The organism is Bradyrhizobium sp. NBAIM14 (genome assembly GCF_020193895.1).
Classification (GTDB): domain Bacteria; phylum Pseudomonadota; class Alphaproteobacteria; order Rhizobiales; family Xanthobacteraceae; genus Bradyrhizobium; species Bradyrhizobium yuanmingense.
In genome coordinates, this window is the sequence record NZ_JADYVQ010000004.1 from 111,235 (window position 1) to 168,905 (window position 57,671).

Consider the following 57,671-nt stretch of genomic DNA (forward strand, 5'->3'; position numbering starts at 1 on the left):
ACCTGGCGGATGCGCGCGACGTCGCCGCGGAGCGTCGGCGGCAGGTTCGGATCGAGCTCGACCTTGACCGTGAGCCCCTTGCTCTTGGCGCTGGCGCGCACCACGGTCGCAACCGTCTCGACCAGCGCCTGCGGCGCGAAGTCGATCGCCTCGAACTGGAAGCGGCCTGCTTCCAGCTTGGAGAGATCGAGAATGTCGTTGAGGATGCGCTGGAGGTTGTCGCCGGACTCGCGGATCGTGGTGACGGCCTCGCGCTGCTCCGGATCGAGCCTGGTTTCGAGGAGCATGCTGGCAAGACCGAGCACGCCGTTCATGGGCGTGCGGATCTCGTGGCTCATCACCGCCAGGAAGTCTGACTTGGCGCGGCTTTCGGCCTCGGCCTTTTCCGCGCGCCAGCGCTCGGTGACGTCGCGCCCGAAGCCGCGATAGCCCAGGAAATGACCGTCACGATCATGGGCCGGCTTCGCCGTCAGCGACCACAGCCGGGCCTCGCCGCCGGCGACGACCTTGAGATTCATCTCGTGCAGCGGCTCGGCCTGCTCCATCAGGCCGACGATGTTGTAGGCCGCTGACTTGTCCTCGGGGCAGAGCATGTCGAGCACGTCGGCGAACTGCGCGCCTTTCAGCAGCGGAAGCGGCAGCTGCGCGACGTCCGCGAAGCGTTGCGGCACGTCGACGAGACGTCCCTCTGCATCGGTCTGCCAGAGCCAGTCGCTGGCGTTCTCCTGAAAATCCTTCAGCAGCAGCGAGATGATCTCGGTCTGGCGCTCGAGCTCGAGCTGGGCCTTGAGATTGCCGAGGAAGAGGTTGCCCTGGGAGACGATGTTACGCGCCATGAAAAATGCGAACAGCAGCAGGAACACGGCGGTCACCAGATATGGGCCGGTGCCGCACAGGAGGAGCGCGCCGGCGCAGGCGATCGTCATGGTCGCGAGATAGACGAGGCCCGCGCGCGGGAAGGTCGAGAGCGTGAAAGCGCCGCCGGACATCATGCCGACCATCAGGCAGGCCAGGAGCAATTGACTGGTCGGCTCGATGCGGCTGAACAGAGCGAGCGGCAGCGCGCCCCAGATCGCGGCGAGAAAAAACGCCTGCCGCAGCATCTGCCGCGCCGCGCGGGGCGAAGCCTCCTGCGGCGGGTTCTGATGCGACTTGTGCCACGCGCGCACCGCGAGCGAAGCGGTGGCGGCGAGCGTCAGGCCCCAGATGGCGAGGAAGTCGTTCCAGCCCCTGCCCCAGAACAGGATCAGCACGATGGCGACGTTCAACATCGTCACGGCCATCGTCACGGGGATCAGCTGGGTCACCGCGTCGATCTGCTTGGCGCGGATGCGGCGGATCTCGCGCTCGCTGAGATCGGCGGTCAGACCGTCCTCGATCTCGAAGCCGCCGAGCCAATACAGGAACGCGCCGATCAGGCCGTCACGCGGCTGAGTTCGATTCATCGCCTTGTCCGGCCATCCATCCGAGGAACCTCTTGACGATCAATGGCCTGCGGCCTGCTTAAGCCGGGTTAATTTTGTGGGAGATTTTGCGGCCGGCTTGACGGGTGCGTTTGCATTTTGTTCTAACCAAGACCCCCCCGCCCGGAGCCCTGCCAATGCCCATCAGAGTAGCCACCTGGAACGTGAACTCGGTCCGGCAGCGGATCGATCTGCTCCTGACCTGGCTGAAAGAGTGCCAGCCGGACATCGTCTGCCTGCAGGAGATCAAGTGCGTCGACGAGGCCTTTCCGCGGCTGGAGATCGAGGCACTCGGCTACAACGTGGTGACGCACGGGCAGAAGACGTTCAACGGCGTCGCCCTGCTGTCCAAGCTCAGGTTCGACGAGACCAAGTCGGGCCTTGCCGGCGACGACGAGGATAGCCATGCCCGCTTCCTCGAAGGCGTGGTCACGCTGAAGTCCGGCGTGCTGCGCATCGCCTGCCTCTATCTGCCCAATGGCAATCCGGTCGGGACCGATAAATATCCCTACAAGCTCAAATGGATGTCGCGGCTTCTTGATTATTCGAAGGAGCGACTGAAGGAGGAGGTCCCGCTGATCCTGGCCGGCGACTTCAACGTCATCCCGCATGCCCGCGACGTGCACAATCCGGCCGCCTGGACCGAGGACGCCTTGTTCAAGACCGAGACGCGCGAGAGCTTCCAGTCCCTGCTCGGCATCGGCCTCAGCGACGCCTTGCGCGCCGTCACCGACGAGGGCGGGCTCTACACGTTCTGGGACTACCAGGCCGGGGCCTGGCAGAAGAACCAGGGGCTGCGGATCGACCACCTGCTGCTGTCGCCGCAGGCCAGCGACAAGCTCGCCAATGTCGGCATCGACAGCTATGTGCGCGGCTGGGAAAAGCCGTCGGACCACGTGCCGGTGTGGGCGGATCTGGATCTCGAGGCGGCTTAAGGCCGCCTCAGCCGATCACTCCCGACGCCCCTGCACCCATTGCTCCAGCATTTGCAGGGCCATAGCGCGGTCGTCGTCGGAGGCCTTGGCGAAGGCGCGGTTGTAGCTTTCCTTGATCCAGACCTCGTCGGCACCGGCGCTGTCGCGCGCCAGCGTCAGCCACATCAGGCCGCGCGCGGCCTGCCGCGGCAGGCGGTCGCCGTTGAACAGCATCTGGCCGAGCAAGGCCTGGGCCTGGTGCTGGCCCTTCTGCGCGGCGAGGCCAAGCCAGCGCGCGCCATAGCGGTAGTCCTCGCGCGAGGCGTCCGGGGTCTTCAGGTACAGACGGGCGAGGTCGTACTGCGCGTCTGCATTGCCGAAATAGGATGCGGCATAGGAGAACATCTCGCGGGCGCGGTCCGGGTCGGCCTTGACCTTCGAATTCGGGATGCCGGCCAGATAGTAGCGGCCGAGGGCAACGAAGGCGTTGGCCACGATCTGCGCCTGCGGCGCCGACGGGCTGTCCTCGGCATGCGCGTTGGCGATCCGGCTGAAATATTCGAAGGCACGCAGATCGTCCTGGGCGACGCCGTCGCCGTTGGCGTACATGCGGCCGAGCTTCCACTGCGCGATGGGGTGGCCGCCCTCGGCGGCATATTGCAAGGCGCTGAGCGAGGTTTCCTGGGTTGCGACCTGCGGCGGAACCTTAGTGCGCACCGCACCCGCAGCGCCGGGCAAGGTCGTCACGACCGGGATGGTGGCGTCCTTCGGGTTGACCGGCGAACCGTCGAAGGCGAACGCCGGCACGGCCAGCGCAACCGCCCCCAACACAAACGCAACTGTGGCACGCCTAAATGTCCGCATAGCACTGTTTCTCGTGCGCGCCGCCCGGATGGGTCACTGCCCCCCCGACCGCCGGTCCAACTTGCTGAGCATATTTCCAGAGCGCACCCGACGTGTGGTTAGTCGCGCGGGCGCTCCATTTGGTTCTGCGCTGGGCGAGCTCGGCGTCGCTCAATTTTACGTTAAGGGTACCGGCCACCGCGTCGATCTCGATGACGTCGCCGTCCTCGAGCAGCCCGATCGGGCCGCCGACCGCCGCCTCCGGCCCGACATGGCCGATGCAGAAGCCGCGGGTGGCGCCGGAGAAGCGGCCGTCGGTGATGAGCGCGATCTTGCCGCCCATGCCCTGGCCGGTCAGCGCTGCCGTGGTCTGGAGCATTTCCCGCATGCCGGGACCGCCCTTCGGCCCCTCGTAGCGGATCACGATGACTTCGCCTTCGCGGTAGGTGCGGTTCTGGACCGCCTCGAACGCGTCCTCCTCACGGTCGAAGCACCTGGCCGGACCGGTAAACCTGAGGTTGGACATTCCCGCGACTTTCACGATCGCACCTTCTGGCGCCAAATTGCCCTTCAGGCCGACCACACCGCCTGTCACGGTGATGGGCTTGTCTGCCGGGTGCACCACGTCCTGGTGCGGATTCCATTTCACGCTCTTGAGGTTTTCGGCGATCGTGCGGCCTGTGACGGTAAGGCAATCACCGTGCAGGAAGCCGTTGTCGAACAGCGTCTTCATCAGAAGCGGTATGCCACCTACTTCAAACATGTCTTTGGCGACATAACGGCCACCCGGCTTCAAATCCGCGACATATGGTGTCTTTTTGAAGATTTCAGCGACGTCGAACAGGTCGAACTTGATGCCGACCTCGTGCGCGATCGCAGGCAGGTGCAGCGCAGCATTGGTCGAGCCGCCGGATGCAGCGACCACGGCGGCCGCATTCTCCAGCGCCTTGCGGGTGACGATGTCGCGCGGCCGGATGTTCTGGGCGATCAGGTCCATCACCTTCTCGCCCGCGGTCATGCAGAAGGCGTCACGGATCTCGTAGGGCGCCGGGGCACCGGCCGAGTACGGCAGCGCCAGCCCGATCGCCTCTGAGACGGTCGCCATGGTGTTGGCGGTGAACTGCGCGCCGCAGGCGCCGGCCGAGGGACAGGCGACGCGCTCGATCTCGTCGAGGTCCTCGTCCGACATGGCGCCGACCGAATGCTTGCCGACCGCCTCGAACATGTCCTGCACGGTGACCTGCTGCCCGCGGAAATTGCCGGGCAGGATCGAGCCGCCATAGATGAAGATCGAGGGCACGTTGAGGCGGACCATCGCCATCATCATGCCCGGCAGCGACTTGTCGCAGCCGGCGAGCCCGACGAGCGCGTCATAGGCATGGCCGCGCACGGTCAGCTCGACCGAATCGGCGATGCATTCGCGCGACGGCAGCGAGGAGCGCATGCCGTCATGGCCCATGGCGATGCCGTCGGTCACGGTGATGGTGCAGAATTCGCGCGGCGTGCCGCCGGCGGACGCGACGCCTTTCTTCACCGCCTGAGCCTGACGCATCAGCGCGATGTTGCAGGGAGCAGCTTCGTTCCAGCACGAGGCGACGCCGACGAAGGGCTGGTGGATCTGCTCGGTGGTCAGACCCATGGCGTAGAAATAGGACCGGTGCGGCGCGCGCGCAGGGCCTTCCGTCACGTGACGGCTCGGCAGCCTTTGCTTGTTGATCTTCGCGCCCATCGCAACCAGCTTCTCCGGCCAACCCTTTCAGACCCGAAAAATCAGAGCCAAGATTTGAATCGACCTTGGGATTTTCTCGTCGCCTTCGAAGACCGCCACTGCCCTTAAAACATTAGAGCGATTTTATTCATGTCCGGGTGTGGCCAAAAAGCGGCGGCGATGCGAACCGCCGGTGATAAGGGTTAAATCCGATGTGGGTGTTGCACAGACAGCACAATCGTTACCGGGAAGACACGGGTTTGCTTACGTGGATACCTCGCTAAAGTGACGATCGACAACCTGAGATCTTTCGGAAGGCACAGAACATCCACTCTGGACAACAGGCGGGCATTCCCGAAGTGAGTCGGCGGCAGCCCCACGCGAACCGATGCGCATCGCTCGTGTCCCGGACAAGTTGCAACGCGCGGGCGTTGCGGCGCGGAGTCGGCACGCCAGGCAACACGGCGATTGCGGATAGATGGGCGCCGGCTCGGCAGCGCACCGTTGAACCGGACGATGCTTCGCATCGCCGGGGGACGCTGCGCTGCGTCCAGGGCACGAGAGCGAAGAGTAGCGCTCGCTCTCTCCTCCTCGTCATTGCGAGGAGCCCTTGCGACGAAGCAATCCAGAATCCCGCCGCGGAAAGATTCTGGATTGCTTCCGCCTTCGCCAAAGGCTTCCGCGGACAAGTCGCTGCGCTCGCAATGACGGAGTGTGAGGCGACGCTGCGTTCTCCAAGTAACACTTGTCATTCCCCGCGAAGGCGGGGAATCCAGTACGCCGCGGCCTCTCGATTCAATCACTGGCGTCTCGGAGTACTGGATCGCCCGGTCAAGCCGGGCGATGACACCGAATGTGTGACGCAGACGTGCGTACTCGGCCTCGCGGCTGCTTCGCCCGAGCTTTGCTTCGTCTCGCTGCCCTCATAGCCAAGAGGGCGCAGGGAAGGCCGGGTGCCGGCTGGCACCCGCGGTCCGCTGCGCGAAAAGCACACGCAGGAAGAACCGCACAGCAGCATACAGGTGAAGCCCAACACACGGCCTTCCCTGCGCGATGGTCGGACGGCTTATGCCGCGCTCTCCCGGGAGCCGAGTTCCCTCTGGCCTCCCTCGCTCCCGCGAAAGTCGCCGGCACCGCGCCGGTTGACGTCAATGCCGCATTCGCCAGAGCTTGGCCGTAGCAACGACGGCCAGGACCACACGGTTTTGCCGTACGCGCGGTTCGTTGGCGCCGCAGGGTTCGACGGCGTTGTGCACGTTGCCATCGAAATGCCGGCGCGACGAACCTGACAGCGCCGCTCGTCCGTACGAAGCCTCGGGCTCACGGAGAGCAATCCGCCCTGCCCTCAGCTCTCGTACACGACGCTGCCGCGTCCACCGCAAGCCCGGCTCGCGACAATGACGACCTCATGATCGCCCCTCGAGATTGAGCCGGGATGGGCGACACATACGTCATTTCCGAATTTCGGTAAAGTGGAATATTTTAGAGCGGGCAGATTGACAGAGAAGCGAAACATCGACGAGACGGCGACGCCGAACATCAGGACCGCCCGCGCGAGCGTTGCGCCTGGGCCCAGGCGACAGCGACATCGCGTGGCGGGGCATCGACGCGCTTGATGGGGGTCAATTCGCCGGAGGCCGAGACGATCGCCGTTTCTTCGCGGCGGCAACGCGTGCAGACGAAGCGGACCTCGTGCGGCGACGCCGACCAGCTCGACCGTTTCACATTGGCCGCCATCGGCCAGGCATCGCAATGCGAGCACGACACCAGAAATCGACCGGGATCGAGCATACCCATTCCATTGGACTCCGCGTCCTGCCGCCTCCTTCAATGATTAATGCATGTGAATCGTTCCGGTGCTACAGCACCGCCGGCATTGGCTCGAGTGCCCTACCGGTTCCGCGCATCCGCAAAGTGCTCAGCGGGCGCCCTTGAGGGTGCAGGAGGTCGTGCAGGTGACCGTCGTGCCGCGGTCGCACGTTTTGCAGGCGCTGACGCACTGGTTCATGTCGCGTGGATTGTAGCTGTAGTTGCGCAACGGACAGGCCGGATTCGTCGAGCCGGTGATGTCCTGCTCCTGATCGCAGGCCGCCGTCATGAGCGCGAATATGATCACTGCAACGAGGCGCATGGGATTGCCCTGTCAGACATGGCAAATCACACTCACGAGGCGCGCTGCATTGCAGCGAACCCCGGCCTTCCCACCAACGAGTGTCGCCGACCGGCGATGCTCGCTTGCTCCAAGGATGCGCGCCAAACGTTAAGAACGGATTTCAGCCGGCTCAGGCCGCAGCCGTCGTCGCGATCGCCTGCCGGATATCGACGGCCAGCTGACGGTACTGTTCCCCGAGCTTCAAATAGAACTCGCGCTTGCTGCTGTCGGTGGCGAGCTTGGCGATCAGCTCGCATTCGGCGCTGAGCGTCTCGAACCGTTCCAGCCTGTCCTCGAGATGTGTCATCGGCGTGTCCCCATCAGACGCCTCATGGACACCCAACCTAAGCCCGGGAAATAGGTCACGGCGAACATCGTTATGGAGTAGCATCTTTTTTCCGGCGCGGCGTGCCGACCGCAAAGGCACGGCTATTTCTGCTCCAGCCGCCAGACGCCGTCCCAATCGGGATCCGGCGGATTGGCCACAAATTGAGCGATGCGGCCGAGCATCGTGCGCGAGGGGCCGTCGCCGGGGACCGCCTCGAGCGCCGCGTTGAAGGCGGCGCGGGCATCGTCGAAGCGCCGCGCACGATAGGCGGCGAGACCATCGGCATAATGCGTGCGCAAGCTCACTTGCGCATCGCTGAGCGCGCCCGGTCTCGCCATCAGCTCGAAGATCGCCTGCGGCGCGCTTTGGCCCGCGACCGCCAGACGATCGATCTCGCGCAATTCCAGGCGCGATCCGATCCCGTCCGCGGTCGCCTGCGAGATCAGGATGCGGGTGCCGTAGACCTTGTTGACGGCCTCCAGCCGCGAGGCGAGATTCACGGCATCGCCCATCACGGTGAAGCTCATCATCAGCTCGGAACCGATACTGCCGGTCAGGACCTCGCCCGTGGCGATGCCGATGCGAAGATCGCACGGCGCCGGCATGGCGCGGATGCCGAGCAGGTCCGGCAGCTGCTTCTGCAGCGCGGGCACCTGATCGGTCATCTCGACGGCGGCGAGCCCTGCGAGCAGACCCTGCTCCTCCTCCTCGATGAAGGGCGGCCCCCAATAGGACATGATGGCGTCGCCGATATATTTGTCGATGATCCCGCGATTGTTCCTGATGGGAGCAGACATCACGGTGAAGTAGTGGTTCATCACCTTGACGAGGCCGCGCGGCGTCATGCCCTCGCTCATCGAGGTGAAGCCGCTCATGTCGCAGAACAAGATGGTCATCACCCGGCGCTCACCGTCGATGGCGACCTCCGGCCGGTCGATCAGGCCCTGCACCACCTTCGGGTCGATGTAACGGCCGAAGGTCTCGCGAATGCGCTCGTTGTGCCTGAGCTGCTCGATCATGCGGTTGAAGGCGGCGGCGAGCTCGCCGATCTCGTCCTGTGTCGAGACGGTGATGGGCTTGTCGAACCGGCCCGCCTCGACCTCGCGGGCGCCGGCCAGCAGCAGGCGCACCGGTCGCGTAATGCCGCTACTCACCAGCAGCGCAAACACGAAGCCGACGATCGCCGCGAGCAGGGTTACGACCCCCGAGACGATGATGGTCTGGTGCTGGCGGCCGATCACCTGAGACGTCGAGAAATAGACCTGCGCCAGCATGTCGGCGCGGATCGCATCGACCTTCCGGTTGAACGCATCGCGCAGCGTGTCGAGGTGTTCCAGCGTGCCGCGGGCCGCGGCCATATCCTTGGCGTCGACCTGCTTGAGCAGTTTCGCATTGCCCTCGTCCAGATCGCGCCGCAGCTCGGTGACGGAGCTTTCGATCCGGACGTCGAGCCGTGCCAGCGCGGCGTTGTCGGAATACGTCCTGGGGTCGTCGATGATCGCGTTGATGAGCTTGCGAGCGGCCTCGGCCTCCCGCTCGAAATTGCGGTCCAAGGCCTCGAAGTCGCGAAGCCGCGCCGCGTAGGCCTCCTCGTCCGACGGCGCCTCCATCCTGGTCATCACCATCCGCCGCTGCGCCAGCGCCCGTTCCAGCGAGCGGATGTTCGCGCGCGCCAGATGGCTATAGGCCGGGATGTAGCGGTTGGTCAGCTCGTCGAGCAAAATGCCGACCTGGCTAGACATCACCATCGACAGGATCGAGGTGACCAGCATCAGGACGATCAATCCGAGCGCGATGCCGACGATCTTGCGCCGGATCGACTGGTTGAAAATCGGCATAGGTACAGGGCAAAGGTTGAAAGGATGAAGAGAAGGAACTCATACACCGGATTTCGCCGAGGGAACACGCGCAATCTGGCCGTTCCGGCGTCCTGTACCGTGCGCAATCGTCGCGCGAGTCCAGATCGTTAACAAAGGTTAAAGCCACTGCCTCTTCCGTCCTTTCGGAAGTTCCCCAGTTCCAATCCGTATTTTGCCGCATTGTTGCGACAGCCTGAGGATGCGACACGATGCCGACGCATCGTTCGGTACTTTGATTCGCAAGCCGCATGTCGCGGACCTTGGTTTGTAGTGGTTTTCGCAGGGGGGACCATCCAATGAACCAGTGCCTACGCTCGCTCGCGTGTGTCGTTGCCGTGGCCGCGATGGCCCTCCTTCCCACCGAGCTTGCGGCGAAGAGCAGTCAAAAATCATCCGCACCGAAGAAGACGCATGAGGCGAAAGCGGGCAAGCACCGCCACGCCTCCGCCGGCAAAGCGCGGCACGGCAAGCACGCCGAGGCCAAGCGCAAATCGAAGAAGGCGGTCGAGGAGCCCGCGGCCAAGCCGGCGCTGCCGCCGCTGACCGGCGATCTCGCCGCGCTGAAGGACGCCATCGACCTGACGCGCAAGGGCAAGACCGAAGACGCGAGCGCTGCGCGCGACCGCATCACGGACCCTGCCGGACAGAAGCTCGCCGACTGGTTCATGCTGCGCCATCCCGACAGTACCGCGAATTTCAAGCGCTACGCCGCCTTCCTCGCCGCCAATCCCGGTTGGCCGAGCAGCGCCCTGCTCCGCCGCCGTGCCGAGGCACGGCTGTGGCAGGAGAAGGCCGACGCGGCCATCGTGCACAAGTTCACGATGGATCGCCCGACCAGCGCCAAGGGCAAGTTCGCACTCGCGCGCGTCCTGCTCGCCGAAGGTGAGACCGACAGGGCTGCGCGGCTGGTCCGGGAAACCTGGCGCGCGGAGGAACTGTCCGAGCGGAGCGAAGAGGACTCCTATGCGGCGTTCGGCGACCTTCTGTCCGCCGACGATCACCGCGCGCGCATGGACAAGCGCCTCGGCGCCAAGGATTATGCAGGTGCGCGGCGCGCGGCGAAGCGGCTCGGCGAGGACGCGCTCGCGATCGTGAAGGCCTGCGCCGCCGTCACCGGCAAGGCGAGCAAGGCCAAGGATCTGCTCGAGGACGTCGCGGCCGAGGAGCGACGCGATCTCGGTTACGTGCTGTGCCGCGCGCAGTGGCATCTTCAGAACGACCGCATCGACGACGCGGCCGAGGTGATCCTCGCTGCCAAGCCCGACATGATGGCCGCGCAGGACACCGATGCCTGGTGGCGCGAGCGCCGCATGCTGGCGCGCAAGCTGCTCGATCAGGGCAAGGCCAGGATCGCCTATGACGTGGTGCATACGGCCGCGGTGCCGGAAAAGGAGGTCTACCGCGTCGACTATCACTTCATGTGCGGCTGGATCGCGCTACGCTATCTCGACGATCCCAAGACGGCGATGGTGCATTTCGCCTCGATCGACGCTGGCTCGTCCAATCCGATCGCGCTGTCGCGGGCGCATTACTGGCGCGGCCGCGCGGCCGAAGCCATGGGCGCGGCGGCCGACGCGCGCATGAGCTACCGGGCGGCGGCGCGCTATCACACCGCCTATTACGGCCAGCTCGCCCGCGCCAGGCTCGGCCTCGACGGCATCGAACTGCGTCCGCCCTCGCCGGTGCTGGCCTCGGCCGATGCGCAGCTTGCGGACGAGCGCGTGCGCGCCGCCGACATGCTCTACGGCATCGGCGAGCGCGACATGGTGTTCTATTACGCCGAGGATTTCGCCAAAGAGAGCACCGACGTCGCCGCGCTGGAAGCGCTCGGCGAGCTTGCGGGCCGGCGCAACGATGCGCGCGTGATGCTGGAGGTCGGCAAGACCGCGTTGGCGCGCGGGCTCGCGCTCGACCATTACGCCTTCCCGACCATCGGCATCCCCGAGCACAAGCAGGTCGCACCGGCGATCGAGACCAGCGTGATCTATTCGGTGGCACGCACCGAGAGCTCGTTCGAGCAGCGCGACAAGTCGCATGCCAACGCGGTCGGGCTGATGCAGGTGACGCCGGAAGCGGGACGCGACACCGCGAAGCGCTTCGGCCTGACTTACGACTGGGACAGGATGGTCTCCGACCCCGTCTACAACACGCAGATGGGCGCCGCCGAGCTCAGCGCGCTGTTCTCGGAATATCGCGGTAACCAGATCATGACCTTCGCCGGATACAATGCCGGCCGCGGCCGCGTGCGTGAATGGGTGCAGAAGCGCGGTGATCCCCGGGACCCCAACATCGATCCGGTCGACTGGGTCGAGCGCATCCCGCTGTCCGAGACGCGCAACTACGTCCAGCGCGTGATGGAGAACGTGCTGGTCTACCGGGCAAGGTTCGAGGGCAGCAGCATGATCGCCGGCAAGAGCGACCAGCGCGTGGTGACGCACGAGGCCAGCGCAACGGAGCCAGCGGCGGCCGCAGCACCCATTCCCTGATCAACGCCGCCGGGGCTGGACGCGGCGCCTGCAAGAATACGGTGCTGCGGCTTCTACGCGCGTGCAGCCGCGCAGCTAAAGCGCGATGCGATTAGGATGAATCGTCATCGCGCTTTACGTTATTGTTTGAGCATGATCGTTTCGGAAAACCGCTTCACACTTTTCCGGATCATGCTCTAGGTATCACCTCCTTCCATCGTGATCGGGTCGCGACTGTCCAAATAGGCGCCGGTCAAAGCTCTCGCGAAGGTCCAGGCAGTGATCGTGCAGCCCCAGCACCAGACGGCACTCATCACCGTCAACGTCTGGATCATGCTGCCAGCGGCGAGCTCGACCTTGCCGGCAATTGGTTCCGTCCGCCCAGGCACCGGCCAGTGCATGAACAGCGTGGAGAATTCGCCGCGCCGGTAACAATCGTCGTCACAGTAACGGCGCTGCGTCCGCGCATGGCGGACATAGCCGGAGCGGAGCGACCGCGAGCATGTGCTGCACGCGGCCGCGTGCAACGGCGGCTCGTGATTGACCACCACGAATTTCATGAAGCCGCTCTCACGCCATCTTTGGCGAGCGTCTCGCAGAACAGCGCGTAGCACTGATGATCGCAGTAAGGCAGACGGGTCGCGATCTCGCGCAAATAACTGCCGCTGATCGGCTCGCAGCACTGCATGCACGAGGTCTGCCGGAACGGGGTCCGGCCGTTGACCAGCACGAAAGCGAATCTCATGTGGCACCTCCCAAAGCGAAGCAGTAAACGCTGTCGAGCGGAGACAGTGCGGGCGGTGGAGCGCACAGATGATTCCGGCCGTCCGGATTATCCCTGTTTCGCTCCACCTTTTGCGGTGGGATCAGAATGTATCTCCCGTCCTCCCGGCGCCGCGCATAGATCTGGCCGTCGATGTACTTGATGTCGGTCGGATAACAGTCGGCGCTGTTGCAACAACTGAGGCTCGGGTTATCAGGCATGTGCCAGGTGGAATAGAACTTTTCGTGCAGCGCCTGGTCCCGGGGTGGGTGCTTGCGATGAACGGCACCGTGTCCCGTCTCCTGTGCCTGGCCGGCCGCGATGGGGGCGATGAGAACGATCCAGCAGAAGAGCTTGCATGAGCGGTTCAACGCACGGCCTCCCGGATCAACTCTCCAATCCAGCCTTATGCGACCTGGGCCCGAAACAACCACCGGCGGTCGCGTTCGCTTCGCGTGCGGAAACGATCAACGCACTTCTTGGAGCAGAGCGCCGTGCGCCAGGAATAGTAGCGGATCAGGCCAAACTTGCCGCCGCACACCGCACAGCCCTTGACTGAGGAGCAACTTTCGGACGCCGATGGGCGACGCTCAGGAAGTACCGACATATCGCACATTGCTGTCTCCCTCTGTTGCTTGCGCTTTTCTCGGCTGTTCGCTTCGACACTCCCGATGGTCGAGAGGCTAGTCCGCCGGGCACGAAACGCTCAATTGTACGGAGGTAAAATGGCCGACATGACTAGGCATGGAGGAGCTATACCTAAGTTTGTCCCGTATTCGCCCGGGCCCACGCGGCCCGAGTTCAACGAGACGGCGCACGACGCACCGGCTGCACGGTCACCGTGAACCTCGGCCGGCACGGTGTCCGTGAGGCGCCGCAATGGACCTGGCGGTGAGCGGACGGTCCAAAGGCGAACGTCATGACGGCCGACCCGACTTTGGCTGGAATTGCTCCTCTGGCCGCAACGTGCTCTACTCCTGTTCACGCAGAGAGTGCCGGGAGCGTCAGCGATGAAGCCTGGCCGGGCAGCGACGTTCGGAAAGTCAGCCGCGCAATTCCTCGTCGGCTGCTTGAGGCAAACTGTTCCCGCCAAGCAGCGCACCGATGCCAATGCCGCCGACTTGCTCGAGGCGGTCAAGCAATGGCAGCAGGTCTTCGAGCACACGCCGGTCATGTACTTCATGGTGGATCCGGCCGGTACCGTGATCAACGTGAACACATTCGGCGCCGAGCAGCTGGGCTACACGCCGGCGGAGTTGATCGGCCGATCCGTGCTGGATGTCTTCCTCGCGGAAGATCGCGCCACTGTCCGCGCCTGTGTCGCGTTGTGCCTCAAGACCCTTGATCAGTCACACACCTGGGAGATCCGGAAGGTTCGCAAGGACGGCTCGATGTTATGGGTGCGCGAGAACGCCAAGGCCATGCTGCGAGCCAATGGCGGGCCGATCGTGCTGGTCGCCTGCGAGAACATCACTGAGCGGAAGGAGGCCGAGAACGCGCTGCGACAGAGCGAGGCTTATCTCGCCCAGGCGCAGGAATTGAGCCACACTGGTAGTTTTGGCTGGAAGGCCGCAACCCGCGAGATCACCTGGTCCAAGGAGACCTATCGCATCTTCGAATGCGAGGAAGGGACGAAGCCCGCGATCCCCTTCATGCTCCAGCGGATCCATCCGGAGGACCGGCTCGCCGTGCAGCAGACGACGGGCCGGGCGGCGCGCGAGGGCAAGGACTATGATCACGAATACCGGCTGGTGATGCCCGACGGTTCCATCAAATACGTCCGAGCGGTGGCACGGGCAACGCGAGATGCGAGCGGTCGCGTTGAGTTCGTCGGATCGGTAACCGACATCACCGCTACCAAGGAGGCAGAACGCAGGCTTCGTGACAGCGAGCAGCGCTTTCGCGATTATGCCGAAACTGCGTCTGACTGGTTCTGGGAAACCGGGCCGGACCACCGGGTCACCCAGATATCCGAGCACTCCGATACCAACACCGCCCCCGCAGGCCTGATCGGGCTCGCGCGTTGGGACATTGCGCCCGACGCCGCTCTCGAGCCCGAAAAATGGCGACAACATCGAGCGGCGCTCGACTCCCACGTCCCGTTCCGCGACTTGGTGTACCGCAGCAAAGACCGTAGTGGGCAGCCGATCTACGTCCGGACCAGCGGCAAGCCCTTCTTCGACGCGGACGGCACTTTCCTGGGCTACCGTGGCGTTTGCACGGACGTAACCGCCGCCATCCGGGCCAACCAAGCCGAAGACGCGCTGCGCAAGGCCCAGGCCGAGCTCGCCCATGTGACACGTGTCACGACACTGGGTGAGCTGACCGCTTCGATTGCGCACGAAATCAATCAGCCGCTCGCTGCAGTGATCGCAAACGCCGACGCCTGCCTCGCCTGGCTGCAACGCAGTCCGCCGGATCTCAAAGCGGCCCGCCGCTCGGTCGAGTGGATCATCGAGGACGGCAGGCGTGCCGGCGACGTGATCCGTCACGTTCGGGCGCTCGCCAAGCGTTCTGACATCGAGATGGTTCCGCTCGACGCCAATGCGGTCGTGCGGGAGGCCGTCGCGCTGGTTCAACGCGAGATGGCCAGCCACGCCGTGTCCGTCCGCATGGAGCTGTCGTCGGCACTGCCGAGGATCTTTGGCGATCGCATCCAATTGCAGCAGGTCCTGATCAACCTGATCATGAACGGGATCGAGGCCATGGCAGACGTCCACGATCGCCCGCGCGAGCTGGCGATTCGCTCACAGGCGAGCGGCGATAGCGCGATGCAGGTGAGCGTTTCCGACTGCGGAACCGGCATCAGCGAACAGGCGATAGACCGCCTGTTCACGCCGTTCTTCACCACGAAGTCCTCCGGCATGGGCATGGGCCTGTCGATCTGTCGATCGATCATCGAGGCCCATGGCGGGCGACTTTCCGCCATATCAAACCAGGAGCGCGGCGCGACTTTTCAGATCACCTTGCCCCTCCACCGAGAGGAAGCATCGTGACCGAGCGCGCGGACTCTTCGCCGCCGCAGAAGGACGGCGATCAGCCCCTTGTCCTCATCGTCGACGACGACGCGTCCATGCGCCGTGCGCTCACCAATCTGTTCGAGTCGGTCGGTCTCAAGGTCGAAGCATTCGGCTCGGCGCCGCAGCTCCTGCAGGCCAAGCCGCCAGACGTCCCGAGCTGCCTGGTGCTCGACATCCGCCTGCCCGGAACGAGCGGCCTCGAGCTGCAGGCCGACCTTGCAAAGGCAAATATCCACACGCCTATCATCTTCATTACCGGTCATGGCGATATCCCCATGACGGTTCGGGCCATGAAGAGCGGGGCGATCGACTTCTTGACCAAGCCGGTCCGCGATCAGGACATTCTCGACGCAGTTCAGGCCGCGATCGAGCGAGACCGCAAGCGCCGCGACCTCAACAGGTTGGTCTCGACGGTCAGATCACGCTTCGAGTCACTGTCCTCGCGGGAGCGAGACGTATTGTCACTGGTGACGTCCGGCCTGATGAACAAGCAGGTCGCCGCCCAGCTCGGATTGGCCGAAATCACCGTCAAGATCTACCGCGGCCAGATCATGCGGAAGATGGGCGCGAAGTCGCTGGCCGATCTGGTGAGAATGAGCGAGGCGCTCGGGATCGGCCCGAACAAGCCCGATGCACAAACCTAAGTATGAGTTTCCAATCGTGACCGGCAGGTCCACCTTGCGCCTTTATGTTCTAGCCGTGGCGACGGCAAGCGTAATTCCCGGCGAGGAGCGGACGTCTTGTCAGTGGCTTCGGTCATCTCGGTGCTTGACGACGACCCCTACGTTCGGGCCGCGATCAACAATCTCCTGGAATCGCGCGGATACAACGTCCACACATTCGCCTCGGCGGAAGAGTTCCTGAGCTCGACCGATTCGAGCGACACCTCGTGCGTGATCGCCGACGTGCAGATGCCGCTGATGAGCGGAATCGATCTGTTGACGCAAATGCGGGCGCAGGGGTCGGCTACGCCGTTCATATTCATCACAGCTTTCCCGGATGAGGGCGTGCGTGTGCGGGCGCTCGATGCGGGCGCAATCTGTTTTCTCGGTAAGCCGTTCGCCGCCTCGGATCTGATGCAATGCCTGGACCGTGCGCTGGCACCAGGTCACCAAACCACGTCGTGAGCGCCCCGCCGCCAGCAAACGCGGCGGTGACGCCGCGAGGAGTGCGCCGCCCGGTTCAATCCACCTTGATGTTCGCCGCCTTGATGATCGGCCACCATTTGGCGATCTCGGCCCTTTGCCGCGTGCCGAGCGCTTCGGGCGTGAGCTGATCCTTGGGTGTCATCTCGAGACCCTGGCTTTCGAGCTGCTTGCGCACCGCAGGATCGTTCAGCGCCTCCACGGCCGCGGCGTTGAGCTTTGCAACGATCTCCTTCGGTGTGCCCTTCGGCACCCACATGCCCGACCACAGCGTCATGTTGAAGCCTTTCAGGCCCGCCTCCTCCGCGGTCGGGATCTCGGGTGCGGAGGCGAGGCGTTTGTCGTCGGTGACGGCATAGGCGCGGATGGTGCCGGCGCGGACCTGGCTGATGGAATTGGAGGTCTGGTCGACGATGATGTCGATCTGGCCGGCGATGAGATCGTTCAATGCCGGTGCAGTGCCGCGATACGGCACGAATTGCAGCTTGATGCCGGAGACGCTCTCGAAATAGACGCCGGCGATGTGGCTGCCGGAGCCCGCGCCGGCCGTGCCGGCGGTCGGCGGCGACGGCCGCGACTTCAGCCAGTCGATCAGCTCCTTCAGCGAGGTCGCCGGCACCGCATTCTTGCTGACCACGATCATCGGGTTGCTCGGCAGCAGCACCACCGGCTCGAGGTCGGCAACGAGGTCGAATTTGAGCTTGTAGACGGCGCCGTTGGCGACGTGGGTCCCGAGATGGCCGAACGAGATGGTGTAGCCGTCGGGCGGCGATTGCACGGCACGACCGACACCGATCGAGCCGCCTGCTCCGGTGACGTTCTCGACCACGACCGGCTGGCCCAGCGGCACCCGCATACGCTCGGCGAGCACCCGCGCCATTGCGTCCGAAGGGCCCCCGGCCGCGAACGGCACGACGATGGTAATGGGACGCGAGGGAAAATCGTCGGCGCGCGCGGCGCCTGCAACAGCGAGAACAGCAATCAGCGCAGCCCAGAAGGCCTTCTTCATTGTCTTCTCCCCAGTGATGTCTTTTTCTTCACCTCGCCCCGCTTGCGGGGAGAGGTCGAATTGCGAAGCAATTCGGGTGAGGGGGAGTCTCCGCGAACTCAACTGTCACTGTGTTTGCGGAAGCAGCCCCTCACCCCGACCCTCTCCCCGTAAGAACGGGGAGAGGGAGAAGCAAGTTAGAACTTCGAATAGTCAATCGGCTTGTGGCGATCGAGCGTGCGGGTGACCGGCGGCAGCGGATATTTCAGGCCGGTCGCGCAGTTGAACAGCATGACGCGATCGGTCTTGCTGACCCGGCCGTCGGCGAGACTTTCCTTGTAGGCGGCGTAGGTCGCGGCACCCTCGGGGCAGAGCAAGAGCCCCTCCTCGCGCGCGACCTCGTTCAGCGCCGCCGAGATCTTGTCGTCATCGACGGCAATGGCAAAACCTTTGCTCTCGCGCACGGCACGCAGGATGAGGAAATCGCCGATTGCCTGCGGCACGCGGATGCCCGAGGCGATGGTGTGTGCGTCCTCCCAGCGCGTCGCATGCTCGGTGCCGGCGTCATAGGCGCGTACCATCGGCGCGCAGCCGGAGGCCTGCACCGCGACCATGCGCGGGCGCTTTGAGCCGATGAAGCCGATCTTCTCCAGCTCGTCGAACGCCTTCCACATCCCGATCAGGCCGGTGCCGCCGCCGGTCGGATAGAAGATCACGTCGGGCACGTCCCAGCCGAGCTGCTCGGCGAGTTCGAGGCCCATCGTCTTCTTGCCCTCGATGCGGTACGGCTCCTTCAAGGTCGAGGTGTCGAACCAGCCGACCTTGGCCTTGCCCTCGCCGACGATCTTGCCGCAATCGTCGATATAGCCGTTGACGCGGTAGACGGTCGCGCCCTGCAGCTCGATCTCGCTGACGTTCACTTCGGGCGTGTCAGCCGGGCAGAAGATCGTGGTCTTGATGCCGCAGGACGTGGCGTAGGCCGCCAGCGCCGCGCCGGCATTGCCGTTGGTCGGCATCGCCATATGCTTGATGCCGAGCGCCTTGCCCATCGACACCGCCATGACGAGGCCGCGCGCCTTGAACGAGCCGGTCGGCAGCCGTCCCTCGTCCTTGACGATGATCTCGCCGCCGCCGAGTTTTGCGCCGAGCTTCGGCAGCCGGACCAGGGGCGTCGTGACTTCGCCGAGCGAGACAATGTCCTTGCATTTGCGCACGGGCAAGAGCTCGCGGTAGCGCCACATGTCGCCGGGGCGCTGGGCGAGCGCATCCTTGGTCAGCGCCTTCTTCACGCCCGCGAGGTCGTAGCGTACCAGAAGCGGCTTGCCGGCCTTGGAGAGGTTGTGAACCTCGTCGGCCGCGTAATGATCGCCCTCCATCGCGCATTCGAGATGGGTGACGAAGGTCGGACGTTCGATGGTGAGATTGTCGTTGTCGTGCATGGGATGATTTCCTTCTTGTTCTGCAAACAGCTCTCTCTGCTCGTCATTGCGAGCGAAGCGAAGCAATCCAGAATCTTTCCGCAGCAGCAGTCTGGATTGCTTCGCTTCGCTCGCAATGACGGCGGCGGGCGACGCGCTCGCCCCTCAAATGTTCAACACCCGTCCATACGCATCCAGCACGGCTTCCTTCATCATCTCCGACAGGGTCGGATGCGGGAAGACCGTGTGCATCAGCTCTTCTTCCGTCGTCTCCAGATTCATGGCGACGACGTAGCCCTGGATCAGCTCGGTGACCTCCGCGCCGACCATGTGGGCCCCGAGCAGTTGGCCGGTCTTCTTGTCGAAGATCACCTTGACCAGGCCCTGGTCCTCGCCGAGCGCGATCGCTTTGCCATTGCCGACGAAGGGGAAGCGGCCGACGCGGATTTCGCGGCCGCTCTCTTTCGCTTTGGCTTCAGTGAGGCCAACCGAGGCGACCTGAGGGTGGCAATAGGTGCAGCCCGGGATCATGTTCTTGTCGAGGGGATGCGGATTGAGGCCCTTGATCGCTTCGACGCAGATCACGCCCTCATGCTCGGCCTTGTGCGCCAGCATCGGGGGGCCGGCAACGTCGCCGATGGCGTAGATGCCGGGGACGTTGGTCTTGCCGTAGCCGTCGACCACGATGATGCCGCGGTCGGTCTTCACGCCGACTTTTTCCAGGCCGAGATTCTCGATGTTGCCGACGACGCCGACCGCCGAGATCACGCGCTCGAACTCTGATGTGACAGGCTTGCCCTTGCCGTCGTCGATGGTGGCGAGGACGCTGTCGGCCTTCTTCTCCAGCTTGGTGACCTTGGTCGAGGACATGATCTTGATGCCCTGCTTCTCCAGCCGCTTGCGGGCGAGGCCCGCGATCTCGGCGTCCTCGACGGGCAGAATCTGCGGCAGCACCTCGACCACGGTGACGTCGCTTCCCATGGTGTGGAAGAACGAGGCGAACTCGATGCCGATCGCGCCGGAGCCGACCACCAGCAGCGACTTCGGCATCCGCTCCGGCACCATCGCCTCGAAATAGGTCCAGACCAGCTTCTTGTCCGGCTCGAGGCCGGGCAGCACGCGCGGCCGCGCACCGGTGGCGACGATGATGTGCTTGGCCTGGTAGGTCCCCTCGCCTAGCGCGCCCTTCGGGCCCTCGACGTCGGACTTCTTCACCGTGACCTTGCCGGGCGCATCGATCGAGGCCGCGCCCCAGATCACGCTGACCTTGTTCTTCTTCATCAGGAAGCCGACGCCGTCATTGAGGCGCTTGGAGACGCCGCGCGAACGCTGCACCACCGCCTTCGGATCGAACGAGACCTTCTCGGCGGAGAGCCCGTAGTCCTTGGCGTGCTGCATGTAGTGGTAGATCTCGGCCGAACGCAGCAGCGCCTTGGTCGGAATGCAGCCCCAGTTGAGGCAGATGCCGCCGAGATAGGATTTTTCGACGATCGCGGTCTTGAAGCCGAGCTGCGCGGCGCGGATGGCGGTGACATAGCCGCCGGGGCCGGAGCCGATGATGATGACGTCGAAGGATGTGTCGGCCATAGCGGCTCCCGTTCAACTCAAGAAGCGCCGCGGGCGCGGCGCTTGACCAGAAAAGACCTCACCAGCCATTCGAGCAGCACCACCAGGACTATGATGGCAAGCGCAGTGAGCACGATCGGCTGGGCGATGTTCCGTGCCAGCTGCTCGCCGGCAAAGAACGCAGAGTGAAGAAAATCGAGCCCGACGGGGTTGAGCGCGACGATGACTCCGAGCAATAGCGATATCCATGGCCAGCGGGTCCGGACATGCAAGGTCGCCCCCTCTGCCGCCGCTTCAGACCATCATCATCACGGGGTTTTCGATCAGCTGCTTGAACGCGCCGATCAGCTCGGCGCCGAGCGCGCCGTCGATGGCGCGGTGATCGCAGGACAAGGTCACGCTCATCATGTGCGCGATCTCGATCTTGCCGCCGCGCACCACGGGACGCTCCTCGCTGGTGCCAACCGCAAGGATCGTGGCATGAGGCGGATTGATCACCGCAGTGAAGTGGCTGATGCCGTACATGCCGAGGTTGGAAACGGCCGTGGTGCCGCCCTGGTATTCCTCCGGCTTGAGCTTGCGCGAGCGGGCGCGCGCGGCAAAATCCTTCATCTCGTTGGAGATGGTCGAGAGCGTCTTGGTCTCCGCTTTCCGGATGATTGGCGTGATCAGGCCGCCGGGCATCGCGACGGCGACGCCGACGTCGGAATGGTGATGCTTGACCATGCCGCTTTCGGTCCAGCTGACGTTGCAGTTCGGGATCTTCTGCAGCGCGACCGCCATCGCCTTAATGACGAAATCGTTGACCGAGATCTTGTAGAGCGGCTTCTTCTCCTTGTCCTTCGGCGCGGCGGCGTTGATCTCCTCGCGGGCAGTGAGCAGCTTGCCGATGTCGCAGTCGATGGTGAGGTAGAAGTGCGGGACGTTCTGGATCGATGCGGTCAGGCGCTGGGCGATGGTGCGGCGCATGCCGTCATGCGGGACGATGTCGTAGGAGCCGGGCTCGAACAGCGACAGGATCTGCTTGTCCGACATGGTCGGCGCGATCGCAGGCGCGCCTGACGGTGCCGCGGCGGGCGCTTTCAGACCCTTGCCGGACTTGGCCTGCTCGACGTCGCGGGCGACCACGCGGCCGTGCGGACCGGTGCCGGCGACCATGGCGACATCGATGCCGGCCTCCTTGGCGAGACGGCGCGCCAGCGGCGACGAGAATACACGGCCGCCATGACCATTGGCTTGCGCTGCCGGAGCTGCAGCCTGCTGCGCGGGTGCCGCGGCGGGCGCAGCAGCTTTCGGTGCGGCAGGCGCAGGCGCGGGAGCCGGCGCAGCGGGAGCCTCAGCGGCCTTTGGCGGCGCGGCCGAGGCGCTGGGCTTGGCGCTACCCGCAGCCTTCACGTCCTCGCCCTCGCCGGCGAGCACGGCGATCACGTCGTTGACTGGGACATCCTGCGTACCCTCTGGCACCAGGATCTTGGCGATCGTGCCTTCGTCGATCGCCTCGACCTCCATGGTCGCCTTGTCGGTCTCGATCTCGGCGATGACGTCGCCGGACTTGACCTTGTCGCCCTCCTTCTTCAGCCACTTGGCGAGGTTGCCCTTCTCCATCGTCGGCGAGAGAGCGGGCATCAGGATGTTGATGGGCATGCTGACCTCAAGAAGAACTTCTCAAAAACGTCGTCCTCGATGTGAAGACGAACAGACCAGGTTTAGTTGCCGATGTCGCCCTGCCACAGGCGCTCATTGGTTGGGATGGAACGCCAATTCTTCATCATGGTGATGGAGCGGTCGTCGGCAAGGTCGATCCACGGAATCCCGAACTTGTCGAGAATGTCCTTGGAGCCTTCGAAGGTGACGGATTCCCCGATCACCACCAGCTTGACCTTGAACAGCGCGAGCGCGCCGGCGCACATCGAGCAAGGCGACAGCGTGGTGTACATGACGGTGTCGTGGAACGAGATCGCGCCGGCCTCGCGCAGGCAGCTCATCTCGCCATGCAGGATCGGATTGTTCTCCTGCACGCGGTTGTTGTGGCCGCGGGCGATGATCTTGTTGTCGCGCGTCAGCACCGCGCCGATCGGCAAGCCGCCCTGCGCGATCGAGGCTTCCGCCTCGCGGATCGCCTCCAGCATGAAATCGTAATGATGGGCTTCGATCGCCATGGTCAGTGCCCCTTGCCACGTGGCGTGGTGGTGCCCGTGTCGGTGGGACGCTCGATCTCGGCCTGGAACATGTCGAGGATCCGGTTCAGCGCGTCCTCCTCGGTATATTCGCTCTCGCGCGCATAGGCGCGCGCGGCATGACGGGCGAGATCGACGAGCAGGAGGCCCCACATGTCCGGCTCCTCGAAGGCGCGCTGGAACGCCATCGACAGCCCACCATCCAGGACGAACACGCGCAGGATCTCGACCGCGTCGTCGCGGGTCATGACGTCTGGCGGCAGTGGCTGCTCCTTGGGGCCTGCCATGATCTACCTGTAGCAGACGGCTTTGGCGGCTTCGACGACGTCCGCCGCCGAGGGCAGCGCGAGCTTCTCCAGGTTCGCGGCATAGGGCATCGGCACGTCCTTGCCAGACACGCGCGTCACCGGCGCATCAAGATAGTCGAAGGCGTTCTCCATGATGCGCGCGGCGATCTCGGCGCCGACGCCGCTCTGGGCCCACCCCTCTTCCACCGTAACCGCACGTCCCGTTTTCTTCACGGAGTTGATGATGGTCTCCGTGTCCATCGGGCGCAGCGTGCGCAGGTCGATCACCTCGGCCTCGATGCCGTCCTTGGCGAGCTCGTCCGCAGCCTTCAGCGCATAGGTCATGCCGTTCGACCAGGAGATGATCGTGACGTGACTGCCGGCGCGCACGATGCGCGCCTTGCCGATCGGAATGATGAAGTCGTCGAGCTTCGGGACTTCGCCAGTGTGGCCGTACAGCACCTCGTTCTCGAGAAAGATCACCGGGTTGGGATCGCGGATCGCAGCCTTGAGCAGGCCCTTGGCGTCCGCGGCGGAATACGGCGCGACCACCTTGAGGCCCGGGACGTGCGAATACCACGCCGAATAGTCCTGGCTGTGCTGGGCGGCAACGCGCGCGGCCGCACCGTTCGGACCGCGGAACACGATCGAGCAGCCCATCTGGCCGCCCGACATGTAGAGCGTCTTGGCCGCGGAGTTGATGATCTGGTCGATCGCCTGCATGGCGAAGTTAAAGGTCATGAACTCGACGATCGGCTTGAGACCGGTCATCGCGGCACCGACGCCGACGCCCGCGAAGCCGTGCTCGGTGATCGGCGTGTCGATCACGCGCTTGGCACCGAACTCCTGAAGCAGGCCCTGGGTCACCTTGTAGGCGCCCTGATATTCGGCAACTTCTTCGCCCATCACGAACACGTCCGCGTCGCGGCGCATCTCTTCGGCCATGGCATCGCGCAGCGCTTCGCGGATGGTCTGCGTCACCATTTCGGTGCCGGCGGGGACTTCCGGATCGGGCTCGGCGACGGCCTGGGGAGCAGGCGCGGCTTTCGGCGCGGGCGCCTCGGCCTTTGCTGCGGCCGGCGGCGCGGACTCCGCAGCCTTCGCCGCCGCTGCGGGTGCCTTGGCGAGATCAGCCGCGCTCTCGCCGTCGGCGAGAATGGTCGCGATCGGGGTGTTCACCGCGACGTCGGCGGTGCCCTCGGGGATCAGGATCTTGCCGAGCGTGCCCTCGTCGGTCGCCTCGACCTCCATGGTCGCTTTGTCGGTCTCGATCTCGGCGATGACGTCGCCGGACTTGATCGTCTCGCCCTCTTTCTTCAGCCATTTGGCGAGGTTGCCCTTCTCCATCGTGGGCGACAACGCGGGCATCAGCACTTGAATTGGCATATCTTCTCCAAAGAAAGCTTGCGCGCGTTCAGCGGTACACGTCGGTCCAGAGCTCGGCGGCATCCGGCTCGGGATCATGCTGGGCGAAATCGGCGGAGGCGTTGACGATGTCGCGCACTTCGGCGTCGATCGCCTTGAGATCGGCCTCGCTGACCTTGGCGGCGAGCAACCGATTGCGAACCTGCTCGATCGGATCCTGGTCGTGGCGAACCTTCTCGACCTCCTCGCGCGTACGATATTTTGCAGGATCGGACATCGAGTGGCCGCGATAGCGATAGGTCTGCATCTCCAGGATGAAGGGACCCTTGCCGCCACGGCACCAGGCCGCCGCCTCCTCGCCCGCCGCCTTCACGGCGCGGACGTCCATGCCGTCGACCTGCTTGCCCGGGATGTTGAATGACGCCCCGCGCTTGGAAAAATCCTGCTGCGCCGAGGCGCGCGAGACCGAGGTGCCCATGGCGTAGCGGTTGTTCTCGATGACGTAGATCACCGGCAGCTTCCAGAGCTCCGCCATGTTGAAGCTCTCATAGACCTGGCCCTGATTGGCCGCGCCGTCGCCGAAATAGGTGACGCTGACATTGTCGTTGCCGCGATAGTGGTTGGCAAAGGCGAGGCCGGTGCCGAGCGAGACCTGGGCGCCGACGATGCCGTGACCGCCGTAGAAGTGCTTCTCCTTGCTGAACATGTGCATGGAGCCGCCCTTGCCCTTGGAATAACCGCCGCGACGTCCCGTCAGCTCGGCCATGACACCGTTGGCATCCATGCCGGTCGCGAGCATGTGACCGTGGTCGCGATAGCCGGTGATGACCTGATCGCCCTCTTTGAGGGCCATCTGCATGCCGACCACCACGGCCTCCTGGCCGATATAGAGGTGGCAGAAGCCGCCGATGGCGCCCATGCCGTAGAGCTGGCCTGCCTTTTCCTCGAAACGCCGGATCAGGAGCATGTCGCGGAGCGCCTTGAGTTCCTGCTCCTTCGTGAATTCCGGGGGCGAACCGCCGTCGGTCTTGTCCTGTGGAGCGCTTGCGGCGGCTTTCTTGGGTGCGGCCATGGGAATTCCGGGTCAGAGAAAACTTTCGCCCTCTCTAACCCAAGTCAAACGCCCTTGGAAAGCACCGCGGCGGCATGGCACGACTTTCATTATGCCGCACTGCAACGTGATCGAAATATTGCAAAATCTTTGGCGCTGATCGGGCAACAAATCTATGAGCGCCATCGCGCGCGCATATTCGTGACCGGATCAAGAACGGTGCACGACGCCAATCCCGACATGCGGAGCGGACGGCGCCGAAGCGGCGCCGCCCTCTCCGATCCGATCAGAAGAAGCCGAGCTTCTTCGGGCTGTAGCTGACCAGGAGGTTCTTGGTCTGTTGGTAATGATCGAGCATCATCTTGTGGGTCTCGCGCCCGACGCCCGACTGCTTGTAGCCGCCGAAAGCCGCATGGGCGGGATAGGCGTGGTAGCAGTTGGTCCAGACCCGGCCGGCCTGGATCTCCCGGCCGAATCGGTAGCAGCGATTGGCGTCGCGGCTCCAAACGCCGGCACCCAGGCCGTAGAGCGTGTCGTTGGCGATCGCGAGCGCCTCTTCGTCGGTCTTGAAGGTCGTGACCGAGACGACGGGGCCGAAAATCTCCTCCTGGAAGATTCGCATCTTGTTGTGGCCCTCGAACACGGTCGGCTGGACGTAGAAGCCCCCGGTGAGATCGCCGCCGAGATCGGCGCGTACGCCGCCGGCCAGCACCTTGGCGCCCTCCTGCTTGCCGATGTCGATATAGGAGAGGATCTTGCTGAGCTGCTCGCTGGAAGCCTGCGCGCCGATCATGGTCGTGGCATCGCGCGGATCGCCCTGCTTGATCGCGGCGACGCGCTTGAGCGCCCGCTCCATGAAGCGGTCATAGATGTCGGCGTGGACCAGCGCCCGGCTCGGACAGGTGCAGACCTCGCCCTGGTTCAGCGCGAACATGACGAATCCCTCGATCGCCTTGTCGAAGAAATCGTCGTCCTCGGCGGTGACGTCCTTGAAGAAGATGTTGGGCGACTTGCCGCCGAGCTCTAGCGTGACCGGAATAAGATTCTGGCTGGCATATTGCATGATCAGCCGGCCCGTCGTGGTCTCGCCGGTGAAGGCGATCTTGGCAATGCGCGGGCTCGACGCCAGCGGCTTGCCGGCCTCGAGGCCAAAGCCGTTGACGATGTTGAGGACGCCTGCTGGCAGCAGGTCGGCGATGACCTCGGCGAAGACCATGATCGAGGCCGGGGTCTGCTCGGCGGGCTTGAGCACCACGCAATTGCCGGCGGCCAGCGCCGGCGCGAGCTTCCAGCAGGCCATCAGAAGCGGGAAGTTCCAGGGAATGATCTGGCCGACCACGCCGAGCGGCTCGTGGAAATGATAGGCGATGGTGTCGTGGTCGATCTCGCCGATCGAGCCTTCCTGGGCGCGGACGACACCGGCGAAATAGCGGAAATGGTCGATCGCGAGCGGCAGGTCGGCGGCGCGCGTCTCGCGGATCGGCTTGCCGTTGTCCCAGGTCTCGGCAATCGCGAGGCGCTCGAGGTTCTCTTCCATGCGGTCGGCGATCCGGTTCAGGACCGCGGCGCGCTCGGCGACGCTGGTGCGGCCCCAGGCGGACTTGGCGGCATGCGCCGCGTCGAGCGCTGCCTCGATGTCCTGCGCGTCGGACCGCGCGATCTTGCAGACGACCTGGCCAGTCAGGGGCGAGGCATTGTCGAAATATTTCCCGGAGATCGGCGCGACGAACTTGCCGCCGATGAAATTGTCGTAGCGTTCGGCAAAGGGCACTTTGGTGACGCTGAGGAATTCCACCTTGTTCATTGATCACTCCCGATGTTGCTGTTTGCGCTTTGTCGTCGCCTGTTTGCGACTTGCGCCGACGATGATGCGGGAGGCGATGTCTGTCAGCCCGGGCGGACGCGATGGCGGAGCCGACCTGTCGCAGAACTGCGACAGTCGTGGACGAGGTAAGCGTGAGATGGAGCGCTCACAGCCACCCTACCGTTATTGCGAACGCAGCGAAGCAATCCAGAGTCCCTCCGCGGAAAGATTCTGGATTGCTTCGCTGCGCTCGCAATGACGGCTGAGCTCAGTGGTTCAGCTCGAACCGCTTCAGCTTCCGGTGCAGCGTCGCGCGGCTGACGCCGAGGGCCTTGGCGGCGGCGGAGACATTGCCGCCGGCACGCAACAGCGCGCGCTGCAGTACCGCACGCTGGCCACCGGCAAGATGATCGCGCGCGGCATCGCCGCCGAGAAGATCGGCCGCGGGCACCGGCCGCAACGCACCGCCGGGCGCGATGCCGAGCGCTGCCCGCGCGGAGCGCGTTGCGCCGATCACGAGATCGTCCGCATCGACCGCAACGAGGCCGCCGCAGCTTCCATCCGCCGCCTGTGTCAGCACGATGCGGGCATGGGCGAAGACCTTGCGAAACAGGTCGGCCTCGATCCGCCTGGCCGCCTCGCCTGCCGCGAGCGCGATCAGGCTGGCAAAGGCGTCGGTGCGGTCGGCGCGGCAGGAGGAGACGTCGAGCACGCCCGCGAGCGCCGCCTCGTGATCGTAGATCGGAACGGCGGTGCAGCTCAGAAGCGTGTTGCGCGCAAAGAAGTGCTGGTCGCGATCGATGGTCAGCGGACGCTGCTCGACGAGGCAGGTGCCGATACCGTTGGTGCCCTCGTGCTCCTCGCTCCAGAGTGCACCGGTCCAAAGGCCCCAGGACTGAAACGTCGCATCGTCCGCCACCGTGCCGCGGCGATCGACCGGCACGCCCTCGCGATCGGCGAGCAGCACGCAGCAGCCCGCAGCGCCGACAGCCTGATATAGCCGGTCCATGGCGCCCTGGGCGGCCGCCAGAAGCGGCGCGATGCGCTCGCGCGCCTGCTGCAGCTCGGCTTCGGTCAGCCGCATCGGCGCGGCGTGGCCGCCGGGATCGAGATGGTGCAATCGGGAGGAACGGCGCCACGAGGCCACGAGCGCGGACCGGGCCGCCTGGCCTGACGCGATGGCGGCCTCGACGCGGGCCGCGTGATGCCGGGGCATTGTCCCATTCATCACAGTTTCCTCCGGATAGCAGTGTAGGACGCGCCGGTGCTCCCCGGTTGATCTGCGTCAACTTCAGCGAACGCCAGCAAAGGCATGAGCCCGCCGCGGCGCCGCCGTCAAGGCAACGGCACGGTTTTGGGTTACGACCTTCGCAGGAGGAGGCAGGTTGCCGGTGTCAGCAGCGACTTTCCCCTGCGGCTTTCGAAAGCTGCGGATGCCGCTAGTTCGCCGGGATCATCCGAACGAGATCGCGCGGATGGACATAGTCGAGCTGGAAGCGCGCCCGCTCGTCCAGCATGTCCGGGTCGATCTTCTCGGACCGCAGCAGCGACACCCGTTGTTCACTTCTGGCGCGCTCGCGCTTGAGCTGAGCCAGCTCGCTCGTCAGCGCGATGATCTCCTGGTCGAGCTCCTGGCGGGCGTTGAGACCGTATTTGCCGGTGTAGGCGTTGACGCCGAAATAGCCGACGATCGCCGCCGCCATCGCATAGAGGGCAAGACCGGTCAGGATCGATTTCAGGCGCGCGCGGGAGACCATCTTCGGAAGATGGGACAGGTTGGTTAAGGGAGTGCTAATTGCCAGAACGAGGCACTATTCCCACGACGCGTCATGGCCGGGCTTGTCCCGGCCATCCACGTGCTTTGCCGGCGATAACGAAGAACGTGGATGCCCGGGACAAGCCCGGGCATGACGGAGCGTCGGCTTGGCCGGAAGCTCAGCCCTGATTCTTCGCCACATGCGCGGCGAAGGCGTCGATGTATTGCTGCAGCACCGTCTTGAGGGAGTCCTTGGTCAGGTTGCCGTCCGCATCGAAGGCATCGCCGACGCTACTGAGATAGATTTCCGGCTGCTGAAGGACCGGACCGGAAATGCCCGGCAGGATGTTCTGCAGATGCTTGGCCGCGCTGACGCCGCCGAGCAGCCCCGGCGAGTTGGAGATGATGCCGACCGGCTTGCCGAGGAACGAGCTCTTGCCGTAGGGGCGCGAGGCGACGTCGATGGCATTCTTCAGAACGCCCGGGATCGAGCGGTTGTATTCGGGCGTGACGAACAGGACGCCATTCGACGTCTTGAGCTTCTCGCGGAAGGCGAGCCAGTCCGCGGGCGGCGCGCCCTCTAGGTCCTGGTTGAAGAACGAGATGCCCGCCGGCGTGATCACCTCGAGCTTGAGCGAGGCAGGCGCAAGCTTGGCGAGCGCATTGGCGATCTTGAGCGAGAAGCTGTCCTTGCGCAGGCTGCCAGCGATCGTGACGATGTTGTAGGCCATTGGGTGTCCTTGAAGGCTCGAGCGGAAATGCCGGGACGGCACTTAAGCCATCCGGGTCAATAGATGCAAGTGCATGAACCGGTCCGATTTGGAAACGCTGCGTTTCTGGAAATGGGTGCGCGCGCGCTTCATCCGGCCAAGATCAACAGCAATCAGGCCGCCAAGCGGCGGCCTGATGTCCGTCGGTAACGGTCCGAAGCGATCACTTGTTCGGGTTGATCAGGAATTTTTCGCCGGTGGCCCGCTTGGCGTAGACTGCGATATTGGCGGGATCGAGCGCCTCGGCGAGCGAGACAACCTTGGTGTAATGGCTGGCGAAGGTGGTTTTGAGCTCGGATGCCACGCGCTGGCGCAGGCGGCCGATCTCGGCCGGGCCGATGTTTTGAAGGAATGGCGTGAGCAGCCAGCCGCCGACGCCCCAGCTGAGCCCGAACGAGCGGTTCAGCTCCGTCGGCCGCGTGTCGAGGCTGCCATATATGTAGACCTGCTTGTACACGTTGGAGCCGTAGCGGCTGTATTCCTTCGCGGTCTTGTTGGCTGCGATCTCCATCGCGGTCAGGATCTGGCTCGCCAGCTTGCCGCCGCCGATGGCGTCGAAGGCGATGGTGGCGCCGGTCTCGACCAGCGCGTTGGTCAGATCGTCCATGAAGCTGGGCGCGCTGGAATCCACGACGTACTTTGCGCCGATCTTGTGCAGGATGTCGGCCTGCTCCTTGTTCCTGACGATGTTGACGAGGCCGATGCCGTCCTTGATGCAGATCTTGTTGAGCATCTGACCGAGATTGGAGGCGGCGGCCGTGTGCACGAGCGCCTTGTGGTTCTCCCGCCGCATCGTCTCGGTCATGCCGAGTGCGGTCAGCGGATTGACGAACCAGGAGGCGCCGTCCGCCGCCGTGGTGCCCGGCGGCAGCTCCATGACGTCGCGGACCTTCAGCACGCGGTACTGCGTGTACATCGCGCCGCCGATCATCGACACCGTCTTGCCCATCAGGGCCTTGGCCGCATCCGACGATCCGGTCCGTATCACCGTGCCGGCGCCCTCGTTGCCGACCGGCAGCGACTGATCGAATCTCGCCGCCATCATCCGCATCGCCGCCTCCGGCATCGTGGCAGTGATGACCGGCATCTCCTTGGTGCCGGAAGCCTTGGCGGCCGACATGTCGGCGGGTCCGATCAGCAGCCCGAGATCGGACGGGTTGATCGGGGTGGCCTCGACGCGAACCACGACCTCATCGTCGGCCGGCTCCGCGATCGGGACCGTCACGAGAGACAATTCCAGCTCGCCGCTCTTCTTGAGCAGCGAACGCAATTCCAGTCCGGTCTTGCCGTCACTCATGTCGATCCTCCCCTGTCCTTCTGTTCGCGCGGATCGAGACGCCGGCTTACGCCAGCGCCTTCAGTGCCGCCCTGCCGCCATAGAGCGCCTGCTTGCCGAGCTGCTGCTCGATGCGCAAGAGCTGGTTGTATTTGGCGGTCCGGTCGGACCTTGCAAGGGAGCCGGTCTTGATCTGACCGCAATTGGTGGCGACCGCGAGGTCGGCGATGGTGGAATCCTCGGTCTCGCCGGAGCGGTGCGACATCACCGAGGTGTAGCCGGCCTTGTGCGCCATCTCGACCGCGGCGAGCGTCTCGGTCAGCGTGCCGATCTGGTTGACCTTGATCAGGATCGAGTTGGCGCGGCCGGTCTTGATGCCTTCGGCAAGGCGCTTGACGTTGGTGACGAAGAGGTCGTCGCCGACCAGCTGGCACTTCTTGCCGATCAGGTCGGTGAGCTCCTTCCAGCCGTCCATGTCGTCTTCCGACATGCCGTCCTCGATGGTCACGATCGGATAGCGCGCGACGAGGTCGGCAAGATACTTCGCCTGCTCGGAGATCGAACGGGTCTTGCCCTCGCCTTCATAGACGTATTTGCCGTCCTTGAAGAACTCGGTCGAGGCGCAGTCGAGGCCGAGCATGATGTCGGTGCCCGCCTTGAAGCCGGCCTTGCCGATCGCATTCATGACGAAGTCGAGCGCGGCGTCCGCCGACGGCAGGTTCGGAGCGAAACCGCCCTCGTCGCCGACATTGGTGTTGTGGCCGGCCTTCTTCAATTCGGACTTCAGCGTATGGAAGACTTCCGCGCCGTAGCGCAGGCCCTCGGCAAAGCTCGAGGCGCCGACCGGCAGGATCATGAATTCCTGGAAGTCGATCGGGTTGTCGGCGTGCACGCCGCCGTTGATGATGTTCATCATCGGCACCGGCAGCAGGCGCGCGGAGGTGCCGCCGACATAGCGATAGAGCGGCATGTCGAGCGAATTCGCGGCCGCCTTGGCGCAGGCCAGCGAGACGCCGAGGATGGCGTTGGCGCCCAGCCGGCTCTTGTTCGGCGTGCCGTCGAGGTCGATCATGATCTGGTCGATCTGGGCCTGCTGCTCGACATCGAGGCCGCTCAGAGCCTCGAAGATCTCGCCATTGACGGCGCCGACCGCCTTGGTCACGCCCTTGCCGAGATAGCGCGCCTTGTCGCCGTCGCGCAGTTCCACGGCCTCATGGGCGCCGGTGGAGGCGCCGGACGGAACCGCGGCGCGGCCGAGCGCCCCGTCCTCCAGCACGACATCGACCTCGACGGTGGGATTGCCCCGGCTATCGAGAATTTCGCGGCCGATGATGTCGATGATGGCGGTCATGATGTCCACTTCCGTTCGTTGGGGCTGATCGGTGCCGCGGGTCTTACACGGGCCGCAAGCAAATGTGAACGCTTGGACGCACGGCTCCGACTGACGCGAAAGGCGCCTCAGAATATGCTCGACCGCATCTGGTCCGCGTGCCCAACCTCAATCTCAAACAGTCGGGGTAACGCCATGAATCGCCGCCAATTTCTTGCTTCGAGTGCCGCGCTGCTTGCCACCCGCCCAGGTTTTGCGCAGGAAGGCCCGTTCCGGACGAAATACTACCCGATCAGCCCAGGCATCGGCCTGCACGATCTCACGCCCGCCCCTGACGGCACGATCTGGTTCACCGCGCAGGGCAAGGGCCTGCTCGGCAGCCTCGATCCACGCGATGGCCGTTTCAAGACGGTCAGCCTCGGCCAGGGCGCGGCCCCACACGGCGTGACCATCGGGCCCGATGGCGCGCCCTGGATCACCGAGGGCGGCCAGAACGCGATTGCGCGGGTCGACCCCGCCGATCTCAAGGTGACGCTGTTCCGCCTGCCGGAAAAGTTAGCCTCCGCCAATCTCAACACCGGCGTGTTCGACAGGGATGGCACCTACTGGTTCACCGGCCAGTCCGGCTATTACGGCCGGCTGTCTCCGAAGACCGGCGAGATGAACGTGTTCAAGGCACCGAAGGGGGTCGGCCCCTACGGCATCACGGTCACGCCCAAGGGCGATATCTGGTACGCCTCCCTCGGCGGCAGCCATATCGCGAAGATCGACCGCGCGGGCGGCAATGCGACCGTGGTCGAGCCGCCGACCCCGAACCAGGGGTCGCGGCGCGTCTGGTCGGATTCGAGGGGCCGGATCTGGGTCAGCGAGTGGAACAGCGGCCACGTCTCGGTGCATGATCCCGCGGACGGCTCGTGGAAGACCTGGAAGCTGCCAGGCGAACGTCCCCGCGCCTATGCCGTTTATGTCGACGACAAGGACAAGGTCTGGCTGACCGATTTCTCCGCCAACGCCATCGTGCGCTTCGATCCCGCCACCGAGAAGTTCAACGTCTTCGCCAGCGACAAGGCCAACGCCAATGTCCGCCAGCTCGACGGGCGGCCGGGCGAGCTTTGGGGCTGCGAGTCCGGCAACGACCGCATCGTCATGATCCAGACAATCGCCGCCGGTTGACGACGAGCCCGTTTGCGTCCATCCCGGCATCCTCTGGAGCGCGATCTTATCGCGCTCCTATTGCTTAATTGAGCATGATCTTTCGGAAAACCGGTGCCCACTTTTCCGGATCATGCTCCACAGGATGTTGACGACGATGGCGAAAAAGTCCCTCCAGCTCGGCCGCGCGGTCGAATGGCCGCACACGCCGGAAGAGGCCCAACTCGACCGCGTGCCCAATCCGCAGAAAGGCACGGATTATCTGGTGCGCTTCACCGTGCCGGAATTCACCTCGCTCTGCCCGGTTACGGGCCAGCCGGATTTCGCGCATCTGATGATCGACTACGCGCCAGGCGCTTGGCTGCTGGAATCGAAATCGCTCAAGCTCTACATCGCCAGCTTCCGCAATCACGGCGCCTTCCACGAGGACTGCACCGTCATGATCGGCAAGCGCATCGCCAGCGAGATCAAGCCGAAATGGCTGCGCATCGGCGGCTATTGGTATCCGCGCGGCGGCATCCCGATCGACGTGTTCTGGCAGACCGGCCGCGTGCCGAAGGGACTCTGGGTGCCGGAGCAAGGCGTGGCGCCCTATCGCGGGCGGGGCTAGGGCATGCTCGGTCACGTGTGACCATCAAGAGAAAACGGCCTCGGTCGACAGCGACGAGGCCGCTCTCGCAGCACGGTCCTAGCTTGCCAAGCGCTTCCTCAGGCTCTGGTAGAGCGCCGTCTCGAAGTTCATATAGCCGATGAATGATGTCGGATCACCGAAGGGCAGAATCTGGGTGGCCCAGAACCCGCCGACGTTGTTCTGCCGATCGATCCAGTAGAACAGGTTGGCAAGCCCGGCCCAGCCCAGCGCGCCGGCGGGACGTCCTGTCGGGGCTTCCTCGTCGTTGACCATGAAGCTCAACGCCCAGGATTTGGATTGGCCCGGAAAGAATTCCGCGTCGTTGCACAGTGACGGGATGACACCCGTGATCGGCGTTACCTTCCTGTCGCCCAGGTGGTTCCTTTCCGCCATCCGAACGGTTTCGGCTTTCAGCACGCGGCCGTGTTCGCCAACCCCATCATTCAGCCACATGCGGATGAAACGCATGTAGTCGCCGACCGTGCCGTACAGGCCGTGGCCGCCCATATGGACTTCGGGCTTTGCCGGAAGCTCGAAATCCATCGGCGTCAGCGACCCGTCGGCATTCCGCGCGTGGATGCCGGCCAGTTTCTGGCGCATGGCGTCGGTCAGCTCGAAGGTCATGTTCTTGATCCCGAGCGGTTCGAAGATGCGCGTCTTGAAGACTTCACCGAGTCGCTTGCCCGTGATGGCCTCGATGATCTGGCCGCACCAGTCGAGATTCGTCCCATAGTCCCAGCGCTCGCCGGGATCGAACAGCAGCGGGGTCATCAGGGAGGCCTTGGTCGCGGTGATCACGCTGGGCTGCCCCTTCTCCTGCGCCAGCCGGTTGTAGGTGTGGTTGATGAAATCGTAGCTCAGGCCCGCCGTGTGGGTCATCAGCATGCGCGTGGTGATATCGCGCTTCGGTGCACGCAGGATCGGCTCGCCCGCTGCATCGAAGCCCTCGATCACCTGCAGCTTTCCGATCTCGTTCGCGTAACGCTTCGCGGGCGCATCGAGATCGAGCTTGCCCTCCTCGACGAGTTGCAGAACGGCCGTGCCGGTAATCGCCTTGGTGGTGGAGAAAAGGGCAAAGACGCTGTCGGTGGTCATGTCCGCCGGCCGATCGAGACGGCGTTTGCCGGCTGCGCCTTCATAGATGTTGCGCCGGCGGTCCGTCACCATCGCGACAACGCCGGGCACGCGCGGCGTGGATGTGACGACGCCGTCGAGAACGGCATCTGCCGTCGCGCCAAAATTCATGATCATGATCATCCTCCCGTGCTGGATTGTTTGATGTGGTCGATGCTCGCGTCGCGAGCGCTCATTGCATCGCGAAGCCCTCGTAACCGTTCACCGCGACCTCGTCGCACTTCTGTCGATACGCGCCGACGCCGCCGCAGTACGACAGGACACGGCGCGGCTTGCCTTCGACGTTCGAGCCCAGGTACCAGGAATTGGTTTTCGCGATCAGCGTCGCGTTTGCGATCTCATCGTGATGGGCCACCCAGCTGTCCTGGGCGTCCTTTGTCGGCTCGACCACCTTCAGATCCTTGCTGCGCATGTACTTGATGCAGTCATCGATCCATTCGACCTGCTGCTGCAGGCACGTGGTCATGTTGCACAGCGCGGCGGACGGAGCGAGCGGAACGGCGGTCGTGAACAGGTTGGGATAGCCGTGAACCTGCAGGCCCATCGTGGTGCGGATGTCCCTGCCCCAGTCCTCCCTCAGCGATCGGCCGTCGCGGCCCCTGATATCGATGCGCGTCAAGGCACCGGTGCCGGCGTCGAAGCCGGTTGCTAGGATAATGACATCCAGCTCATGGACCGTACCGTCAGCGGTCTGAATACCAGTGGGCGTGACGCGATCGATCGGATTGCTCTTGACGCTGACGATCTCGACGTTGGGGCGATGGAAGGCCTCGAGGAAGTTCTGCTCGAGCGGCACACGGTGCGTTCCAAAGCCATAATCGGCAGGAATCAACGCATCGCACAGTTTCGGATCCCCGAGCCGCTCGCGCATCTTCCCGCGCACGAATTCGGAGATCTCGGCATTGACCTCCGGGTCGAAGAACAGCTCGGCGAACGAGGATATCCATAGCTTCAGGGAACCGTCATTCCAGCAATCCTCGATCACCGCGCGGCGGCGCTCCGGCGTGAGGTCTGCCCAGGCGTGCTCGAAATCGTATTCAAAGCCGGTGAATGTGCGCGGCAGGCGTTCGGTGAGCGACTTGAATCTCGACTTGTAGTCCTCGACCTCCGCGGCCCCAAATTTCGGATTCTTCATCGGGATGATGTATTGCGGCGTCCGGATGAACACCTTGAGATGGCCGACATCGCCGGCGATCGTCTGGATGACCTGGATGCCGGTCGCACCGTTACCGATGACTCCGACGCGCTTGCCTGCGAGGTCGACAGGCTGCTCCGGCCAGCGCGCCGTATGGAACAACCGTCCCTTGAAAGTCTCCTGCCCCGGAAAGGATACGTAGGGAGCCGACAGCATGCCGCAGCAGGTGACCAGAAACTGGGTGTCGATCACGTCGCCCCGGTCGGTCGTGACCAGCCAGCGCTGCGTGGCCTCGTTGAAGTGCGCGCTCTTGACCGTCGTACTGAACTGGATGTCCTTGCGCAGATCGAGACGGTCGGCGACGTAGTTCATCCAGCGCTCGATTTCGGGCTGGCCCGGAAACTTCTCGCTCCAGCTCCAATCCTTGTAGAGCTCCTCGGAGAAAAGATACTGATAGATGTAGGCCTCGGAGTCGAAGCGCGCGCCGGGATATCGATTCCAATACCACGTGCCGCCTACGCCTGACGCGGCGTCGATCCCCCTGACGCTCAATCCCTGCTCGCGCAGACGATAGAGTTGATAGAGCCCGGCGACGCCGGCTCCGACAACCACGGCATCGAATCTCGCTGGTCCATGCGAACCGTTGCTTCCATTGGATTTGGTCAGGGCTTCCGCCATTTCTTCCTCCTCGGTGATTTTTGAGTGCGCACGACCTTCCCCATCCGTCATACGATCGGATGGTGGTGCAGCGCGTCATTGTTGATCCCATCAGTGCGGGACGGGGGAAGCTATGAGTATTCCGGCGGCCGGAGCTTGAACAAATCGGACAATTCTTTGAACGAAGCCGGACGTCCGTTGCCGGTTCTGCAGTTCGGCAACGCGGCTCGCTTGGCAAATGGCAAAACCGGCTTATGCTCGTCTCCGCCGTTCGGCCAATGAGAAGCAGAAGCGGTCAACCGCGCCTTAGAATCAGGGAAGGAGTCGCGCGCGATGGGCCAATTAATCACGGTTGAGGAGCTCCCCCGCTACGCTCCCGGCCAATTGATGCTGGACAGTTCCGCCGTGGGCAAGGCTGACTTTCGGTTGCGCGTCTTCCGCTATGCGCCGTCCGACATCTGGGTGCCGCCGTCCGAGAATTTCCTGATCGTCGTCTATCGCGAAGGCACCACGTCAATGAACCGCCGTGTGACCGGCGCCTGGAAGCAGGATCACGTCGGACGCGGTGTCACAACCCTGCTGACACGTGCGGAGCCTTCGAACTGGCGCTGGAGCAATGACCTCGAAGTCAGCCATTTCTACATCTCGCCGAGCCTGATGACGAAGACCGCGAGCGAGGCATTCGACCGCGAGTCAGACGGCGTCGAACTCCACGATCTGCTCAGGATCGAAGATCCGGTGCTGACCTGGATCGGTGACCGGATGGTGCAGGAAGTGTCCGAAGGCGGCCCGGGCGGCCGGCTCTGCTACGATGCGCTGGCACTTCAGGCGAGCGTGCACATCTTGCGAAAATACGCCTCGGTGGAATTCAAGCTGCCCTGTCCGCAGGGGCGCTTCAGGCCAGCGCATGCAAGGCTGATCGAGGACTATGTCGAACAGAACATCTCCAGGAACATCACGCTCGAGGAGCTAGCCAACATCTGCAACTGCTCGCCGGTGCAGTTCGCGCGCAAGTTCCAGGTGCACTATGGCATGCGGCCGCATGCCTATGTCCTGAGCCGCAAGGTGGAGCGCGCCCGCCAACATCTGCGCAAGGATCGGCTCGCCCTGAAGGAAATTGCGCTCTTGAGCGGATTTTCCGATCAAAGCCATCTCAATCGGATTTTCCGCAGACACATGAACGTCACGCCGGCTGAGTATCGCAGGAGCTGCGCGAGCTAGCCTCCTCCGCCCAGTGTGACGTGGACGAAAGTGAGACAGCCCCCACCCGTGTTCCGCGCAAGGTGCAGCGCGAAACGCTGCGCCCCGCACAGCCGGGACCGAGCGCCACGAATTCCGGACCCCGGACCAGCAACGCACCACGCCGCAAGTGCGGCGCGCTGCGTCGCATCAGGGGAACGAAAAACAATGTCTCGGTATAGTCAGTAGGCGCTCAGCAAATCCACCTTGGCATTCGCAAGCACCAGCCGCCGCGCCAGGATGGCGGCAAGATTGCGCACGATCTTCAACGACGTTTCCGGGTGCAGCCGGCGGTAATCGGCAAAGCTGTCGAGCGGCAGTTCGAGGCAGGTGACGGGCGTGTCGGCGAAGACGTCGGCGCTGCGGCTGTGCTCCAGGATCGCCATCTCGCCGAATTCCATGCCGGGACCATGCGAGGCGAGCCGCACGCCGCTCCGCAGCTCGCGTGGTGGGCGGGGACGTCCCGCCCACCCGCTTTTTTATCCGCCTCAGGTGATCGCGATCGGACAGCCGTTGCTGCCGGTCGCGCCTTTGATCGGCGATGGCGTGAACGAGTAGACGAACTGGTACTTCTTCTCGGCAATCAACTCGTCGAAGATCAGGTTCTCGTGGTTGAGAATGCCGTACTTGGTCTGCAATTCGCCGTGGACCGCGAAGGCGAGCGACTTGTCGGGATTGGGCACCACTTCGACCGCCCAGGTGTCGGCCGCTGTCAGCGCGAGATCCTTCTCGATGATCCACTTGGCGGCATCGAGGCCGATTCCAGGCTCGCCGCTATTGTAGCGATCATTGTTCTTCATCCACAGGGAGCCCCAGCCGGTGTGGAACATGATCGCATCGCCTGGCTTGATGTCACTCTCCTGGATGTTTTGCTTCGCGAGCGCCGCCTTGATATCGGCCGAGGTGATCTCCTGGCCCGCATCCATCATGCCGCCCTTCAGCGCGACCATATCGATCAGGTGGGCGCGTGTGAACAGCGGCTTGAGCTTCTCGGCGCCAAGCTTCTTCAGGCCGTAGGCGTCGCTGATCTCCGCGGCGGTGAAGCCGTTGTAGAAGCGCATCTCGCTCTTGTCGCCGTCCTTGCCCATCTGGATGCCGATATGGCCGAGCCCGTCGAATTGTGTCCCGGTCTGGCCGATTTCGGTGGCGAGAAACTCGTCGTGATAGACGAGCTTGTTGTCGCCGAACGGGCCGCCAGTCGGCCCGCCGGGAATGCGCAACGAGAATGCGCGGGCGCCGAACAACGGCATGCCTTGCTCGTAAACGCGGCCGATCTTGTAGATCTTGCCATCCTTGATCCACTTCACGGCATCGAGAACCTTCGCCGGCGTGATGTGGTTCGACGCGCCAGCCTCGTCGTCCTTGCCCCATTTCGAGGGCCACCAAGGCTTGTCCACGCCCTTTGGCATCGCCGGCGTTTGGGCTTGGGCCGCGGTGATCGGTGCGAGTGAGAACTTGCCGTGCATCGCACCTGCGAATGCCGCCCCAGCCGCACCAGCAAGGCCTGCCGTGCGCAGCAAGGTCCGCCGATCGGTCGCGGCACCGCCCCTCTCTTCATCGCCTTTGGCATCGTCCATCGTTTCCTCCCGGGTTGTGCCCGCTGAGATCGGGCTTAAGATCCTGTTTTCGGAATGCTCGTCCTCCATTAGGCTGTTGTCCAGCGACAAAAATAAGACCAGGGTTGAGGACGCCGATGAGCCTTTTCGAGAGCGACAAATCCGCCGAGCGGACTCCGGTGTCACTGATCACCGGCTTTCTTGGCAGCGGCAAGACCACACTGCTCAACCGCCTGCTGCGCCACGGCGCGATGAAGGACAGCGCCGTCATCATCAACGAATATGGCGAGGTCAGCCTCGACCACCTCCTCGTGGAACGCGTGGACGGCGAAGTCGCCGTGCTTGCGAGTGGTTGTATTTGCTGCACTATTCGCAGCGATCTGGAAGAGACCCTGCGCGCGCTGCTGGTGCGCCGCGATCGTGGCGAGGTCCCGCCGTTCCGCAGGATTCTGGTTGAGACAACGGGGTTGGCTGACCCCGCCCCCATCGCTCAGCTGCTGCTGAACAACCCTTTGGTCTCGCATTTCCTTCGGCTAGACACCGTGGTGACCACCGTCGACGCGGTCAATGCAGCGCGGCAGCTCGACCGCCAATACGAGGCGGTGAAGCAGGTCGCGCTCGCTGACCGGCTGCTGATCACCAAGCGCGATTTGGTCAATGATACTGACGCACTGGACTTGCGGCTTCGTCGGCTCAATCCCAGCGCCAGGATCGAGAACGTGGCGCATGGCGAGGTCGATCCGGCTCAACTGTTCGGCGCCGCCCTCATTGACCCCGAAAAGAAGACAGCCGATATCGAGCGCTGGCTCAACGAGCAGGCGTTCGCCGACGTCGCCAAGGCTGCACATGAGAGCGGCCACCATCATGATGACGGTCATGCCCATCACGAGCATCATAGCCACGATGCCTCGATCCTCAGCTTCATGATCGCATTCGACGATCCCCTTGACTGGATGGCCGTATCGCGCTGGCTCGCGCATCTGCGCGCCACCCGGGGCGAGGACCTCTTGCGGGTCAAGGGCATCTTGAATCTTCGCGATGAAGAGACGCCGGTCGCGGTTCATGGCGTCCACCACGTCTTCCATCCGCCGGTGGCGCTTGCAAAATGGCCCCATGCTGCCGACCGCCGTTCGCGCATCGTGTTCATCACCCGTGGCATTACGCGTCACGAGGTGCTTGACCTCTGGCAGGAGGCCTACGCGAGCGCCTGAGCGCCACAAGGACTGCTTGCGAAGCTTTTTGAGAGGGCGCTTCGTCCGGACGCGCCCTCAGACGCGCGCATCTGACGGCGCCCGCTGCTTGAGCAGCCGCGCGCAGACGAGGCCGAGCAGCACCATGATCGCGGCGCTCGCCGACAGGGTCGCCATCTTGCCGGCATGCTGGAGCCCGAAGCCGTAGGCGAGCGGCCCCACCGTCTGCCCCATGAAGAAGAAGAACGAATGCAGCGACATTGCGGTGGCGCGCGCCTCGACCGAGAGCTCGCTGGCGAAGACCTGGAGACAGCCATGGGCGATGTAGAAGCCCCAGCCCATCACGACGAGATTCAGCGCCTGCACTTCCCAGCGTGGACCGAAGGCGACGGCGATGAGCTGTGACGCCACCAGCGTCATCCCTGCGATCATCATGCCCTTCACGCCGAGCCAAGGCAGCAGGCGCGACACCGTGAGCGTGTAGAACAGGCCGCCGACCGCAAAGCCGGCGATGACGATGCCGGCGATCGACAGCGAGGTCTGGCCGAGCTCGAACAGGAACGAAGCGATGTAGGGAAACAGCCCGAGCACGCAGCAGCCTTCGATGAACACAGCCGAATAGCAGACATAGGCATTCGGGTTGGTGAAGATGGTGCGATAGCCGGCCTTCAGCGCCGAGAGGCTCGTCTTCGGCGGATGCTTGACCTTGGCGCCGCGAAAGCCGGCCGCGACCGCGATCGATGCGATGATCACGAGGACACCGAGCACCGCCAGCACGCCGCGCCAGCCGAGGAAATCACCGATCAGGCCTGAGGCCGAGGCGCCGAGCAGATTGCCCGTCATGGCGCCGGCGAGCGTGCGGCTGATCGCAACCTGGCGTTTCTCGGGACCGACGAGATCGCTGGTCAGACTGAGCGCCACCGGAAATACGCCGCCGGAGCCGATGCCCGCGAGGATGCGAGTTGCGAACAGAACCGAGAACGACGTCGAGAATGCGCCCAGGATGTTCGCGAAGCCGAGCAGCGCGAGGCAGCCGATCATCAGCCGGGTCTTGCCGAACAGGTCGGCGGCGGCCCCGATGATCGGCTGGATGATCGAGAAGGTGAAGGCGAACACCGCGGCAAAGCCCGCGGCGGTCGCGATGCTGACGCCAAAATCCTCGGCGACGTGCGGCAGCACCGGATCGAGTGCACGGGCCGATAAGGCAGCGGCGAAGCTTGCGCCTGAGATGACGTAAAGCGCCGTCGGCAAGCCGTGATCTTGCGGCCGCGCCTCGCTCTGCTGCATCAGCGCGGATTCTTTGCCAGCGCGTCGAACGCCATCAGCCGGGCGATGAGCCCCTCGAAGTCGCGCAGCGGTACCATGTTGGGACCGTCGGACGGCGCGCGATCGGGATCGGGATGGGTCTCGATGAAGACGCCGGCAACGCCGACCGCGACAGCTGCACGCGCCAGCACCGGGACGAATTCGCGCTCGCCGCCCGAGGACGTCCCCTTCCCGCCCGGCTGCTGCACCGAATGGGTGGCGTCGAAGATCACGGGCGCGCCGGTGGTGCGCGCCAGGATCGGCAGCGCGCGCATGTCGGAGACGAGCGTGTTGTAGCCGAAGGACGCACCGCGCTCGGTGACGAGCACGTTGGGATTGCCAGCGCTCGTGATCTTGGTCACGACATTGGCCATGTCCCAGGGTGCCAGGAACTGACCTTTCTTGACGTTGACGACCTTGCCGGTCGCGGCCGCCGCCAGCAGCAGATCGGTCTGCCGGCACAGAAAGGCTGGAATCTGCAGGATGTCCACAGCCTGCGCCACCTCGGCGCATTGCGTGGCTTCGTGCACGTCGGTCAGAACAGGCAAGCCGAGCGAGGATCGGATTTCCGCGAAGATCGGCAGCGACTGCGCAAGACCCAGCCCGCGCGCCGCCGCCGCGCTGGTGCGATTGGCCTTGTCGAACGAGGTCTTGTAGACGAGGCCGATGTTCAGCCGCTCCGCGATCTCCTTCAGCGCGGAGGCGACCTCCAGCGCATGCTGGCGGCTCTCGAGCTGGCAGGGCCCAGCAATGACCGCGATCGGCAAATCATTGCCGAACTTGACCCTGCCGATGGTGACGACCGGCGCCGCTGAATTCGAAGAGCTCAAGGCACATCCCTCGTTTCGGCGCGACCATAGCCGGCATGAGGGTCGGATCAACCCTCTTCCGCCCGGACGGTCCGAATATCAGGGTTGCGCCAGGGTTCCCTGCCCGCCGCCTGCTACTTCACCGCAGAGAAGGCGGTCGGCGCCAGGATCTGGCTGACGATGTTGGCGACGATCTGGCCGTCGGCTTCGCTCTCGGCGCGCGCCTTCATCCAGTCCGGATCGGTCATGAACGCGCCCCACTTCTTCTCGCGCTCGGCAAGCGAGTCCCAGGCGAGGAAATAGGTCAGCTCCTGGTTGGATTCGCCGATCAGGGTGGTGAAGAACCCGGCCTGCTTGATGCCATGCTTCTCCCAGATCTTCAGCGTGGCGGTCTCGAACCGCTTGAGCAATGCCGGTAGGCGGCCGGGCACGCAACGATAGACGCGCATTTCGTAGATCATTCTTGCTCCCTCCCTGACAGGAGCGGCGGTTATACCTGCTGGCCACAACTCTGTCTTGAGCCTCGGCCGGGCGACCCTCATGGCGGTTCGCGCATAGCTCGATAGCGCGGGGCCGGCGCTCTTGATAATGTGCAGGCTCGGTCCGGCGGATCAGCCGGCGACGGCCCGAGAGCAATCGGCAAAACGACGGAAGCGATCAAAGGGGGGCAGAGGCAATGACCTATTTTGATCTCGGACCCTACGGCCGCAAAATCAGCACGACTTCGCCCGATGCGCAGCTCTGGTTCGACCGAGGGCTCAACTGGGTGTTCGGATTCAACCACGGCGAGGCAATCAAATGCTTTCGCAAGGCGCTCGAGTTCGATAACAGCTGCGCCATGGCCCACTGGGGCATCGGCTACGCCGCGGGTCCCAACTACAACCTGCCCTGGGTCCGCTATGACGCACAAGGCCGTCAATTGGCGCTGGCGGCATCATACGATGCGACGCAGGACGCGCTCGCGCAGGCGGATAGGGCGAGCCCGGTCGAGCAAGCGCTGATCCGCGCCTTGTCGGTGCGCTATCCGCAGCGTGAAGCGATCGAGGACATGGCGCCGTGGGACAAGGCCTTCACGCGAGAGATGCGAAAGGTCTTCGCCACGTATCCCGAAGATCTCGAGGTCCGAGCCATCTTTGCCGAATCGATCATGAACGAGACGCCGTGGCTGATGTGGGACCTTGAGTCTGGAGAACCCACCAAGGGCGCTGGCACCGAGGAATGCAGGGCCGTGCTCGAACAAGCTTTCGATCGATGGCCGGCTGCGTGGAATCATCCGGGGCTGCTCCATCTCTACGTCCACCTCATGGAGATGTCGCCCTTCCCGCAACGGGCGATGCGGGCTGGGGACCGGCTGCGCGGGATCGCTCCCGATAGCGGCCATCTGATCCACATGCCGACGCATCTCGACGTGCTGTGCGGGCAGTACAACGACGTCCTGCTCTACAATCAGAAGGCGCTGGCGACCGACCGCAGATTCCTCGCTTATTCGGACGATCCGGGTGTCTACCTGGTCTATGTCATCCACAACTTCCACTTCGCCATCTACGGCGCGATGTTCCTGGGTCAATACGCCCCCGCTATCGCAGCGGCCGAGGAACTCATTGCCACCGTGCCCGAGCCAGTGCTGCGCATTCAATCGCCCCCCATGGCGGACTTCCTGGAAGGCTACTTGACGATGAAGCAGCACGTTCTCGTGCGTTTCGGCAAATGGCACGACATCATTGCCCAACAGCTGCCGGAGGATCGAGAGCTATACTGCTCTGTGACGGCGATGATCCACTACGCCAAGGCGGTGGCTCATTCAGCGCTTGGCCACGTCACTGAGGCCGAAACCGAGAAAGCGTTGTTCGCTCAGGCGAAGACACGCGTGCCGGAGAGCCGGCTCGTGCACAACAACAAGGTCGTCGCCCTGCTCGGCGTGGCCGAAGCGATGTTGAATGGCGAACTGGAATATCGCAAAGCCAATTACGACTTCGCGTTCGCTGAGCTGCGCAGATCGGTCGCACTCAGCGACGCCTTGCCCTATGACGAGCCGTGGGGATGGATGCAGCCACCGCGTCACGCACTCGGCGCGCTGCTGCTGGAGCAGGGACGGATCGAGGAAGCCGAGGCAGTGTACCGTTCCGATCTCGGCCTCGATGGAAAGCTGAGCCGGGCCTGCCAGCATCCCGACAATCTGTGGTCGCTTCACGGCTTGCACGAATGTCTCATGCGGCGTGGCGACAAGGCCGAGAGGCCGCTGATCAAGCAGCGACTTGACCTTGCCCAGTCGCGGGCGGAGGTGCCGATCAAGGCATCTTGCTTCTGCCGCAGGATGGACATCGCGGCCGCGTAGCCGGACGTGCGAGCAAGACTTTGTCAGGGCAGACCGAGCCGGCTATACCAGCCGGCTCTGCTTCGCCGCCGCCTCGATGAACGAAGCGAACAGCGGATGCGGCTCAAAGGGGCGCGACTTCAGCTCGGGGTGGAACTGGACGCCGATGAACCAGGGGTGATCCTCGTACTCGACGATTTCAGGCAGCACGCCGTCGGGCGAGAGGCCTGAGAACTTCAAGCCGTGCTGCTCGAGGCGGTCCTTGTAGGCGGTGTTGACCTCGTAGCGATGGCGGTGACGCTCGGAGATTTCGGTCGCGCCGCCATAGACCTGCGAGACGCGGCTGCCGCGATTGAGCGTTGCAGGATAGGCGCCAAGCCGCATCGTGCCGCCGAGGTCGCCTGCCTGCGAGCGCTTCTCGAGCTCGTTGCCGCGCAGCCATTCCGTCATCAGGCCGACCAGCGGCTCCTTGGTCGGGCCGAACTCGGTGGAGTTGGCGTCCTCGATGCCGACGAGGTTTCGCGCGGCCTCGATCACCGCCATCTGCATGCCGAAGCAGATGCCGAAATACGGCACGTCGCGCTCGCGCGCGAACTGCGCCGCCCTGATCTTGCCCTCTGCGCCGCGCTGGCCGAATCCGCCGGGCACCAGGATGCCGTTGACGTGCTCGAGGAACGGCGCCGGATCCTCCTTCTCGAAGATCTCGCTCTCGATCCAGTCGAGATTGACCTTCACCTTGTTGGCGATGCCGCCATGCGAGAGCGCCTCGATCAGCGACTTATACGCATCCTTCATGCCGGTGTACTTGCCGACGATGGCGATGGTGACGTTGCCCTCGGGATTGCGGATGCGCTCGTTGATCTCTTGCCAGCTGCGCAGCTCCGGCGGAATCCGCGAGGCGATGCCGAAGGCGGCGAGCACTTCGTCGTCGAGGCCCGCATTGTGGTAGGCCTCGGGGACCGCATAGATATTGTCGACGTCGCGCGCCTCAATCACGGCGCTTTCGCGCACGTTGCAGAACAGCCCGAGCTTGCGCCGCTCCTCCTTCGGGATCTCGCGGTCGGTGCGGCAGAGCAGGATGTCCGGCTGGATGCCAATCGAGCGCAGCTCCTTCACCGAGTGCTGCGTCGGCTTCGTCTTCAATTCGCCGGCGCTGGGAATATAGGGCAGCAGCGTCAGATGGATGTAGACGGCGTGATCGCGCGGCAGCTCGTTCTTGAGCTGGCGGATCGCCTCGAAGAACGGCAGGCCCTCGATGTCGCCGACGGTGCCGCCAATCTCGACCAGCACGAAGTCGTAATCGTCGTTGCCGTCGAGGACGAATTCCTTGATGGCATTGGTGACGTGCGGAACAACCTGGATAGTCGCGCCGAGATAATCGCCGCGGCGCTCCTTGGAGATGATGTCCTGGTAGATGCGTCCCGTGGTGATGTTGTCGGCCTTGGTCGCGGGACGGCCGGTGAAGCGCTCGTAGTGACCGAGATCGAGATCGGTCTCCGCGCCGTCATCGGTCACGAACACTTCGCCGTGCTGATACGGCGACATCGTTCCGGGATCGAGGTTGAGATAGGGGTCGAGCTTGCGGAGGCGGACCTTGTAGCCTCGGGCCTGCAGCAGGGCACCCAGTGCCGCCGAAGCCAGACCCTTGCCGAGCGAAGAAACCACGCCGCCGGTGATGAATATGTACCGCGCCATGGGACTTAACCTCTAATCCCCTAAATACGATTCGCCAAAGCGATTCGTATTCCGCCCCAAAGATTTTGCGGGCCTGTGGGTGAGCCGAAACGAAGAGTGATGACAGTGCCTTGATGGGGATTGTTGATGCAGGACGGTAGCCACCGCCCTGCATGGCCCCCCTGCTTTATTGCGAGCGCGGCACCTGAGGACCGGTCGGAGCCGGTGCCTGCTGCTGCTCGTCGGCCTTCTTCAGTGAATCCAGGATGCCGCCCGACGTCGGCGGCGCGATCGGCGACCCGCCGGCCGGCTGGGTCTGCGAGGGCTGGCCGATGATCGACGACGGCTTGCGGTCGTAACCGGCATACCAAGACAGGAACAGGCTGGTGAGGAAGAAGCCGACGGCCAGGATCGCTGTGGTCCGCGTCAGAAGGTTCGCTGTGCCGCGGCTCGACATGAAGCCCGCGCCGCCGCCCATGCCGAGGCCGCCGCCTTCCGACTTCTGGAGCAGGACGGCACCGATCATGACGGCGACGATCATGAGGTGGATGACGATGACAACGGTCTGCATGATATCCTTCCGTCACAAGCGGGCGGCGCCTGACGGCGGCCGATCGCGCTTCGCGGGTTTTCCTGAAGTTGCGCGGTGTTACACGATCGGAGGTGGCATTGCCACCCCCGATCGGGCCCGGTCCCGCGGTTTGGACTTAGCTAGGGGCAGCCCTTGGCGATGGCAAGGAAATCGGCCGCTTTCAGGCTGGCGCCGCCGACCAGCGCCCCGCTGACGTTCTTCACCGCCATCAGCTCGGCCGCGTTCGCGGGCTTGACCGAGCCGCCGTAGAGAATTCGCATCTTGGCGCCCTCAGCCTTGAACCGGGAGATCAGGAGTTCCCGGATAAACCCATGAATCTGCTCGACATCCTTGGCTGTGGGGGTCAGCCCGGTGCCGATCGCCCAGACCGGCTCATAGGCCACGACCAGATTGGCCGCCGTCGATCCATCTGGCAGCGAGCCGTCGAGCTGGCCGCGCAGGATGTCCAGGGTCTGGCCGGCGTCGCGCTGGCCCTGCGTTTCGCCGATGCAGACGATCGCAACGGCCCTGGCGCGCCAGGCCGCCTCGGCCTTCTGCCGGATCAGCGCGTCTCCCTCCCCGTGGTCGGCGCGGCGCTCGGAATGGCCGACGAGGATGGCGGTCGCGCCTGCATCGGCGAGCATTTCGGCGGCGATATCGCCGGTGTGGGCGCCGAAGGCCTTGGGGTGGCAGTCCTGGGCCCCGACCGCGACCTTCTTGCCGCGCGCCTTCTCGGCGAACGCCGCAACCAGGGTCGCCGGCGGGCAGACCAGCAGGTCGGCCTTGCCAGCCACGTCTGCCGCCCCGTTGAGCATGGCGTCGAATTCAGCAGCCTGGGCTTTCAGGCCGTTCATTTTCCAATTGCCCGCGATCAGCGGTCGGATGGCGTCGGTCATGTCAATGTCCAGCAGAATGAGGTTTGTTCATGCGCTAGCAGAGGTGCTCCTGCAGTTCCAGAGACCAGAGGCCCTTTCGCCGCAGCCTCAAGTGGTCGCCCGGGGCGAGGTTGCGGGGGGAAAGCCGCCACTTTATGATGATCTATCAATTTGGTGACGCGCTTTTGCGGAATCTGCATTAAGACGCGCTCCCGTTCCCCTCCTGACCAAACAAGTTGGACCAAATGCTCCGAGGAATACGCAAGGCCTCATCGAACTGGCTCGGCAAGATCGTTATGGCCGTGGTGATGGGCGTGTTGATCATCAGTTTCGGCATTTGGGGCATTGCCGACATCTTCAAGGGCTTCGGCCAGTCCACGGTCGCCAAGATCGGCAGCACCGAGATCTCGCTCAACGAGTTCCGCCAGATCTACACCGACCGCCTGCAACAGATCAGCCGCCAGTTCGGCCGTCCGTTGACGCCCGACCAGGCGCGCGCGTTCGGCCTTGACCGCCAGGTGCTGCAGCAGACCATTGCCGAGGCCGCGCTCGACGAAGAGGCGCGCCGGCTCGGCCTTGGCCAATCCGACGAGCAGATCCGCCAGCTCATCATGAACGACCCCAACTTCAAGGGTATCGGCGGCAATTTCGACCCCAATCGCTTCCAAGCCTTGATCCGCAATTTCGGCTACACCGAGCAGCGCTATGTCGCCGAGCAGCGCAAAGTATCGCTGCGCCGGCAGATCACCGGCACGGTCGGCGCCGGCCTCGAGCCCCCGAAGGCCATGGTCGACGTCCTGACGCGCTACCAGAACGAACAACGCTCGATTGAATTCGTCCGGCTCGACGCCGCGCAGGCCGGTCCGATCGACCCGCCCTCGCCCGAGGCGCTTGCCGCCTATTTCGAGGATCACAAGGTCCAGTTCCGCGCGCCCGAATATCGCAAGATCTCCTTCGTCGTGGTCTCGCCGGAAGAAATCGGCAAATGGACCGAGGTCTCGGACGAGGATGCCCGGAAGATGTTCGAGCAGCGCAAGGACCGGCTCGGCACGCCTGAGAAGCGCCAGATCCAGCAGATCGTCTTTCCGAACGTTGCCGAAGCGCAGGCCGCTCGCGAGCGCCTCGTCGGCGGCACGTCGTTCGAGGACATCGGCAAGGAACGCGGGCTGAGCGCCTCCGACGTCGACCTGGGGCTTGTGACTAAGTCTTCGCTCGCGCCCGCCGTCGGCGATGCCGCGTTCGCGCTGCCTGCCGGCGAGATCAGCCAGCCGATCCAGAGCGGGCTCGGCGTCGCGATCGTCAGGGTCGACAAGATCGAGCCGGGCGCCGAGGCCGACTACGCCAAGCTTGCCGGCGACATCAAGCGCGAGATCGCGACTGAGCGTGCACGCGTCAAGGTCGCCGACCTCCGCGACAAGATGGAAGACGAGCGTGGCGGCGGCTCCAGCGTGATCGACGCGGCGCAGAAGCTCGGCCTCACCGCCGTGACCATCGAGGCCGTCGACCGCTCCGGTCGCGCCCCGAACGGCCAGCCGGTCGCCAGCATCCCGCAGGGCCTCGACGTGGTATCGCAGGCCTTCAACACCGATGTCGGCGTCGACAACGACGCGATCTCGTTCAAAGGCGGCTATGTCTGGTACGACGTGCTCGCCATCACCCCCTCGCGCGACCGCAATCTCGACGAGGTCCGCGATCAGGTCGAGGCGCGATGGCGCCAGGACCAGATCGCCGCCAAGCTGAAGGCCAAGGCGACCGAGATGGTGCAAAAGCTCGATGCGGGCGGCAAGCTCGCCGACGAGGCCACCGCCGTCGGCGCCAAGGTCGAGACCGCGAGCGGCTTCAAGCGCGACGACTCGCCCGTCGGCGTGCCCGGCACCGTCGTGGCGGCGGCCTTCCGCACCGCCAAGGACGGCATCGGACAGACGGCCGTGAGCGGCGGCAGCGAGGTGATCGTGTTCCGCGTCACCGACATCGTCGATCCCGCGGTCGACTTTGTCTCCGACGCGGTCAAGAAGCTGAAGGAGAGCCTCGACCGCGCCCAAACCGAGGAGCAGGTCGCTTCCTACGTCAACAAGCTTGAAACCGACATCGGGACCACCATTAATCAGGCCGCCTTCGCGCAGGTGACCGGCGCGAACCAGTGAGTTGAAAGCACGCGATGGACGACCTGAAATCGATCATTGGAAAAGTGGCGACCGGCGCGAGCCTGTCGCGTGACGAAGCCGCTTCCGCCTTCGATGCCATGATGAGCGGCGAGGCCACGCCCTCGCAGATGGGCGGGCTCTTGATGGCGCTGCGGGTGCGCGGCGAGACCGTGGACGAGATCACCGGCGCGGTCGCGGCGATGCGCGCGAAGATGCTGACCGTACAGGCGCCGCCGGAGGCGGTCGACATCGTCGGCACCGGCGGCGACGGCTCCGGCTCGGTCAACGTGTCGACCTGCGCGTCCTTCATCGTCGCGGGCGCCGGCGTGCCCGTGGCCAAGCACGGCAACCGCGCGCTGTCGTCGCGCTCGGGCGCTGCCGACGTGCTGGCCTCGCTCGGGGTGAAGATCGATCTCAAGCCGGAGCAGGTCGGCCGCTGCGTGCGCGAATGCGGCATCGGCTTCATGTTCGCCCCCGCCCACCATCCCGCCATGAAGAACGTCGGCCCGACCCGGGTCGAGCTCGCCACGCGCACGATCTTCAATCTGCTCGGGCCGCTGTCGAACCCGGCCGGCGTGAAGCGGCAGATGGTCGGCGTGTTCTCCAGGCAATGGGTGCAGCCGCTGGCGCAGGTGCTGAAGAATCTCGGCTCCGACTCCGCCTGGGTGGTGCACGGGTCCGATGGTCTCGACGAGATCACCCTCACCGGCCCGACCTTCGTCTCCGCGCTCCACAACGGCGAGATCCGGAATTTCGAGGTGACGGCGGAGGAAGCCGGGCTCCCGCGTTGCGAGGCCGGTGCGCTCAAAGGCGGTGACGCCGATGCCAACGCGATCGCGTTGCAGAGCGTGCTCGACGGCAAGCCGAGCCCCTATCGCGACGTGGCGCTGCTCAACGCAGCCGCCGCGCTGGTCGTGGCCGGCCGCGCCAAGGACCTCAAGGAGGGCGTCGCGATCGGCGTCCGCTCGATCGACAGCGGCGCGGCCAACGCGAAGCTGAAGCACCTGGTCACGATCTCCAAGAGCTGAGCTCCCGCATGTCCGACATCCTGACCAAGATCGAGACCTACAAGCGCGAGGAGATCGCGGCGGCGAAGCGAGCGCGTCCGCTCTCCACCGTCGAGGCGCAGGCCAAGGCCGCCTCCGCGCCGCGCGGCTTCCTGCGCGCGATCAAGGCAAAGCACGCCAAGGGCGGCTACGCGCTGATTGCCGAGATCAAGAAGGCCTCGCCCTCCAAGGGACTCATTCGCGCCGATTTCGACCCGCCGGCACTCGCAAAGGCCTATGAAACCGGCGGCGCTGCCTGCCTGTCGGTGCTGACCGACACGCCCTCGTTCCAGGGCCATCTCGACTTCATGGTAGCCGCGCGCGAAGCAACCTCGCTCCCCGTGCTGCGCAAGGATTTCCTGTTCGATCCCTATCAGGTGGTCGAGGCCCGCGCACACGGCGCCGACTGCATCCTGATCATCATGGCGGCGCTCGATGACGCCGCGGCAAGAGACCTCGAAGACGCCGCCCTCGCCTACGGCATGGACGTCTTGATCGAGATCCATGACCGCGCCGAGCTCGACCGGGCGCTGAGACTTCGCTCGCCGATGATCGGGGTCAACAACCGTAATCTTCGGACCTTCGAAACCACGCTCGCGACCAGCGAGGCCTTGGCGCCGCTGATCCCTTCGGACCGGCTGATGGTCGGCGAGAGCGGCATCTTCACGCCCGCCGACCTCGCCCGGCTCGAGCGCGTCGGTATGTCGACGTTCCTGGTCGGCGAGAGCCTGATGCGGCAGGCCGACGTCACGGCGGCGACGCGCTCGCTGCTCGCGCGCGAGGCGACGGCGCGCGCGGCGGGCACGCGCTGACATGGCGCGCAAGCCGGCGAAGACCATTTCAGCCAAGACGAAGCAGGCCAAAGCAAAGGCCGGCCCCGCCCTCACCCATATCGGCGCCTCCGGCGAGGCGCGGATGGTCGACGTCTCGGACAAGCCAGCGACGGAGCGGCTGGCGGTCGCCGAGGGCCGCGTCGTCATGACCAAGACGACGCTCGATCTGATCGTGTCCGGCAACGCCAAGAAAGGCGACGTGCTCGGCACCGCGCGCATCGCCGGCATCATGGCCGCCAAGCGCACCTCGGAGCTGATCCCGCTCTGCCATCCGCTCGCCCTGTCGAAGGTCATTGTCGATATCGAGCCTGACGCCAAGCTGCCGGGCTGCGTGGTACGGGCCACCGTGAAGGTGACGGGACCGACCGGCGTCGAGATGGAGGCGCTCACGGCGGTGTCGGTCGCCTGCCTCACCATCTACGACATGATCAAGGCCGTCGAGCGCGGCGTGCGCATCGAGGGCATCCATCTGGTCGAGAAGCTCGGCGGCAAATCCGGCCATTACCGCGCCTGAAGCGGGCTTGCGTTAGCGCCCCACTTTCGCGCCGCGCGCATGGATTGCTTTTGCGCGCGGATATTCACGTCTCGTTAACCGCGCTTCCTAACTTTGCTTCCACACCGTCACCGTAAACCAACGGATGTTCTCGGGGTCCTGAATTGATCCTGACGTGTGCGCGGCAACGAATCCAGCATGAAGATGAAACTCGGCAGTCGTCTCTTTGACCAGGTCTTCGTGCGCAGCGGCCCGATCCGCTGGCTTGTGGTTGGCGGCACGCTGCTGATCGCGGCCATCGCCATAGGCTCGGTCCTGATGGCGCAGAACTTCCGGGAGCGGGCGCTGCGCAATTCCGGTCGCGAGCTGGAAAACACCGTGCTGCTGCTTGCTCATCATTTCGATCAGCAATTGCAGGATTTCGCCGTCATCCAGAAGGGTTTCGTCGACTACGTCCGCACCACCGGAATTACCTCCGGAGAGGAGTATCGCAAGCGCCTCTCGGGCGAGGACGTGCACCGGATGCTGCGGTCGAAGATCGAGGCGCTGCCCTATATGGGCGGCCTCAACATCATCGATGCCGAAGGCAATCTGATCAATTCGTCGACCGCATGGCCGACGCCCAAGGTGAATGTCGCCGATCGCGCCTACTTCCGCACCTTCAAGTACGATCCCTATGCGCCTGATGTCCTGATCGAGCCGCTGCACAGCCGCATCTCCGGCGCGTGGACCATTCTGGTGGCCCGGAGGGTCGTCGGGCCACGCGGCGAGTTCCTCGGCGTGGTCGGACGCGGGATCGAACCTGCCAATTTCGAGAAGTTCTTCGCCTCCGTGGTGCTCGGCGAAGGCGCGACGATCTCGATGCTGCATCGCGACGGCACACTGCTCGCCCGCTACCCGCAGTCCGGCGAATTGATGGGGCGAAACTTCAAGACCGGACCGTTCGAGCATCAAAGGGTGTTCGGGCTCGATCATTTCGCCGGCCGCTTCAACAGCCCCGTCGACGGCGAGGACCGGCTGATCTCCTCCCGTGCCCTGCCCCATTTCCCGATCCTGGTGATGGTCACCACGACGCGCGCAGCGGCCTTGGCTGACTGGCGCGAGCAGATCGGCATTCTGATCTCGATCGCAGCCTCTTCCGCGCTCGCGATCGCAGGCGTGCTGATTGCCGTCGTGCGCAAGCTGCTGGAGCAGCACCGCCTTTCGCGCGAACAGCTGACGCTGGAGAAGCAGCGGCTCGACCGCGCCGTCAACAACATGACGCAGGGCCTGTTGCTGTTCGATTCCGAGCAGCGGCTCGTGGTCTGCAATCAGCGCTACATCGAGATGTACGGCTTGTCGGCCGAGATCGTGAAGCCCGGCTGCAGCTTTCGCGACATCATCGCCCATCGCAAGACGACCGGCTCGTTTACCGGCGACGTCGATGCCTACGCCGCGCGCGTCCTGAAGGACATTCATCTCCGCAACTCCATGGTGGTCGATACCGCCGACGGCCGCTCGATCCACATCCTCAACGAGCCGCTCGCGGATGGCGGCTGGGTGGCGACCCACGAGGACATCACGGAGCGCCGGCGCATCGAGGAGCGCATCACCCACCTCGCCCATTACGACGCACTGACTGACCTGCCCAACCGCGCTATGTTCCACGAGCATCTGCGGCAGGAGCTGGCCACGGCGCGCGACGGCGAGCAGACCGCGGTGCACTACATCGATATCGACGAGTTCAAGGGCGTCAACGACGCGCTCGGCCATCTGGTCGGCGACGAGCTGTTGAAATCGATCGCGACGAACCTCCGCCGCTGTGCCGGCCCGGCGGACTTCGTGGCGCGCCTCGGCGGCGACGAATTCGCCATCGTGCAAGGCGCCGTGACGTCGTTGGATCAGGTCAACGAGCTCGTCGCGCGTGTCTTCGAAACCATCCGCACGCCGGTCGACTGCATGGGCCATCATCTCACCAGCGACGCCAGCATCGGTATCGCGCTCGCGCCGGAACACGGCACGGCGCTCGACCAGATCCTGAAGAACGCGGACATGGCAATGTACGCGGCCAAGTCCGCCGGGCGCCGCACCTACCGCTTCTTCGAGCCGGACATGGACGCCAAGGTCCGCGAACGCCGCGACCTCGAGGGCGACCTGCGCCACGCCATCGCGCAAGGAGATCGCGAAGGCGGGCTCGAGGTGTATTACCAGCCCTGCCTCGGCCTGAAGGACGACCGCATCACCGGCTGCGAGGCGTTGGTGCGCTGGCGCCATCCCGAGCGCGGCTGGGTCTCGCCGGCGGATTTCATCCCGATCGCCGAAGACACCGGCCTGATCAACGAGATCGGCGAATGGGTGCTGGCGACCGCGTGCCGGGACGCGGCAAGCTGGCCCGACGACATCCGCCTCGCCGTCAACGTCTCGCCGGTGCAGTTCAAGAGCGGCACGCTGGCGCTGAAGATTATGGCGGCGCTCGCCGCGTCGAACCTGCCGGCGAGCCGGCTCGAGCTCGAGATCACCGAGGCAGTCCTGATCCGCGACGACGATGCCGCGCTTGCCATCCTGCACCAGCTCCGCGCCATCGGCGTGCGCATCGCGCTCGACGATTTCGGCACCGGCTACTCGTCGCTGAGCTATCTGCACCGCTTCCCGTTCGACAAGATCAAGATCGACCGCTGCTTCGTCGAGGACATCGCCCGTCCCGACGGCTCCGCCAGCATCGTTCAAGCCGTCGTCAACCTGGCGGCCGCCCGTCGCATGACCACGACGGCCGAGGGTGTCGAGACCGAGGAGCAGCAGCGCCTGCTGCGCACGCTCGGCTGCTCCGAGATGCAGGGCTATTTGTTCAGCGCCGCCAAACCCGCCGACAAGATGCTGGAGCTGTTCGCACTGCACCGCAGCCGGCTCGCCCGGCGCGAAGGCAGCGAGAGCCGCCGCCGCGAGGTCGGTTAGGTCGAAACGGCGCTGCAAACGAAATCGCCCGGAAGCGGTCCTCCGCTCCCGGGCGAAACATGATCCGGAACGTCGTAAGATCTAGTTCGGCACTGCAGCCTTCGTCGCGCGCTTGGCGGCGACCGCATTTGCCGTAACGCCGTGGAGGAAGTCGTAGGCTGCGTGCAGAGCCTTGTCGTCCTTCTCTTCCGGCGGAACGTAGGACTGCGATCCGGTCTGCTCGGTGCCGTCGGCCGACAGATGCCCGCGCATCTGGGATTCCGCCATGGTGTCCATCCGCCCCTTCAGCTCGGGCGGCACGTCCTGGAGGATCTCGATGTCGGGCGCGATGCCCTGGGCCTGGATCGAGCGGCCCGACGGCGTGTAGTAGCGCGCCGTGGTCAGCGCCAGCGCGCCATTGCCGGAGCCGAGCGGAATGATGGTCTGCACCGAGCCCTTACCAAACGATCGCGTGCCGATCAACGTCGCGCGCTTGTGGTCGTGCAGCGCACCGGCAACGATCTCCGAGGCCGAGGCCGAGCCGCCGTTGATCAGCACCACGATCGGCTTGCCTTTGGTGAGGTCGCCGCCATGGGCGGTGAAGCGCTGGGTTTCTTCCGGACTGCGGCCGCGGGTCGAAACGACCTCGCCGCGCTGCAAGAAGGCGCTCGACACCGACACGGCCTGGTCGAGCAGGCCGCCCGGATTGTTGCGCAGATCAACCACGTAGCCGGCGAGCTTCTCCGGCGGGACCTGCTTGGAGACCGAGGCGATCGCCTTCTTCAGGCCGTCGGCGGTCTGCTCGTTGAACGAGGTGATGCGGATATAGCCGATGTCGCCGTTCTCGACGCGGAAGCGCACCGGACGCACATGGATGATCTCGCGCGTGATCGCAACCTCGAGCGGCGCATCCGCACCCTTGCGGATGATGGTCAGCTTGGTCTTGGTGTCGACCGGTCCCTTCATCTTGTTGACCGCCTGCTCGAGCGTCATGCCCTGCACGGCCTCGCCGTCGATCTTGCCGATGAGGTCGCCGGACATGATGCCGGCCTTCGAAGCCGGCGTGTCGTCGATCGGCGAGACGACCTTGACGAGGCCATCCTCCATCGTGACCTCGATGCCGAGCCCGCCGAACTCGCCGGAGGTGGTCTCCTGCATCTCGGTCCAGGCCTTGGCGTTCATGTAGCGCGAATGCGGGTCGAGCGAGGTCACCATGCCGGTGATCGCCCCCTCGATCAGCTTGGCATTGTCCGGCTTCTCGACATAGCTGGCCTTGACCCGCTCGAACACCGCGCCGAACAGATTGAGCTGGGAATAAGCATCACCCGCACTCACTGCCGCCCGCGCTGCCCATACGCCGCCCTGCGGGCTGGCTACCAGAAGGGTCAGGCACGCTCCCGTGAGCGTGCCCAGGGGGAACAGCAGGGTTTTCCGCATGAAGGTGCCTTTTGTGCTTGGCGTTTCTCTTGAGGCTGGGAGACGCCATGCAAATGGCGATCCAGTCCATCTCTCACAATACCATTCTGGTTTCTTCAAGGCCGGGATGCCGCGCTGG

At 64.4% G+C, this 57,671-nt stretch carries 51 protein-coding genes (1 of these 51 running past the window's edge); 15 read left to right on the forward strand and 36 right to left on the reverse strand.

Translation table 11 applies throughout. The features are described 5' to 3' along the window. On the reverse strand, positions 1-1,445 hold the 5' portion of the coding sequence (locus tag I6F28_RS12300) for a hybrid sensor histidine kinase/response regulator (RefSeq protein WP_225139994.1). Its footprint begins 865 nt before the window's first position; only the first 1,445 of its 2,310 coding nucleotides appear in the window; the start codon lies at positions 1,443-1,445; its stop codon lies off the left edge, out of view. A 155-nt stretch (positions 1,446-1,600) separates the two neighbouring features. Here I6F28_RS12300 and xth point away from each other — a divergent pair, with 155 nt between their 5' ends. Then, complete coding sequence (gene xth, locus I6F28_RS12305; RefSeq protein ID WP_225139995.1) at positions 1,601-2,398, forward strand: exodeoxyribonuclease III; 798 nt, start codon at positions 1,601-1,603, stop codon at positions 2,396-2,398. A 15-nt stretch (positions 2,399-2,413) separates the two neighbouring features. Here xth and I6F28_RS12310 read toward each other — a convergent pair whose 3' ends face one another. The 6 genes from I6F28_RS12310 to I6F28_RS12335 form a co-directional block, all read right to left on the reverse strand. Beyond that, entirely contained in the window at positions 2,414-3,241 is an 828-nt protein-coding gene (locus tag I6F28_RS12310) for a tetratricopeptide repeat protein (protein WP_225139996.1), read from the reverse strand. Beyond that, positions 3,228-4,949: a dihydroxy-acid dehydratase gene (gene ilvD / locus I6F28_RS12315; RefSeq protein WP_225139997.1), complete on the reverse strand. Its 1,722-nt coding sequence runs from the start codon at positions 4,947-4,949 to the stop codon at positions 3,228-3,230. Before ilvD ends, I6F28_RS12310 begins: the two co-directional genes overlap by 14 nt. A gap of 1,518 nt (positions 4,950-6,467) precedes the next feature. Continuing rightward, positions 6,468-6,725: a hypothetical protein gene (locus tag I6F28_RS12320; protein WP_036009816.1), complete on the reverse strand. Its 258-nt coding sequence runs from the start codon at positions 6,723-6,725 to the stop codon at positions 6,468-6,470. Between the two features lie 121 nt (positions 6,726-6,846). After that, positions 6,847-7,059 (reverse strand): hypothetical protein, encoded by a 213-nt coding sequence (locus I6F28_RS12325; protein WP_109143656.1) that lies wholly within the window; start codon positions 7,057-7,059, stop codon positions 6,847-6,849. Between the two features lie 151 nt (positions 7,060-7,210). Beyond that, a complete protein-coding gene (locus I6F28_RS12330; RefSeq protein ID WP_192893196.1) occupies positions 7,211-7,387 on the reverse strand; it encodes a hypothetical protein in 177 nt (58 codons plus the stop codon). Positions 7,388-7,509: 122 nt separating this feature from the next. Next, the gene (locus I6F28_RS12335; protein WP_225125264.1) at positions 7,510-9,246 is read right to left on the reverse strand and encodes an adenylate/guanylate cyclase domain-containing protein; all 1,737 of its coding nucleotides are present in this window, start codon (positions 9,244-9,246) and stop codon (positions 7,510-7,512) included. A 317-nt stretch (positions 9,247-9,563) separates the two neighbouring features. Here I6F28_RS12335 and I6F28_RS12340 point away from each other — a divergent pair, with 317 nt between their 5' ends. After that, positions 9,564-11,753 (forward strand): lytic transglycosylase domain-containing protein, encoded by a 2,190-nt coding sequence (locus I6F28_RS12340; RefSeq protein ID WP_225139998.1) that lies wholly within the window; start codon positions 9,564-9,566, stop codon positions 11,751-11,753. A gap of 176 nt (positions 11,754-11,929) precedes the next feature. Here the strand turns inward: I6F28_RS12340 and I6F28_RS12345 are convergent, their stop codons facing one another. Genes I6F28_RS12345 through I6F28_RS12355 form a run of 3 tightly spaced genes read right to left on the reverse strand, consistent with a single transcriptional unit; the run spans position 11,930 to position 12,866 of the window. After that, positions 11,930-12,292 (reverse strand): hypothetical protein, encoded by a 363-nt coding sequence (locus I6F28_RS12345; RefSeq protein ID WP_036031661.1) that lies wholly within the window; start codon positions 12,290-12,292, stop codon positions 11,930-11,932. Continuing rightward, positions 12,289-12,477 carry a hypothetical protein gene (locus tag I6F28_RS12350; RefSeq protein ID WP_036009825.1) on the reverse strand — a complete coding sequence of 63 codons (189 nt, stop codon included), beginning with the start codon at positions 12,475-12,477 and terminating at the stop codon, positions 12,289-12,291. Before I6F28_RS12350 ends, I6F28_RS12345 begins: the two co-directional genes overlap by 4 nt. Further along, complete coding sequence (locus I6F28_RS12355) at positions 12,474-12,866, reverse strand: hypothetical protein (protein WP_225139999.1); 393 nt, start codon at positions 12,864-12,866, stop codon at positions 12,474-12,476. Before I6F28_RS12355 ends, I6F28_RS12350 begins: the two co-directional genes overlap by 4 nt. A 639-nt stretch (positions 12,867-13,505) precedes the next feature. Between I6F28_RS12355 and I6F28_RS12360 the strand changes: the two genes are divergently transcribed. From I6F28_RS12360 to I6F28_RS12370, 3 genes are all read left to right on the forward strand, one after another. Further along, complete coding sequence (locus I6F28_RS12360; protein ID WP_225140000.1) at positions 13,506-15,491, forward strand: PAS domain S-box protein; 1,986 nt, start codon at positions 13,506-13,508, stop codon at positions 15,489-15,491. Beyond that, on the forward strand, positions 15,488-16,159 hold the full coding sequence (locus tag I6F28_RS12365; protein ID WP_225133699.1) for a response regulator transcription factor: 672 nt from the start codon (positions 15,488-15,490) through the stop codon (positions 16,157-16,159). The genes I6F28_RS12360 and I6F28_RS12365 overlap by 4 nt, the downstream gene beginning before the upstream one ends. Before the next feature lie 96 nt (positions 16,160-16,255). Next, positions 16,256-16,642 (forward strand): response regulator transcription factor, encoded by a 387-nt coding sequence (locus I6F28_RS12370; protein ID WP_109143649.1) that lies wholly within the window; start codon positions 16,256-16,258, stop codon positions 16,640-16,642. Between the two features lie 55 nt (positions 16,643-16,697). Here I6F28_RS12370 and I6F28_RS12375 read toward each other — a convergent pair whose 3' ends face one another. From I6F28_RS12375 to eno, 15 genes are all read right to left on the reverse strand, one after another. Then, complete coding sequence (locus I6F28_RS12375) at positions 16,698-17,669, reverse strand: tripartite tricarboxylate transporter substrate binding protein BugD (protein ID WP_225140001.1); 972 nt, start codon at positions 17,667-17,669, stop codon at positions 16,698-16,700. A gap of 176 nt (positions 17,670-17,845) precedes the next feature. Next, positions 17,846-19,087, reverse strand: coding sequence for a threonine synthase (locus I6F28_RS12380; protein ID WP_225140002.1), 1,242 nt, complete (start codon positions 19,085-19,087; stop codon positions 17,846-17,848). 144 nt (positions 19,088-19,231) lie between these two features. Further along, positions 19,232-20,653: a dihydrolipoyl dehydrogenase gene (gene lpdA / locus I6F28_RS12385; RefSeq protein WP_225140003.1), complete on the reverse strand. Its 1,422-nt coding sequence runs from the start codon at positions 20,651-20,653 to the stop codon at positions 19,232-19,234. Between the two features lie 17 nt (positions 20,654-20,670). Next, positions 20,671-20,877 (reverse strand): hypothetical protein, encoded by a 207-nt coding sequence (locus I6F28_RS12390; RefSeq protein ID WP_225124159.1) that lies wholly within the window; start codon positions 20,875-20,877, stop codon positions 20,671-20,673. 49 nt (positions 20,878-20,926) lie between these two features. Then, complete coding sequence (locus tag I6F28_RS12395) at positions 20,927-22,276, reverse strand: pyruvate dehydrogenase complex dihydrolipoamide acetyltransferase (RefSeq protein ID WP_036044339.1); 1,350 nt, start codon at positions 22,274-22,276, stop codon at positions 20,927-20,929. Positions 22,277-22,338: 62 nt separating this feature from the next. Beyond that, the gene (locus I6F28_RS12400; protein ID WP_225112501.1) at positions 22,339-22,791 is read right to left on the reverse strand and encodes a nucleoside deaminase; all 453 of its coding nucleotides are present in this window, start codon (positions 22,789-22,791) and stop codon (positions 22,339-22,341) included. 2 nt (positions 22,792-22,793) lie between these two features. Further along, positions 22,794-23,096 carry a DUF5076 domain-containing protein gene (locus I6F28_RS12405; RefSeq protein WP_008547332.1) on the reverse strand — a complete coding sequence of 101 codons (303 nt, stop codon included), beginning with the start codon at positions 23,094-23,096 and terminating at the stop codon, positions 22,794-22,796. A gap of 3 nt (positions 23,097-23,099) precedes the next feature. Beyond that, positions 23,100-24,482 (reverse strand): pyruvate dehydrogenase complex E1 component subunit beta, encoded by a 1,383-nt coding sequence (locus I6F28_RS12410; RefSeq protein WP_074447972.1) that lies wholly within the window; start codon positions 24,480-24,482, stop codon positions 23,100-23,102. A gap of 28 nt (positions 24,483-24,510) precedes the next feature. After that, on the reverse strand, positions 24,511-25,533 hold the full coding sequence (pdhA, locus tag I6F28_RS12415) for a pyruvate dehydrogenase (acetyl-transferring) E1 component subunit alpha (protein WP_036025165.1): 1,023 nt from the start codon (positions 25,531-25,533) through the stop codon (positions 24,511-24,513). 265 nt (positions 25,534-25,798) lie between these two features. Continuing rightward, the gene (adh, locus tag I6F28_RS12420; protein WP_225140004.1) at positions 25,799-27,316 is read right to left on the reverse strand and encodes an aldehyde dehydrogenase; all 1,518 of its coding nucleotides are present in this window, start codon (positions 27,314-27,316) and stop codon (positions 25,799-25,801) included. Positions 27,317-27,584: 268 nt separating this feature from the next. Next, positions 27,585-28,544 carry a helix-turn-helix domain-containing protein gene (locus tag I6F28_RS12425; protein ID WP_225140005.1) on the reverse strand — a complete coding sequence of 320 codons (960 nt, stop codon included), beginning with the start codon at positions 28,542-28,544 and terminating at the stop codon, positions 27,585-27,587. A 211-nt stretch (positions 28,545-28,755) separates the two neighbouring features. Further along, a complete protein-coding gene (locus tag I6F28_RS12430; RefSeq protein WP_025036496.1) occupies positions 28,756-29,073 on the reverse strand; it encodes an FtsB family cell division protein in 318 nt (105 codons plus the stop codon). Between the two features lie 178 nt (positions 29,074-29,251). After that, complete coding sequence (locus tag I6F28_RS12435) at positions 29,252-29,803, reverse strand: NADPH-dependent FMN reductase (RefSeq protein ID WP_036009870.1); 552 nt, start codon at positions 29,801-29,803, stop codon at positions 29,252-29,254. Between the two features lie 202 nt (positions 29,804-30,005). Then, on the reverse strand, positions 30,006-31,139 hold the full coding sequence (locus tag I6F28_RS12440; protein WP_225140006.1) for a zinc-binding dehydrogenase: 1,134 nt from the start codon (positions 31,137-31,139) through the stop codon (positions 30,006-30,008). A 46-nt stretch (positions 31,140-31,185) separates the two neighbouring features. Next, positions 31,186-32,469: a phosphopyruvate hydratase gene (gene eno, locus I6F28_RS12445; protein WP_036009930.1), complete on the reverse strand. Its 1,284-nt coding sequence runs from the start codon at positions 32,467-32,469 to the stop codon at positions 31,186-31,188. Between the two features lie 174 nt (positions 32,470-32,643). Here eno and I6F28_RS12450 point away from each other — a divergent pair, with 174 nt between their 5' ends. Further along, the gene (locus I6F28_RS12450) at positions 32,644-33,621 is read left to right on the forward strand and encodes a Vgb family protein (protein ID WP_225140007.1); all 978 of its coding nucleotides are present in this window, start codon (positions 32,644-32,646) and stop codon (positions 33,619-33,621) included. A gap of 112 nt (positions 33,622-33,733) precedes the next feature. After that, positions 33,734-34,210 carry a preQ(1) synthase gene (queF, locus tag I6F28_RS12455; protein ID WP_225140008.1) on the forward strand — a complete coding sequence of 159 codons (477 nt, stop codon included), beginning with the start codon at positions 33,734-33,736 and terminating at the stop codon, positions 34,208-34,210. A 78-nt stretch (positions 34,211-34,288) separates the two neighbouring features. Here the strand turns inward: queF and acmB are convergent, their stop codons facing one another. Both acmB and I6F28_RS12465 read right to left on the reverse strand, forming a co-directional pair. Continuing rightward, on the reverse strand, positions 34,289-35,482 hold the full coding sequence (gene acmB / locus I6F28_RS12460) for a methyl acetate hydrolase AcmB (protein WP_225140009.1): 1,194 nt from the start codon (positions 35,480-35,482) through the stop codon (positions 34,289-34,291). 55 nt (positions 35,483-35,537) lie between these two features. Next, positions 35,538-37,178: a flavin-containing monooxygenase gene (locus I6F28_RS12465; RefSeq protein ID WP_225140010.1), complete on the reverse strand. Its 1,641-nt coding sequence runs from the start codon at positions 37,176-37,178 to the stop codon at positions 35,538-35,540. 384 nt (positions 37,179-37,562) lie between these two features. Here I6F28_RS12465 and I6F28_RS12470 point away from each other — a divergent pair, with 384 nt between their 5' ends. Then, positions 37,563-38,378 (forward strand): helix-turn-helix domain-containing protein, encoded by an 816-nt coding sequence (locus I6F28_RS12470; protein ID WP_225140011.1) that lies wholly within the window; start codon positions 37,563-37,565, stop codon positions 38,376-38,378. 200 nt (positions 38,379-38,578) lie between these two features. On the opposite strand, the gene I6F28_RS12475 is transcribed toward I6F28_RS12470, so the two are convergent. Together I6F28_RS12475 and I6F28_RS12480 are read right to left on the reverse strand one after the other, a co-directional pair. Next, positions 38,579-38,824, reverse strand: a complete 246-nt coding sequence (locus I6F28_RS12475) for a cyclic nucleotide-binding domain-containing protein (protein WP_225140012.1) — start codon at positions 38,822-38,824, stop codon at positions 38,579-38,581. Between the two features lie 60 nt (positions 38,825-38,884). Then, positions 38,885-39,973 carry a cyclase family protein gene (locus I6F28_RS12480; RefSeq protein WP_225140013.1) on the reverse strand — a complete coding sequence of 363 codons (1,089 nt, stop codon included), beginning with the start codon at positions 39,971-39,973 and terminating at the stop codon, positions 38,885-38,887. Between the two features lie 116 nt (positions 39,974-40,089). Here I6F28_RS12480 and I6F28_RS12485 point away from each other — a divergent pair, with 116 nt between their 5' ends. Then, positions 40,090-41,163, forward strand: coding sequence for a CobW family GTP-binding protein (locus I6F28_RS12485; protein ID WP_225140014.1), 1,074 nt, complete (start codon positions 40,090-40,092; stop codon positions 41,161-41,163). 57 nt (positions 41,164-41,220) lie between these two features. Here I6F28_RS12485 and I6F28_RS12490 read toward each other — a convergent pair whose 3' ends face one another. From I6F28_RS12490 to I6F28_RS12500, 3 genes are all read right to left on the reverse strand, one after another. Next, entirely contained in the window at positions 41,221-42,429 is a 1,209-nt protein-coding gene (locus tag I6F28_RS12490) for an MFS transporter (RefSeq protein WP_225140015.1), read from the reverse strand. Then, positions 42,429-43,277 carry a 3-deoxy-8-phosphooctulonate synthase gene (gene kdsA, locus I6F28_RS12495; protein WP_036009900.1) on the reverse strand — a complete coding sequence of 283 codons (849 nt, stop codon included), beginning with the start codon at positions 43,275-43,277 and terminating at the stop codon, positions 42,429-42,431. The genes I6F28_RS12490 and kdsA overlap by 1 nt, the downstream gene beginning before the upstream one ends. A gap of 113 nt (positions 43,278-43,390) precedes the next feature. Beyond that, positions 43,391-43,717 (reverse strand): NIPSNAP family protein, encoded by a 327-nt coding sequence (locus I6F28_RS12500; RefSeq protein ID WP_057030503.1) that lies wholly within the window; start codon positions 43,715-43,717, stop codon positions 43,391-43,393. 458 nt (positions 43,718-44,175) lie between these two features. Here I6F28_RS12500 and I6F28_RS12505 point away from each other — a divergent pair, with 458 nt between their 5' ends. Further along, positions 44,176-45,591, forward strand: coding sequence for a tetratricopeptide repeat protein (locus I6F28_RS12505; protein ID WP_225140016.1), 1,416 nt, complete (start codon positions 44,176-44,178; stop codon positions 45,589-45,591). Between the two features lie 42 nt (positions 45,592-45,633). On the opposite strand, the gene pyrG is transcribed toward I6F28_RS12505, so the two are convergent. From pyrG to tpiA, 3 genes are all read right to left on the reverse strand, one after another. Continuing rightward, positions 45,634-47,265, reverse strand: a complete 1,632-nt coding sequence (pyrG, locus tag I6F28_RS12510; protein WP_057030501.1) for a CTP synthase — start codon at positions 47,263-47,265, stop codon at positions 45,634-45,636. 166 nt (positions 47,266-47,431) lie between these two features. Next, entirely contained in the window at positions 47,432-47,815 is a 384-nt protein-coding gene (secG, locus tag I6F28_RS12515; protein WP_036009912.1) for a preprotein translocase subunit SecG, read from the reverse strand. A gap of 140 nt (positions 47,816-47,955) precedes the next feature. Then, entirely contained in the window at positions 47,956-48,711 is a 756-nt protein-coding gene (gene tpiA / locus I6F28_RS12520; RefSeq protein ID WP_036009915.1) for a triose-phosphate isomerase, read from the reverse strand. Between the two features lie 224 nt (positions 48,712-48,935). Between tpiA and I6F28_RS12525 the strand changes: the two genes are divergently transcribed. From I6F28_RS12525 to I6F28_RS12545, 5 genes are all read left to right on the forward strand, one after another. Further along, positions 48,936-50,834: a SurA N-terminal domain-containing protein gene (locus I6F28_RS12525; protein ID WP_036009918.1), complete on the forward strand. Its 1,899-nt coding sequence runs from the start codon at positions 48,936-48,938 to the stop codon at positions 50,832-50,834. 14 nt (positions 50,835-50,848) lie between these two features. After that, positions 50,849-51,862 carry an anthranilate phosphoribosyltransferase gene (trpD, locus tag I6F28_RS12530; protein WP_036009921.1) on the forward strand — a complete coding sequence of 338 codons (1,014 nt, stop codon included), beginning with the start codon at positions 50,849-50,851 and terminating at the stop codon, positions 51,860-51,862. 8 nt (positions 51,863-51,870) lie between these two features. Continuing rightward, complete coding sequence (trpC, locus tag I6F28_RS12535) at positions 51,871-52,692, forward strand: indole-3-glycerol phosphate synthase TrpC (protein ID WP_225140017.1); 822 nt, start codon at positions 51,871-51,873, stop codon at positions 52,690-52,692. 1 nt (position 52,693) lies between these two features. Then, positions 52,694-53,227, forward strand: a complete 534-nt coding sequence (gene moaC / locus I6F28_RS12540; RefSeq protein WP_036025198.1) for a cyclic pyranopterin monophosphate synthase MoaC — start codon at positions 52,694-52,696, stop codon at positions 53,225-53,227. A 177-nt stretch (positions 53,228-53,404) separates the two neighbouring features. Continuing rightward, a complete protein-coding gene (locus I6F28_RS12545) occupies positions 53,405-56,137 on the forward strand; it encodes a bifunctional diguanylate cyclase/phosphodiesterase (protein WP_225140018.1) in 2,733 nt (910 codons plus the stop codon). Positions 56,138-56,218: 81 nt separating this feature from the next. On the opposite strand, the gene I6F28_RS12550 is transcribed toward I6F28_RS12545, so the two are convergent. Beyond that, complete coding sequence (locus I6F28_RS12550; protein WP_225125221.1) at positions 56,219-57,553, reverse strand: S41 family peptidase; 1,335 nt, start codon at positions 57,551-57,553, stop codon at positions 56,219-56,221. Between the last annotated feature and the right edge of the window lie 118 nt (positions 57,554-57,671).

Bases quoted from the DNA above. Each gene is read 5' to 3' on its own strand.
- moaC (WP_036025198.1), top strand. From the start codon at position 52,694: ATGGCGCGCAAGCCGGCGAAGACCATTTCAGCCAAGACGAAGCAGGCC.
- I6F28_RS12350 (WP_036009825.1), bottom strand. From the start codon at position 12,477: ATGAGATTCGCTTTCGTGCTGGTCAACGGCCGGACCCCGTTCCGGCAG.
- I6F28_RS12450 (WP_225140007.1), top strand. From the start codon at position 32,644: ATGAATCGCCGCCAATTTCTTGCTTCGAGTGCCGCGCTGCTTGCCACC.
- I6F28_RS12465 (WP_225140010.1), bottom strand. From the start codon at position 37,178: ATGGCGGAAGCCCTGACCAAATCCAATGGAAGCAACGGTTCGCATGGA.
- adh (WP_225140004.1), bottom strand. From the start codon at position 27,316: ATGAACAAGGTGGAATTCCTCAGCGTCACCAAAGTGCCCTTTGCCGAA.
- secG (WP_036009912.1), bottom strand. From the start codon at position 47,815: ATGCAGACCGTTGTCATCGTCATCCACCTCATGATCGTCGCCGTCATG.
- I6F28_RS12435 (WP_036009870.1), bottom strand. From the start codon at position 29,803: ATGGCCTACAACATCGTCACGATCGCTGGCAGCCTGCGCAAGGACAGC.
- I6F28_RS12490 (WP_225140015.1), bottom strand. From the start codon at position 42,429: ATGCAGCAGAGCGAGGCGCGGCCGCAAGATCACGGCTTGCCGACGGCG.
- I6F28_RS12410 (WP_074447972.1), bottom strand. From the start codon at position 24,482: ATGCCAATTCAAGTGCTGATGCCCGCGTTGTCGCCCACGATGGAGAAG.
- I6F28_RS12545 (WP_225140018.1), top strand. From the start codon at position 53,405: ATGAAGATGAAACTCGGCAGTCGTCTCTTTGACCAGGTCTTCGTGCGC.
- I6F28_RS12375 (WP_225140001.1), bottom strand. From the start codon at position 17,669: ATGAAGAAGGCCTTCTGGGCTGCGCTGATTGCTGTTCTCGCTGTTGCA.
- ilvD (WP_225139997.1), bottom strand. From the start codon at position 4,949: ATGGGCGCGAAGATCAACAAGCAAAGGCTGCCGAGCCGTCACGTGACG.
- queF (WP_225140008.1), top strand. From the start codon at position 33,734: ATGCTCCACAGGATGTTGACGACGATGGCGAAAAAGTCCCTCCAGCTC.
- I6F28_RS12430 (WP_025036496.1), bottom strand. From the start codon at position 29,073: ATGGTCTCCCGCGCGCGCCTGAAATCGATCCTGACCGGTCTTGCCCTC.
- I6F28_RS12425 (WP_225140005.1), bottom strand. From the start codon at position 28,544: ATGAATGGGACAATGCCCCGGCATCACGCGGCCCGCGTCGAGGCCGCC.
- I6F28_RS12325 (WP_109143656.1), bottom strand. From the start codon at position 7,059: ATGCGCCTCGTTGCAGTGATCATATTCGCGCTCATGACGGCGGCCTGC.
- lpdA (WP_225140003.1), bottom strand. From the start codon at position 20,653: ATGGCCGACACATCCTTCGACGTCATCATCATCGGCTCCGGCCCCGGC.
- tpiA (WP_036009915.1), bottom strand. From the start codon at position 48,711: ATGACCGACGCCATCCGACCGCTGATCGCGGGCAATTGGAAAATGAAC.
- I6F28_RS12330 (WP_192893196.1), bottom strand. From the start codon at position 7,387: ATGACACATCTCGAGGACAGGCTGGAACGGTTCGAGACGCTCAGCGCC.
- I6F28_RS12485 (WP_225140014.1), top strand. From the start codon at position 40,090: ATGAGCCTTTTCGAGAGCGACAAATCCGCCGAGCGGACTCCGGTGTCA.
- I6F28_RS12440 (WP_225140006.1), bottom strand. From the start codon at position 31,139: ATGAGTGACGGCAAGACCGGACTGGAATTGCGTTCGCTGCTCAAGAAG.
- I6F28_RS12500 (WP_057030503.1), bottom strand. From the start codon at position 43,717: ATGATCTACGAAATGCGCGTCTATCGTTGCGTGCCCGGCCGCCTACCG.
- I6F28_RS12340 (WP_225139998.1), top strand. From the start codon at position 9,564: ATGAACCAGTGCCTACGCTCGCTCGCGTGTGTCGTTGCCGTGGCCGCG.
- I6F28_RS12345 (WP_036031661.1), bottom strand. From the start codon at position 12,292: ATGAAATTCGTGGTGGTCAATCACGAGCCGCCGTTGCACGCGGCCGCG.
- I6F28_RS12550 (WP_225125221.1), bottom strand. From the start codon at position 57,553: ATGCGGAAAACCCTGCTGTTCCCCCTGGGCACGCTCACGGGAGCGTGC.
- trpD (WP_036009921.1), top strand. From the start codon at position 50,849: ATGGACGACCTGAAATCGATCATTGGAAAAGTGGCGACCGGCGCGAGC.
- eno (WP_036009930.1), bottom strand. From the start codon at position 32,469: ATGACCGCCATCATCGACATCATCGGCCGCGAAATTCTCGATAGCCGG.
- pyrG (WP_057030501.1), bottom strand. From the start codon at position 47,265: ATGGCGCGGTACATATTCATCACCGGCGGCGTGGTTTCTTCGCTCGGC.
- I6F28_RS12310 (WP_225139996.1), bottom strand. From the start codon at position 3,241: ATGCGGACATTTAGGCGTGCCACAGTTGCGTTTGTGTTGGGGGCGGTT.
- acmB (WP_225140009.1), bottom strand. From the start codon at position 35,482: ATGATCATGAATTTTGGCGCGACGGCAGATGCCGTTCTCGACGGCGTC.
- I6F28_RS12395 (WP_036044339.1), bottom strand. From the start codon at position 22,276: ATGCCCATCAACATCCTGATGCCCGCTCTCTCGCCGACGATGGAGAAG.
- I6F28_RS12320 (WP_036009816.1), bottom strand. From the start codon at position 6,725: ATGGGTATGCTCGATCCCGGTCGATTTCTGGTGTCGTGCTCGCATTGC.
- I6F28_RS12480 (WP_225140013.1), bottom strand. From the start codon at position 39,973: ATGGACGATGCCAAAGGCGATGAAGAGAGGGGCGGTGCCGCGACCGAT.
- trpC (WP_225140017.1), top strand. From the start codon at position 51,871: ATGTCCGACATCCTGACCAAGATCGAGACCTACAAGCGCGAGGAGATC.
- xth (WP_225139995.1), top strand. From the start codon at position 1,601: ATGCCCATCAGAGTAGCCACCTGGAACGTGAACTCGGTCCGGCAGCGG.
- I6F28_RS12525 (WP_036009918.1), top strand. From the start codon at position 48,936: ATGCTCCGAGGAATACGCAAGGCCTCATCGAACTGGCTCGGCAAGATC.
- I6F28_RS12360 (WP_225140000.1), top strand. From the start codon at position 13,506: ATGAAGCCTGGCCGGGCAGCGACGTTCGGAAAGTCAGCCGCGCAATTC.
- I6F28_RS12400 (WP_225112501.1), bottom strand. From the start codon at position 22,791: ATGGCGATCGAAGCCCATCATTACGATTTCATGCTGGAGGCGATCCGC.
- I6F28_RS12380 (WP_225140002.1), bottom strand. From the start codon at position 19,087: ATGCACGACAACGACAATCTCACCATCGAACGTCCGACCTTCGTCACC.
- I6F28_RS12335 (WP_225125264.1), bottom strand. From the start codon at position 9,246: ATGCCGATTTTCAACCAGTCGATCCGGCGCAAGATCGTCGGCATCGCG.
- pdhA (WP_036025165.1), bottom strand. From the start codon at position 25,533: ATGGCCGCACCCAAGAAAGCCGCCGCAAGCGCTCCACAGGACAAGACC.
- I6F28_RS12405 (WP_008547332.1), bottom strand. From the start codon at position 23,096: ATGGCAGGCCCCAAGGAGCAGCCACTGCCGCCAGACGTCATGACCCGC.